General features: G+C 62.7%; 49 protein-coding genes and 1 pseudogene. 23 read left to right on the top strand and 27 right to left on the bottom strand.

What is annotated here, in order from left to right:
* Positions 1-79: 79 nt before the first annotated feature.
* The 3 genes from NG698_RS20025 to NG698_RS20015 are packed head-to-tail and all read right to left on the bottom strand — an operon-like array spanning position 80 to position 2172.
* Positions 80-340, bottom strand: a complete 261-nt coding sequence (locus tag NG698_RS20025) for a hypothetical protein (protein WP_252611947.1) — start codon at positions 338-340, stop codon at positions 80-82.
* A 51-nt stretch (positions 341-391) separates the two neighbouring features.
* Positions 392-1690 (bottom strand): Y-family DNA polymerase, encoded by a 1299-nt coding sequence (locus NG698_RS20020; RefSeq protein WP_252611945.1) that lies wholly within the window; start codon positions 1688-1690, stop codon positions 392-394.
* A 50-nt stretch (positions 1691-1740) separates the two neighbouring features.
* Entirely contained in the window at positions 1741-2172 is a 432-nt protein-coding gene (locus NG698_RS20015) for a LexA family protein (RefSeq protein ID WP_252611943.1), read from the bottom strand.
* 589 nt (positions 2173-2761) lie between these two features.
* Between NG698_RS20015 and NG698_RS20010 the strand changes: the two genes are divergently transcribed.
* The 14 genes from NG698_RS20010 (at position 2762) to NG698_RS19945 (ending at position 13117) form a co-directional block, all read left to right on the top strand.
* The gene (locus NG698_RS20010) at positions 2762-3190 is read left to right on the top strand and encodes a hypothetical protein (protein ID WP_252611941.1); all 429 of its coding nucleotides are present in this window, start codon (positions 2762-2764) and stop codon (positions 3188-3190) included.
* A 163-nt stretch (positions 3191-3353) separates the two neighbouring features.
* A complete protein-coding gene (locus tag NG698_RS20005) occupies positions 3354-3596 on the top strand; it encodes a DUF8317 domain-containing protein (protein WP_252611939.1) in 243 nt (80 codons plus the stop codon).
* Positions 3597-4168: 572 nt separating this feature from the next.
* Positions 4169-5146 (top strand): DUF4192 family protein, encoded by a 978-nt coding sequence (locus NG698_RS20000; RefSeq protein WP_252611937.1) that lies wholly within the window; start codon positions 4169-4171, stop codon positions 5144-5146.
* 198 nt (positions 5147-5344) lie between these two features.
* Positions 5345-5494: a hypothetical protein gene (locus NG698_RS19995; RefSeq protein ID WP_252611935.1), complete on the top strand. Its 150-nt coding sequence runs from the start codon at positions 5345-5347 to the stop codon at positions 5492-5494.
* Positions 5495-6051: 557 nt separating this feature from the next.
* The gene (gene dprA / locus NG698_RS19990) at positions 6052-6969 is read left to right on the top strand and encodes a DNA-processing protein DprA (RefSeq protein ID WP_252611933.1); all 918 of its coding nucleotides are present in this window, start codon (positions 6052-6054) and stop codon (positions 6967-6969) included.
* Between the two features lie 232 nt (positions 6970-7201).
* On the top strand, positions 7202-7519 hold the full coding sequence (locus NG698_RS19985; RefSeq protein ID WP_252611931.1) for a hypothetical protein: 318 nt from the start codon (positions 7202-7204) through the stop codon (positions 7517-7519).
* A gap of 496 nt (positions 7520-8015) precedes the next feature.
* A complete protein-coding gene (locus NG698_RS19980) occupies positions 8016-9344 on the top strand; it encodes a ParB/RepB/Spo0J family partition protein (protein ID WP_252611957.1) in 1329 nt (442 codons plus the stop codon).
* A 589-nt stretch (positions 9345-9933) separates the two neighbouring features.
* Complete coding sequence (locus NG698_RS19975; protein WP_252611929.1) at positions 9934-10197, top strand: glutaredoxin family protein; 264 nt, start codon at positions 9934-9936, stop codon at positions 10195-10197.
* Positions 10194-10925 (top strand): single-stranded DNA-binding protein, encoded by a 732-nt coding sequence (locus tag NG698_RS19970; RefSeq protein ID WP_252611926.1) that lies wholly within the window; start codon positions 10194-10196, stop codon positions 10923-10925. Before NG698_RS19975 ends, NG698_RS19970 begins: the two co-directional genes overlap by 4 nt.
* Before the next feature lie 120 nt (positions 10926-11045).
* Positions 11046-11474: a hypothetical protein gene (locus tag NG698_RS19965; RefSeq protein ID WP_252611924.1), complete on the top strand. Its 429-nt coding sequence runs from the start codon at positions 11046-11048 to the stop codon at positions 11472-11474.
* Between the two features lie 2 nt (positions 11475-11476).
* On the top strand, positions 11477-11737 hold the full coding sequence (locus tag NG698_RS19960; protein ID WP_252611916.1) for a ParB family protein: 261 nt from the start codon (positions 11477-11479) through the stop codon (positions 11735-11737).
* Positions 11734-12363, top strand: a complete 630-nt coding sequence (locus tag NG698_RS19955; RefSeq protein WP_252611913.1) for a thermonuclease family protein — start codon at positions 11734-11736, stop codon at positions 12361-12363. Before NG698_RS19960 ends, NG698_RS19955 begins: the two co-directional genes overlap by 4 nt.
* Positions 12364-12369: 6 nt before the next feature.
* A complete protein-coding gene (locus tag NG698_RS19950; RefSeq protein WP_252611911.1) occupies positions 12370-12627 on the top strand; it encodes a chemotaxis protein in 258 nt (85 codons plus the stop codon).
* Positions 12628-12634: 7 nt separating this feature from the next.
* Positions 12635-13117, top strand: a complete 483-nt coding sequence (locus NG698_RS19945) for a hypothetical protein (RefSeq protein ID WP_252611909.1) — start codon at positions 12635-12637, stop codon at positions 13115-13117.
* Between the two features lie 73 nt (positions 13118-13190).
* Here NG698_RS19945 and NG698_RS19940 read toward each other — a convergent pair whose 3' ends face one another.
* Complete coding sequence (locus tag NG698_RS19940; protein ID WP_252611907.1) at positions 13191-13601, bottom strand: hypothetical protein; 411 nt, start codon at positions 13599-13601, stop codon at positions 13191-13193.
* A 477-nt stretch (positions 13602-14078) separates the two neighbouring features.
* Here NG698_RS19940 and mobF point away from each other — a divergent pair, with 477 nt between their 5' ends.
* Positions 14079-18695: a MobF family relaxase gene (gene mobF, locus NG698_RS19935; RefSeq protein ID WP_252611905.1), complete on the top strand. Its 4617-nt coding sequence runs from the start codon at positions 14079-14081 to the stop codon at positions 18693-18695.
* Positions 18696-18765: 70 nt separating this feature from the next.
* Entirely contained in the window at positions 18766-18978 is a 213-nt protein-coding gene (locus tag NG698_RS19930; RefSeq protein ID WP_252611903.1) for a hypothetical protein, read from the top strand.
* A gap of 119 nt (positions 18979-19097) precedes the next feature.
* On the opposite strand, the gene NG698_RS19925 is transcribed toward NG698_RS19930, so the two are convergent.
* Positions 19098-19784, bottom strand: coding sequence for a hypothetical protein (locus NG698_RS19925; RefSeq protein ID WP_252611901.1), 687 nt, complete (start codon positions 19782-19784; stop codon positions 19098-19100).
* Between the two features lie 142 nt (positions 19785-19926).
* On the opposite strand from NG698_RS19925, the gene NG698_RS19920 reads away from it, so the two are divergent.
* Positions 19927-20229, top strand: a complete 303-nt coding sequence (locus NG698_RS19920; RefSeq protein WP_252611899.1) for a DUF4193 domain-containing protein — start codon at positions 19927-19929, stop codon at positions 20227-20229.
* Positions 20230-20420: 191 nt separating this feature from the next.
* Positions 20421-21518 carry an ATP-binding protein gene (locus NG698_RS19915; protein WP_252611897.1) on the top strand — a complete coding sequence of 366 codons (1098 nt, stop codon included), beginning with the start codon at positions 20421-20423 and terminating at the stop codon, positions 21516-21518.
* 758 nt (positions 21519-22276) lie between these two features.
* Here the strand turns inward: NG698_RS19915 and NG698_RS19910 are convergent.
* From NG698_RS19910 to NG698_RS19875, 8 genes are all read right to left on the bottom strand, one after another.
* Entirely contained in the window at positions 22277-23080 is an 804-nt protein-coding gene (locus NG698_RS19910; protein ID WP_252611895.1) for an alpha/beta fold hydrolase, read from the bottom strand.
* A gap of 594 nt (positions 23081-23674) precedes the next feature.
* On the bottom strand, positions 23675-24580 hold the full coding sequence (panB, locus tag NG698_RS19905) for a 3-methyl-2-oxobutanoate hydroxymethyltransferase (protein ID WP_252611893.1): 906 nt from the start codon (positions 24578-24580) through the stop codon (positions 23675-23677).
* Between the two features lie 8 nt (positions 24581-24588).
* Positions 24589-25011, bottom strand: a complete 423-nt coding sequence (gene panD / locus NG698_RS19900; protein WP_252611955.1) for an aspartate 1-decarboxylase — start codon at positions 25009-25011, stop codon at positions 24589-24591.
* A gap of 34 nt (positions 25012-25045) precedes the next feature.
* Positions 25046-25654, bottom strand: coding sequence for an adenylate kinase (locus tag NG698_RS19895; protein ID WP_252611953.1), 609 nt, complete (start codon positions 25652-25654; stop codon positions 25046-25048).
* Between the two features lie 259 nt (positions 25655-25913).
* Complete coding sequence (locus tag NG698_RS19890; RefSeq protein WP_252611891.1) at positions 25914-27056, bottom strand: bifunctional 2-methylcitrate synthase/citrate synthase; 1143 nt, start codon at positions 27054-27056, stop codon at positions 25914-25916.
* A 36-nt stretch (positions 27057-27092) separates the two neighbouring features.
* Complete coding sequence (prpB, locus tag NG698_RS19885; protein WP_252611889.1) at positions 27093-27998, bottom strand: methylisocitrate lyase; 906 nt, start codon at positions 27996-27998, stop codon at positions 27093-27095.
* Positions 27999-28000: 2 nt separating this feature from the next.
* Positions 28001-29521, bottom strand: coding sequence for an MmgE/PrpD family protein (locus NG698_RS19880; RefSeq protein WP_252611888.1), 1521 nt, complete (start codon positions 29519-29521; stop codon positions 28001-28003).
* Positions 29522-29604: 83 nt separating this feature from the next.
* The gene (locus tag NG698_RS19875; RefSeq protein WP_252611887.1) at positions 29605-30366 is read right to left on the bottom strand and encodes a 3-hydroxyacyl-CoA dehydrogenase; all 762 of its coding nucleotides are present in this window, start codon (positions 30364-30366) and stop codon (positions 29605-29607) included.
* A gap of 238 nt (positions 30367-30604) precedes the next feature.
* On the opposite strand from NG698_RS19875, the gene NG698_RS19870 reads away from it, so the two are divergent.
* Positions 30605-30754 (top strand): hypothetical protein, encoded by a 150-nt coding sequence (locus NG698_RS19870; RefSeq protein WP_252611885.1) that lies wholly within the window; start codon positions 30605-30607, stop codon positions 30752-30754.
* A gap of 113 nt (positions 30755-30867) precedes the next feature.
* Here NG698_RS19870 and NG698_RS19865 read toward each other — a convergent pair whose 3' ends face one another.
* From NG698_RS19865 to NG698_RS19850, 4 genes are read right to left on the bottom strand one after another with little or no spacing between them, the layout of a single operon-like run.
* Positions 30868-32016: an acyl-CoA dehydrogenase family protein gene (locus NG698_RS19865; RefSeq protein ID WP_252611883.1), complete on the bottom strand. Its 1149-nt coding sequence runs from the start codon at positions 32014-32016 to the stop codon at positions 30868-30870.
* 10 nt (positions 32017-32026) lie between these two features.
* A complete protein-coding gene (locus NG698_RS19860; protein ID WP_252611880.1) occupies positions 32027-32854 on the bottom strand; it encodes an SDR family NAD(P)-dependent oxidoreductase in 828 nt (275 codons plus the stop codon).
* Positions 32855-32870: 16 nt separating this feature from the next.
* Complete coding sequence (locus NG698_RS19855) at positions 32871-33284, bottom strand: MaoC/PaaZ C-terminal domain-containing protein (RefSeq protein WP_252611878.1); 414 nt, start codon at positions 33282-33284, stop codon at positions 32871-32873.
* The gene (locus tag NG698_RS19850) at positions 33281-33745 is read right to left on the bottom strand and encodes a MaoC family dehydratase N-terminal domain-containing protein (protein WP_256471287.1); all 465 of its coding nucleotides are present in this window, start codon (positions 33743-33745) and stop codon (positions 33281-33283) included. Before NG698_RS19850 ends, NG698_RS19855 begins: the two co-directional genes overlap by 4 nt.
* A gap of 153 nt (positions 33746-33898) precedes the next feature.
* Between NG698_RS19850 and NG698_RS19845 the strand changes: the two genes are divergently transcribed.
* Together NG698_RS19845 and NG698_RS19840 are read left to right on the top strand one after the other, a co-directional pair.
* Positions 33899-35107, top strand: coding sequence for a CaiB/BaiF CoA transferase family protein (locus NG698_RS19845; protein WP_305887094.1), 1209 nt, complete (start codon positions 33899-33901; stop codon positions 35105-35107).
* A gap of 614 nt (positions 35108-35721) precedes the next feature.
* Positions 35722-36963 carry a TetR/AcrR family transcriptional regulator gene (locus tag NG698_RS19840; RefSeq protein ID WP_308293057.1) on the top strand — a complete coding sequence of 414 codons (1242 nt, stop codon included), beginning with the start codon at positions 35722-35724 and terminating at the stop codon, positions 36961-36963.
* 777 nt (positions 36964-37740) lie between these two features.
* On the opposite strand, the gene istB is transcribed toward NG698_RS19840, so the two are convergent.
* The 10 genes from istB to NG698_RS19790 all read right to left on the bottom strand — a co-directional run bounded on the left by istB (position 37741) and on the right by NG698_RS19790 (position 47957).
* The gene (gene istB / locus NG698_RS19835; protein ID WP_252611872.1) at positions 37741-38499 is read right to left on the bottom strand and encodes an IS21-like element helper ATPase IstB; all 759 of its coding nucleotides are present in this window, start codon (positions 38497-38499) and stop codon (positions 37741-37743) included.
* Entirely contained in the window at positions 38496-39737 is a 1242-nt protein-coding gene (gene istA, locus NG698_RS19830; protein ID WP_252611870.1) for an IS21 family transposase, read from the bottom strand. Before istA ends, istB begins: the two co-directional genes overlap by 4 nt.
* A gap of 227 nt (positions 39738-39964) precedes the next feature.
* Positions 39965-41161: a lipid-transfer protein gene (locus tag NG698_RS19825; RefSeq protein ID WP_252611869.1), complete on the bottom strand. Its 1197-nt coding sequence runs from the start codon at positions 41159-41161 to the stop codon at positions 39965-39967.
* A gap of 380 nt (positions 41162-41541) precedes the next feature.
* Positions 41542-42366 carry a crotonase/enoyl-CoA hydratase family protein gene (locus NG698_RS19820; protein ID WP_252611867.1) on the bottom strand — a complete coding sequence of 275 codons (825 nt, stop codon included), beginning with the start codon at positions 42364-42366 and terminating at the stop codon, positions 41542-41544.
* Entirely contained in the window at positions 42363-43562 is a 1200-nt protein-coding gene (locus tag NG698_RS19815) for an acetyl-CoA C-acetyltransferase (protein ID WP_252611865.1), read from the bottom strand. The genes NG698_RS19820 and NG698_RS19815 overlap by 4 nt, the downstream gene beginning before the upstream one ends.
* Before the next feature lie 26 nt (positions 43563-43588).
* The gene (locus tag NG698_RS19810) at positions 43589-44347 is read right to left on the bottom strand and encodes an SDR family NAD(P)-dependent oxidoreductase (RefSeq protein WP_252611949.1); all 759 of its coding nucleotides are present in this window, start codon (positions 44345-44347) and stop codon (positions 43589-43591) included.
* Positions 44348-44449: 102 nt separating this feature from the next.
* Complete coding sequence (locus tag NG698_RS19805) at positions 44450-45376, bottom strand: cytochrome b/b6 domain-containing protein (protein ID WP_252611863.1); 927 nt, start codon at positions 45374-45376, stop codon at positions 44450-44452.
* Between the two features lie 10 nt (positions 45377-45386).
* A complete protein-coding gene (locus NG698_RS19800) occupies positions 45387-46355 on the bottom strand; it encodes an electron transfer flavoprotein subunit alpha/FixB family protein (protein ID WP_252611860.1) in 969 nt (322 codons plus the stop codon).
* Positions 46356-46371: 16 nt separating this feature from the next.
* Complete coding sequence (locus NG698_RS19795) at positions 46372-47145, bottom strand: electron transfer flavoprotein subunit beta/FixA family protein (RefSeq protein WP_252611859.1); 774 nt, start codon at positions 47143-47145, stop codon at positions 46372-46374.
* Positions 47146-47327: 182 nt separating this feature from the next.
* Positions 47328-47957, bottom strand: coding sequence for a TetR/AcrR family transcriptional regulator (locus NG698_RS19790; RefSeq protein ID WP_252611857.1), 630 nt, complete (start codon positions 47955-47957; stop codon positions 47328-47330).
* A gap of 87 nt (positions 47958-48044) precedes the next feature.
* Here NG698_RS19790 and NG698_RS19785 point away from each other — a divergent pair.
* Positions 48045-49185 (top strand): annotated as a pseudogene (locus NG698_RS19785) (acyl-CoA dehydrogenase family protein).
* A gap of 706 nt (positions 49186-49891) precedes the next feature.
* Complete coding sequence (locus tag NG698_RS19780; RefSeq protein ID WP_252611855.1) at positions 49892-50944, top strand: MBL fold metallo-hydrolase; 1053 nt, start codon at positions 49892-49894, stop codon at positions 50942-50944.
* Positions 50945-51267 lie beyond the last annotated feature (323 nt).

The following is a 51267-nucleotide window of genomic DNA, read 5'->3' as shown; positions in this document are numbered from 1 at the left end:
ATGCGTTGATGAAATGAGCAAACTGCTGAAATGGTCTAAGAACCTGCCGCGGTGGCCTGATTCTTAGCGCTGAAATGGCCTACTTTAACTTGACGAAACACAGGCCGGGGAGTTGGGCCTGGACGCGCCAGTATTCGACGCTGACGAGGTCGCCGCTGCCTTTGGCGGCGGTGCGGCGGGTGTCCCACCAGGAGTCCCGTCCGTACCAGTGCTGGGAATCCGTTTCGGGGTCGACGAGCCAGATCCGTCCGTCGTGTCGGATGGCCAGGGGGTTACCTGCCGGGTCGAGCCGGACCTGGACATGGTTGGTCTGTGTGGGGGTTTCGTGGGTGATGGTCATGAGTGCGTTCTTTCGTGGTGCTGACGTGCGAGTGCGGTCGTGCGGGTGGGGTTAGGCGGCTTTGACGAGTGGGAGTTCGTCCCAGTGGGTGGTGTAGCGGGGGGAGAGCATGTCCCGTTTCATGGTCCAGTCCGGCCCGCCGCGGATCCCGGCATGGCCGAGGCCGATGGAGCCCTGGCCGTAGCGGCGCGTGACGTCTTCGAGGAGTGTTCCGACGCGGCGTTCCTCGTGCGGGTTCTCGAACAGGGCCAGAGGTGCCTGGTTGCCGGTGGGCCGCAGGTCGGTGACCATGATCCCGGCTCTGGCGTATCTCACGCCCTCATTGATGAGCGGGAGGAGCGCGTGGGAGGCCTTGGTCAGGATCACCGGGTCCGCGGTGGGCATCGGCAGCGGGACACAGGCGGAGGGGTAGGACGTGTCGTTCGGGTTGAAGTGTGAGGTCCCGGCGAACGCGGTCAGGACCTTGGCCTGCAGCCCGTGTTTGGCCAACCGGGCCGAGGCTTGCTGCCCGTACACGCTCATGACCTGCCGGATCCCCGCGGCTGTGGTGATGGGGGTGGCGAAGGAACGGGAGAAGATCAGCTGGTCCCGGCCGATCCGTTCTTCCTCCATCGGGATGCAGGGTGTGCCCTGGAGTTCCAGGACGGTGCGCATCATGACCACGGAGAACCGGTCCCGGATCATCACCGGGTCGGCCCTGGACAGGTCGAGGATCGAAAAAATACCCATCACGTTGAGTCGCTTGGTCAGCCGGGTAGCGACGCCCCAGATTTCGATGACCGAGAGCCGGCTCATCAGGCTTTCCCGATTCGCGGCCGGGATGGAGTCCCAGTGGCAGACACCGGCGAACGCAGGGTTGTTCTTGGCCCATTTATTGGCCAGTTTCGCCAGGGTCTTGGTGGCGGCGATCCCGACGCAGACGGGCACGCCGACGTTCCGCCGGACGGCGTTTTTCATCGCTCGGCCGAGTGTCAGCAGTTCGGCGGGGGTGCCTTTGACGCCGAGGAAGGCCTCGTCGATGCTGTAGACCTCCAGCCAGGCCGAGTAGCGGCCCAGCAGTTCCATGACCCGGGCGCTGATGTCCCCGTACAACTCGTAGTTGCTGGACAGCGCCACGAGTCCCCATTCCTTGGCCCGGGGTGCGAGTTTGAACCATGGCTCGCCCATGGGGATGCCGAGGGCTTTGGCTTCGGGGGAGCGGGTGACGGCGCAGCCATCGTTATTCGATAAAACGACGACGGGCCGGCCTTCCAGGGACGGGTTGAAGGCCCGTTCCGCGGAGGCGTAGAAGCAGTTCACGTCCACGTGCGCGATCTGCGGAATGTGCCGCATCAGCGCCGGCTTAGACATCCTGCACCCCGGACAGGGTGCAAGGTTCCGGTTTAACGGAATAGCGGGCGTTAGACATGGTGGAGGCACCGGGTGGCGACACCCCAGATGACCAGGTCCGACAGGGCTGGTACCCGGATGTCCGGATAGGCCGGGTTTTCCGCCTGCAGTACCACCCCTGCGGGGGTGATCCGCAGCCGCTTGATCGTGAGCTCCCCGTCCAGGACGGCGATGACCACGCACCCGTCCTTGGGTTCCAGTGCCCGGTTGACGATCAGTTCATCGCCGTCGCTGATCCCGGCGCGTTCCATCGAGTCCCCGGAGACCCGCACCACGTAGGTGCTGGTGATGTCCTTGATGAGGTGCTCGTTCAGGTCGATCCGGCCATCAAAGTAGTCCTGTGCCGGCGACGGGTACCCGGCAGCTACCGGCACCGGAGAGATCAGTACCGATAACAAAGAGACTCCCGCGTCTATCACGCGGGGACCGACAATAACGCCCACAACACACCTTTATTCGAATATATGTTCGACTCTTTTTAGTGTACTCGCAGGCTCGGACATTCCTATTCGCGACCGCATTGCAGCCGACGCAGGGTAGGTCAGGCACTGTTGGGGCCGGGGCGGGTTGTACCCAATGGGGACAGCTTTGAGCTGTGCGGAGGGCTCCACCTGCCCGCCAGTGGGCACAACCCGCGAGGCCGGATTCCGCTGCGCTCCACCCGGTGTTCGGGCGTCCGCTGCCGCGGCCGGCTGCTGGGCGCTGCCGGTCCGTCGCAGGGCTCCTGCCCGTCATCACCTGTTTGTCTACGACGTCTTTTGGCTGCTGTCCTTCGGATTCTACGTGTCCGCTCCAGCCCGTCTAGCCCCTCCTTCGTCAGGGCCTGCGGTCCGGGAATTTCTCTCCGGCGCTCCTGCGTCGCTGATTTCCTCCAGGAATTTCCCAAACCTTGCCCTGCGGGTAGACAGGCCTCCGTCGGCCACAGCTCCGCAAGCTTCGCCAGCAGCCAAAAAACAACGGGGGGAACAGGGGAGCTGGCCGGTCACCTAGACCGCCCCACCCACCGACATCCTCTGCAAAGGACAAACAACCATGAGCGCAGTTTCAACACAGGCCGTCACCACCGCGGACACCGCCGAAACCATTCCCGCCGCCGTCGTACTGGGCGATTACCACGTCAATGACGGATGGGACTGGATGGACCTGATCGGTCAGCACGGCTGGGCACCGGTGAACGTCTGGGGGTGCGACGGCTGGGACGTGGGCCAATGGCCCTACGTCATCGTGGCCGTCACCCGCACCACGGACAACACCGGTGAATTGTTCGGAGTCGCCAGCTACTGCGAGGGCGACGTGAAAACCACCTACTACCGGACCCAGGCCCGGCAGTGGGACGCAATCACCGAACAGGCGTTCTTCCACTGGAGGAACGGACAGGCCGACGGTCCGGCAGACCTGCCGGACGCGGCGGCGGAACTGCCCAGCCGCTACCGCACCCCCTACGCCCCGGCTTTCGCCTAACAACCCCAACCAGTGGGCGGCCCCACGGGCCGCCCGCCGCCCATACTTCAAGGAGCCACATCATGAGCGAGACCAGCACTCCCAAAGGCATCACCGCCCACATCTTCCGAGACAGTCAGGGCATCGACTTTTCCCGGGCGGAATCTCCGCCCAGGTCACGGAAGTGACCGTCATCGGCCCCGGCCTTGACCCGGTATTCCCCGCACACGAGGACCGGCCCGCGGTCCAGCTGGTGGCACGTGAGGGACTGGACGGCGTCACCATCCACGCCGTGCCCGTGACTCCCGAGGGAGAACCGGCGCCATGGTTCATGTTCGGGGGCACGTTCATTTTCAGCAGTGACTCGCGGTTCCGCAGGGCCGCAGGCCACTATGGGGCCGTGCCGCTGCACGACCGGGTGGAATAGCCCGCTCCGGTGGCCGGGCCAGGTGGTCCGGTCACCGCTGGCGGTCCGCCGTCGTGGCCGGCCAGGGTGCCTGGTAACGGGCGGCGGACCGCCGTCAGCGCCACGGCCAGGAAAGTTGTTCAGTGCCGACGGCGGCCGACGGCGCCGGAATCCACGCGGTGCTTTCTGTGGTGAAGATTCAGGGACGGCTCGCCCGGGCTCACCATCAAGGGCGTCCGCTGGCGCGGCCGGCTGTTGGGCCTGGTCCCGGCGTCGCAGAGCTCCGCCGTGCCCATGCCTGTTGTGTCTACGACGTTTTTTGGCTGCTGTCCTTCGGATTGTACGTGTCCGCTCCAGCCCTTCTAGCCCCTCCTTCGTCGGGGCCTGCGGCCCGGGAATTCCCTCCGGCGCTCCTGCGTCGCTGATTTCCTTGAGGGAATTTCCCGGCCCTTGCCCTGCGGGTAGACAGGCCTCCGTCGGCCACAGCTCCGCAAGCTTCGCCAGCAGCCAAAAAACAACGGGGGGAAAGGGGAGCTGGCCGGTCACCTAGGCCGCCCCACCCACCGACATCCTCTGCAAAGGACAAACAAATCATGACTGAAAAGCTCAACCTCTCCGGTCCCGCTGACCTGCTGGCCACCATCGCCCACCTGCTGGGCCGGACTCCCACGGAGTCCTTCGTGATCCTCACCGCCCAGGGCGGCGCCCTCGGCGCGACCGTCCGCGTTGACGCCCCTGCCCACATCGAGCCGATGAACTACGCCCAAACGCTCACCAGCTACGCGACCAACGACGAGGAAGCCACCGCATCCTACGTCGTGGTCTACAGCGACGAGGACCTTGATAACTACGCCTACGCCGCCCACGTGGCCGCGCTGGTGAACGAGCTGGCCACGGCCCGGATGCCCGTGCGCAACGTCTGGCTGGTGACCTCCACCCACTGGGCTGACTTCGGGACCGACGATCACAACTCACTCGATGAGATCCGCGACAGCAACGCGAACGCCACGCTGGTTTACAACGGAAGCGCCCAGGACGTGGACGTTTACAACCCGGCACTGTTGGGAACGTGGGCGCTGAGCGTTCAGGCACCGGCAGGCAGCGAGGAAGACCGCGCCGCCGCCTGCACCGCATGGGCCGCAGCGCTGGACAGCACCGAAACCCCCGACACGCAAACCATGCGGGAGCTCGCGGGAGCGTTCCAGCACAAGATGATCCGCGACTATCTGTTCTGCGAAACCATCAACACCCAGAACGGCAACTTTGCGGACGTGATGCTGGGCAAGTTCAACGGCCGACCCGACTGGGAACGCGTGGACCGGGCCGAAGCCCTCGCGTTCGAGCTGATGAAAGCAGTACCCTCGGGACAGCGCGCACCCATGCTGACCCTGATGGGCTGGCTGGAATGGCTCAAAGGCCGAGGAACCCAAGCTGACCGGTACCTCAAGCTCGCCGCCTCCGACGTCGAAGACTTCCGGCTGGCCGTCCTGCTCCGCGAACTGATCGGCCGCGGATACATCGCAGACGTAGCCCGCGACTCCACAACGTCCTACCGCCGCCGAATCATCTAGGCCAGAGCAAGGGGGCCGGAACGGATCACCTGTCCGGTCCGGCCCCCTTTTGCCGGTGGCGGGGCGGCCTCCCCCGCTGGCGCTCCTCCGGCCGCCATGGCACGCTCGCGCGGGCGCAGCCAGTCGCCAGCGAACGTGCAGAAACCCTGACTACAGTGAAAGGTGGAACCACCGCCACGACCAGGGGAGCACGTAATCATGGCCACCGGATACATTCGGACCGAAGCCGACCAGCCGGCCCCGGACACCAGCCCCGCCGAAGAGGTAGCCGAGCTGCTGCTTCTCACAGCCGGAGAACCCACCGGCCCGGTCAACATCTCCTGGGAACAGGAACCCGGTAACATCTAAAACACTGCAGCGCTGGTGCTGCACCCCAAGATTTCCTTGCAGAGGAAAAACGAAAGAGGCCGGCGCCCCACCAGGTGCCGGCCTCTCCGCTCTTAAGAGGTCCCGGGATCCCGGCACGCCAGGGCCGGGCCGGCGCGGGTTCAGTGCAGGCTCGCAGGGCTCGCCCTGGTTTCCGCTGCGCTGCAACCAGAGAATGGCCGTCCGCTGCGCTCCCGCCTGTTGGGGTCCGGGCCCGGGCGTCGCAGAGCTCCGCCGGTCCTGGCCCTCTGTCACGTCTTCGACGTTTTTTGGTTGCTGTCCTCCGGATTCTAGGCGTCCGCTCCACCCCGTCTAGCCCCTCCTCCGTCGGGGCCAGCGGGCCGGTAATTTCCCCGACGCGCTCGTGCCTCGCTTATTCCGCCGAAGAATTTCCCGCCCCTTGCCCTGAGGGTAGACAGGGCTCCGTCGGCCACCGAGCAAGCGAGCTTGCCAGCAACCAAAAAACAACGGGGGAGAACGGCAGCAGCTGGCTTAGGTTCGCTGTCCTCTCATCCCATCCTCTGCAAAGGACCTGAACCATGAACATTACCGATGACCGTATGGCCCGCGCCGCTCTGACCCGCATCTTTGAACCCGGCGACCGGGTAGCTCTTGCCCTGGTGGGCAAGCATGGGGCTGTCTGGGCGCTGCGTATCGTGCTCGGTGCTCTGCCCGTCGTCCCTTTCTGGGACATCACCCATGACGAGCTGGAGGCAGCCGTGGCCCGTGGCGCGGGACGCCACACGGACCTTGACCCGCAGAAAGACCTCGACGAGATCGCGGCCCTTGGCGGCGGATTCCTCATCCCCGGGGGCGAGCACTGGCCCGCCGGGCTCGACGATCTGGAAGTTCCCCCGCTGGGACTTTGGTACAGGGGGAACCTCTCCGCAGGATTCCCCACCGCCGATAAATGCGCGGCACTGACCGGCTCCCGCGACTGCACCAGCTACGGCGCGGCCGTCACCGGGGACCTGGCCTACGGCCTCACCCAGCGCGGCATCACCGTCGTTTCAGGACTCGCCTACGGCATCGACGCCCACGCCCACCGCTCAGCACTGGCAGGCAGCACGGTCGAGGCCATGCCGACCATCGCCGTGATGTCCGGCGGCGTAGACCGGTTCTACCCGTCCGGGAACGCCGACCTTGGACGGTCCATCATCGCCAGTGGCCTGATGGTCTCGGAAATGCCCACCGGCACCGCCCCCACCCGGCACCGCTTTTTGCAGCGGAACCGCATCATCGCGGCGCTGTCCGGTGTGGTGTGTGTCGTGGAAGCCCGGTACCGCTCCGGCGCGCTGAACACCGCGCACCACGCCGAAACCATCGCCCGGCACGTGGCAGTGGTTCCCGGTTCCATCCACTCCGCGAACTCGGCAGGATGCCACCGCCTCGCCCGTGAAGGCAGCGCCACCCTGATCACCGAGGTCAACGAACTGATGGAGCTGCTGACCAGCTAAACCCGGTGGTGGCCAGGCCTTCGCGGTCGGGTCACCGCTGGCGGTCCGCCGCTCACCGGCACACCTTGGGAGGGTGGTCACCAGCGGCGGACCGCCATAACGCGCCCCAGCATGCCACCGGCCTACCGCCGGCGGCCCACCACGGAACGTCGGGGGCCACCACTACGTTGGAAAGCAGATCCCAGGCCGCCGGCCACCACCACCCTTTTGACCGTAGAAGAACGGGAACATCATGACGACGAACTTTTGGGATGCCGACGGTGACTTCGACTACGAAGCCCATTACGAGGCAGGCCAGCTCGAGAAAGCTGCCACCGCGGCACAGAGCCTTGGTGCACCGGATCTCACCAACGCCATCCACTACTTCGCACTGAAGGACTTGCCGCAATTAAGCTTCACGCCCGAGCTGCTTACGGCGCTAAAAACATGGCAGCGCCTAGTGAACGAGATCGAGAATGCCCCCGTCGTACAGGACGTCAAGGACCTCAGGCGACAGGCAGAAGACACAGGACGCGCCATCGAAAACCTGACCGAGGCCGCAACGGGCTAGCTCGCCGCGGCTGCCCGCCCAGGGCAACTGCGGTGCCGGCGCCGGTGGAGTGCAGGCTCGCAGGGCTCGCCCTGGTTTCCGCTGCGCTGCAACCAGAGAATGGCCGTCCGCTGCGCTCCCGCCTGTTGGGGTCCGGGCCCGGGCGTCGCAGAGCTCCGCCGGTCCCGGCCCTGTTCTCTACGTCTTCGACGTTTTTTGGTTGCTGTCCTTCGGATTCTAGGCGTCCGCTCCACCCCGTCTAGCCCCTCCTCCGTCGGGGCCAGCGGGCCGGTAATTTCCCCGACGCGCTCGTGCCTCGCTTATTCCGCCGAAGAATTTCCCGCCCCTTGCCCTGAGGGTAGACAGGGCTCCGTCGGCCACCGAGCAAGCGAGCTTGCCAGCAACCAAAAAACAACGGGGGAGAACGGCAGCAGCTGGCACAGTTCCACAGCCCCCTCACCCCGAGTCGATGAACAAGGAGCATCACCACATGACTGCAATCGCAGAAAACCCCACCATCACGGCCACGCCGACGCTGGAATGGCTGGACCCGGCCACCCTGACCGTGGACGTGAACGTTCGCAAGGACGCCGCCCTGACGCCTTCATTCGTGGCCAGCATCAAGGAACACGGCGTGCTTGAACCCGTGATCGCCCACCGCAAGGACGATGGGACAGTGCACGTGTTGATGGGACAGCGCCGCACCCGCGCCGCCGTCGAAGCCGCCCGGCCCCTGATCCCGGTCATGGTGATGGACAGCCCCGAGGAAGCCGAACGAATCGTGACGCAGGTCGTGGAGAACATCCAGCGCTCCGCGCTGACCGAAGCGGACGAGGCCGACGCGTACCACCAGTTGTCTCTGATCGGTGTCTCAGCGGCGCAGATCGCCAAGAAAACCGGGCGGACCAAGATCACCGTCGAGGACGCTCTGAAAGCCAAGTCCACGGACGCCGGGACCGCCGCCCTGGGCAAGGGATGCACCATCGAGGAAGCCCTGATTCTGGCCGAGTTCGAGAACGATACCGACGCGACCGAGGAACTGGAGTCGGTCATTGCCGATGAACCGGACATGCTCCACCACGTGGCTCAGCAGTTGCGGGACCGCCGCGACCGCGCCGAAGCTCTCGCCGCGCTGATCGCGGAATTGGAAGCGGCAGGAAAGACCATCGTCGAAGATGCCGGTCACTACCCGGACGAGGAAAACCTCTACGTTTCGGCCGCACGCCGGGCAGACGGGGAGGAAGCGACCGACGAGGACGCCAACGCCTTCGTGATCACCAGCGATTACCGGGGCGAGCACCACGCCAAGCCGGTCATCATCGGATGGCAGGAACTTGGCTTCACGGCCAAGCATGAACGCTACGACGGCGGCACCACGGCCCAGAAAGGGCCGATGACTGACGAACAGAAAGCCGAACGCAAAACTCTAATCGAGAACAACAAGGCCATGCTTTCAGCCACGACGGTACGCCGTGAATGGGTGGCGGCGCTGTTGGCCAGGAAGCAGGCCCCCAAGGGCTGGCAGTACTTCACCGTCCACGCCATCACCCACCACCCCGAAACCGCCAGCGGCTACGAGGGCGAGGTGGCAACGGACATGCTGGGCGTGAAAGTTGAGGAGTCCAACGCTTGGGCGTGGAACCCGCTGCGGGACCACGTGGCCAAAACCACCACCCGGCCCGAGGTTACCCTGATCGCCCTGATCTGTGCGGGGTACGAAAAGACCATTGCCAAGGATTCGTGGCGCTCACCGCACCAGAGCCACCGGGACTACCTGAACCAGTTGGTCCTCTGGGGATACACCGCATCCGAGGTTGAGCAGATCATCCTCGACAGCGGCAAGTAACCCCCACCGGGCATAGAAGAAGCCCGGACCCTAGATATCGCAAGTACCTAGGCTCCGGGCTTTCTTCTCCCCACATTCTACGGGGAAATCCCGGCAGTCCCCAAGGCGGCCGGGGCCGGGGCCACGAGGACCGGAACCCCAGGAATCGCGGGCGGTCCGCCGCAACGATGGCAGCATTTGCCCGTGGTCACCAGCGGCGGACCGCCGTTTCAACGCGACCACCGCCGGCCCTTGCCTGGTACAGCGCAGCAGTTCACCAGGCATCGTGCACCTCACCACCCGCCGGGTACTCACCCCCCAAAAGATGCCGTGGACGACACAGTGAAGGTTGGTGGCCACCAGGTGCCGGCTGCTGCGGTTCCGGTGCGTGGCCGGCTGGTAGGGCGGCTCTATTCCGAGGACCAGAAACGGGGCGGCTGCACGCCGGAAGCCGACGGACCCACCACCCCTAAAACTCACCCAAAATTGATCCAGAAACCTCTAGATTACGCGGCAAAACCCTATTTATTCAGTTGAATAATTGGTAGAATGGAGGTACCAAGTCAAGCAGTCGAATGCAACTAACACTCATACGAAACCAGGTACTGAAATGACTTCCACCACCGAATACACGGTCTACACCAAACCCGAATGCCCCAGCTGTGACAAGACGAAGGCTTACTTCGAGTCAAAGGGCATCACCTACACATCCGTGGATATCACCAAAGTCCCCGCAGCCCTGGAGTACATCACCGCCGAGCTCGGCTACTCCCAGGCGCCGGTAGTCGTGAACAACTCCGATGACCAGGACCACTGGTCAGGGCTACGACGGGACAAGCTCGTGCACGCCGGCATGAACCACCAAGCAGCATGAGTCCCACGTCCGGCACCGTGGAGGGGGAGCGGTTCCAGCTTAGCCCCCGGTACGAATTCGGAGATGACGAATGGTTCGGCCTTGACGCCAACCCTGAAGGCACCATCAACGTCCCCCTCGTGGACCACTATCTCCCGTACCCGGAATGGACGGAGTACGAGGACCACCACGACACCCGGAACACCTCTCGAAAGGCACCCGCCATCATGGCCGGAGAAACCACGATCACCGTCATCGGAAACCTCACCAACGACCCCGAACTCCGGTTCACGACATCCGGATCCGCGGTAGCCAACTTCACCATCGCCTCCACGCCCCGGACCTTCGACCGGGCCTCCAGCGAATGGAAGGACGGCGAAACACTCTTCCTCCGGGCGGCGGTGTGGCGCGAAGCCGCCGAGAACGTGGCCGAATCCCTGACCAAGGGCATGCGCGTCATCGTCTCCGGCCGGCTGAAGTCCCGCTCGTACGAAACGAAGGAAGGGGAGAAGCGCACCGTGATCGAACTCGAAGTGGACGACATCGGCCCGTCCCTCCGATATGCAAATGCGAAAATCAACCGCACTCAGCGCAGCACCCAGGGAGGACAGGCCAATGCCGGCTTTGCCGGCCAGGGGAACGGCAACACGGGCGGGCAGCCCGCCCCGCCGGATGACCCGTGGGCAACCCCGCAGCCAGCCAACACCGGCGGCTGGGGCAACGGACCCGACTCTGAGCCTCCGTTCTAGGTCGCACCGACTGCAGCCGGCAGTGAAGTGTTGACAGTTGACCAGGCACCCGCAGGCCGAACCCGTGTACCGCCGGCTCACCCGACGGGCACTAAATTCCCCTCCGAAGGAGATTCGACCATGACTGAATTCCACGATGAGCTGCGCGCCCGTGTGCACGGCAGCTACACCCTGGAAGCCGGAACGGAAATGCTCATCCGCGCCTTCGGCGGCCGGTTCGTTGAACCCGGCAACCCATGGATTGACGTGGACCCGATGAGCGGGAAAACGTGGATCGACTTCGGAGGGATCCCGTCCAATGTCGGTGTGCTCTCCGGCGGGGAACAACGGTTCCTCATGCTCGCAGCCTCGGTGGCGGCCGATGTGCCGGTGGGGGTGGGTGAAATTCTCGACGGCCTGGACCGTCTCCTGATGGAGATCGCCCTGGCAGCGTTCGCCCACGCCGCCGGCACCCACGCCGAGACCGGGCTCCGATTCAGCTACGACGGGTTTTCCTTGGACGGCGGAGGCACCCTGTACCCATGGCCGGAACAAAGGACTGAGGACTGACCATGGTCAAACCCACCTCACACATCACCCCGTACTTCACGCAAGACCAGGCCGACCAGGTACGCGCGGCGCTCCAGGCTGCCGGCTCTCTGGAGGGCTACGCGTCGCTGTCTGATTTGGTGGTGGCCGCGACGATGCGGGAGGTGAAGCGCCTGCAGCGCAAACACAACGGCGGCCGCCAGTGGGTCGGCGTGCCGGCCGGGACGGTGCGCCCGGGCCGACGCACCCGCGCCGAAACTGCCGCCAGCGAGGACAGAGCATGAGCCCCCATCGCGCACCCCGCCGGTACGTCGGGATGCTTGTGGCCGCAGCAGCGGCCGCCGCCTTGTTCCTGACCGGCTGCAATCCATACGACAACAAACCACTTACCGTGAAGGCCCAGAAAGTGCCCGAGGCGGTTCGATGCGAACCGACAGGGACAGCGCCCGGTCCTTCGGCCATTGGTTACGATGCCGGTGGTCCGTACCTGGTGGAGAGCGTGGTGGACGGGGACACCCTCCGGATCAGCTGCAACGGGACCTCCACCCGCGTTCGGCTGGTGGGCGTGAACACTCCCGAGACCGAGACCATGAAAGAGGATTCCCCGGTGGAGTGCGGCGGCCCCGAAGCGTCCGAATATCTGCACTCCCAGCTCGAGGGCAAAGACGTGTTTCTGTCCGTGGATCCCGCCCAGGGGGAGAGGGATAAGTACGACCGTCTGCTGGCCTACGTCTGGACCGCAGATGGTGCCCTGGTCAACGAGTCCATCGTGGAGCTCGGCCATGGGGAGGCCACCGGTTATGGCAAGGACTACGCCATGAGCCGCACCTTTGAAGCGGCCGCGGAAAAGGCCAAGGACAAAGCCCTGGGCTTGTGGGCCTGCCCGTTACCACCTGCGCACGACCGTTAGGAGCGGATGTTCATCTTTATCTTCCTCGCAGCTTTCGCGGCTGTGGCCCTGGTGGGCTGGATCATCTACGCGCTCACCCATCCGGTCCTGGCCGGGCAGGGCATCCTGATCTTTCTGTGCAAGGCGGCCGGCGTGGTCGCCCTGCTGTCAGCGCTGGGTTTCTGGATCGGCCAGGGCTTCGCCCAGGCCATCCCCGGATTCCTGTTCATGGCCGGCTTCTTCGTCGCGGCGAACAAACTCGAGCTGCGCTGGCGCAGCTGGTGACCACGCGATGAGTCGCACCCCGGCAGAACGGTTCTGGGCCAAGGTTTCTAAAGGCCCGCGCCCGGATGACTGCTGGCTGTTCACCGGGGCGGTCTCTGATGACGGGTACGGCCGGTTCACCCTGAACGCGGATGGACACACCCAGGCGATCCGCCCGCACCGCTTCGCGTTCCACCTGGCCCACGGCGTTCCCCTGGATTCTTTCGGGGATCTGATGCACCGCTGCGATGTGCCGATCTGCGTCCGGGCCACGACCGGAGCGGACACGCATCTGGATCCCGGAACGAACCGGGAGAACATGGCTGACCGTCTGGCCAAGGGCCGGGACTCCAACGGATCGATGTTCCGCTGGCGCGGACTCTCCCGCGCCCTTTTCGCTGACCGGTCCCGCCTGCTGCGCGATGAGGCCCGCGCCCACGGCTGGGACCGCGAGGACCGCATCCGCGCCCTGCTCACCGGGGCAGACCCCGACGCCCCCACACTCTTCTAGAACAGTGCACCCAAGACGCAGATGGTCCTCGGCATTACTGCCGGGGACCATCGTTGCGTGTGTTGGTTCGCGCTTAGGCCGCCTGCGCTGCTGCGGGCGCTTCCTCGTCCTGGGCATCGGCGGCAGCAACGGGCGTGGCCTCGCTGCGCTCGGCCGCGTCGAGGTCGAGCAGCTTCTTCAGTTCCGCGCCGGTCACACCCAGGCGGGAGGCAACCGCTGACTTCGGTTCGCCGGCAGCAACCATCGCGGCCACCGTGCCGGCGGCGTTCCGTGTTGCCGCTGCGGCGTCCTCTTCGGCCTTGGCCAGGATCGCGTCAGCTTTCGCCTGGGCATCGGCGCGTACCTGGTCGGCCTGTTCCTGCTGTTCGAAGAAATCGGCGGCGAGGTCGATGAGTTTTTCGTGGCGGGCGGTAAGCTCCTGGGCCTTCGCCCGTGCCTTCTCGCGGGCGGCCAACTGCTGCGCGGACTTCCGTGGTGCTGCCATGTTCGTGGGTCCCTCCCCTTGGGTTTTCCATGGGACAGACCTAACGGCTAGCGCCGTGACTGGCCCATGGCCGGCGTGGCCCCCGGATCGGTCCTCGCTCTCGCTCGGGCTGATACACAGCGGTTTGTCCACTCGTGAACAAACCTACAGGAACGGACCTCGCGATGCTCGGGCTGGTCGTGGATCGGTTCCCCACACCTGGACAGCTCCGAGAGAACCCAGGTCTCTCCGCTGCCCACCTGTGGACAACCCCGATCCGTGGCGGTTCAACACAATCGAACGCACCGTGGATAACGAAAAAACGTGTTACCCACCGCCCATTCTCATGTGCAGAACCGCATCAAAGACTTGATGGCCAAAGACAGGGCGCGATTGCCTTCTAGTTTTCTCCCCTGTCGAAAGGCAACCACACCCTGAATCTGTCACACCTCATGCATCATCGACGAGTGAGGTCCCCGGGCGGGGTAGGCTGAGGCGATGATGACCGTGCACAAGCTCAGTGCCGGCGACGGATACACGTACTACACCCGTGAAGTTGCCAGCGGTGACGAGCTGCGCACGAAGGACCGTGCACTAGGGGACTACTACACCGTGGACGGCAACCCGCCCGGCCAATGGGGCGGCGGCGGGGCAGCACTCCTGGGCGTCACCGGCGCGGTAACGGAGACGCAGATGGCGGCCCTTTTCGGTGAAGGGCTGCACCCTGACGCGGCCGCCAAGCTCGCAGCTGACCCGTCCGCCAGGGTCGCCCTGGGCCAGCGGTACCGCAAGCCCACGCAGAAGGACAACGAGCTCCAGGCACGGATCAACACCGCGACCGGTGACTTCCGGCGGATGAACCACCGGGAGCCGGACGCGGATAACCGGCGTCTGATCCGCACCAAGGAAGGCGCCCAATACTTCCGCGAGCTCAACGGCCGCAACCCTTCCGATAAGGAGGAGCTGGGCAGGTTCATCACCGCCCAGACCAAACCAGCGTCCCAGACCGTCGCAGGCTATGACCTGGTCTTCGCACCGGCCAAGTCCGTGTCCCTGCTGTGGGCCGTCGGCGGGCAGGACGCACGCGTCCAGATCGAAGCAGCGCACCACGAAGCCATCAACGAGACCATGGCCTTCCTCGAAAAGGAAGCCACGTTCACCCGCCGCGGCCGCAACGGCGTCCGCCAGGAAGACGTCGAAGGTGGACTCGTCTACACCACGTTCCGCCACTACGACTCCCGCAGCGGGGACCCGCAGCTGCACGATCACGTCGTGGTCTCGAACAAGGTCATGGGCGCTGACGGGAAGTGGTCCAGCCTCGACGGACGCCTCCTGTACCAGTTCAACGTCGCCGCGTCCGAGCACTACAACCGGACCGTCATGGAGAAGGTCTGCACCCGCCTGGGCCTCGGCGTGACGACACGCAAAGTCGCCGGGGACCGGCCCGTGATCGAGATCGCCGGGGTGAACCTCGCCGCCATCGAAGCCGGTTCCTCCCGCTCAGGGGACATCAAACCGGTCCTGGATCAGCTGGTGCAACAGTTCACCGAGGACCACGGCTACGCCCCTGGCACCAAGGCGATGATCGCCCTCGCGCAGCGGGCCACCCTCGACACCCGGCCCGAGAAGAAGGCCGCCCGGAAGCTCTCAGACCTGGTGACCGAGTGGACCGAAGAGTTCTCCCAGGTCCCCGGCATGGCCGTCGGTCCTGCCGCTGTGGCCAAGGCCCGGGCGCACCGGCACGACGCCCGCGACGCCGCCGAGCGCGAGGGCAAACCGCTCGTAACCCACGCTGACGAAGTGGACCCGGCCCTCGAAGCCGCCGGCGTCATCCGCACCCTGGAGCGCAGCCGCGGCGTCTGGGGAGAACACCACATCGACGCCGAAACCCGCCGCCGGCTCGGATCCAAGTTCGGTGAGCTGCCCATCCCCAAGAACCTCATTGAACAGGTCAAGGCCCGCGCCATCGACCAGTTCTCCCTCCGCATTACCGCCACCAACCCGGCCTCACAGATAGAGGCCCTGCGGCTGCGCAACGGTGCCAGCCGGTACGGCAAAGTCCACTCCACCCTCTACACCTCCTCCGGTGTCCTGCACAGTGAAGACCGATTGCTGACCGCCGCCCAGCGCACCGTCATCCCCGCCGCGACTCGGGACGCTTTTGAGCTTGCCCTGGCCACCCAGGACAGAGAATTCGATCCCGGGCAGCTGCGCATGGCCGGCGAGTTCGCATGCAGTGACAAGCTCCTGGTCGTCGGTGTCGGCCCCGCGGGTGCCGGTAAGACCACCGCCTTGAAGCTCGCTGCCGACACGGTGAGGGAGGCCGGCGGCAAGGTGATCGGCCTTGCCCCCACTGCCGCCGCAGCAGCAGTCATGGGCAAGGAACTGGGAGCCAATGCAACCACCATTGACTCCTTTGTTCTCGGCCATAAGACCCAGAACCCCAACAGAGTGGCCCTGGCACCGGGGGATGTGATCTTCCTGGACGAAGCCGGCATGGTCGGCACCGAGCTGTTCGCAGCCGTCGTCACCATCGCCGAACAGCACGGCGCTGTGGTCCGCGCCCTGGGGGATGACAATCAGCTCTCGGCCGTTGGTTCCGGCGGCGCACTGCGGTACCTGAAGAACACCGTCGGTGCCGTGCACCTGGAGGACCTGCACCGCTTCCGGAACGCCGACGGCACCCCCAACCACGCCGAAGCCGCAGCCACCCTCGCGCTGCGCGAACCCCCGGCCGTTGGTGAAGATGACCCGTGGGCCTTCTACCGCCAGAACCGCCGCGTCGTCGGCGGGGATACCGAAACGATGACCTCCCACGTCTACACCGCCTGGGAGAAAGACACCGCCGCCGGCAAGCACTCGGTGATGATGGCCTTCGACAACACCACCGTCACCGAACTCAACGCCCGCGCCCAGTCCTACCGGATCGGCACCGGCGCCCTGGCCGACGGCCCGACCGCAACCCTGCGTGACGGGCTCGCCGCCCGCGCCGGAGACGTCATCGTGACCCGGCAGAACAACCGCCGCCTGTCCCTGAACCGCGGCAAAGACTTCGTGAAAAACAACGACGTCTGGACCGTGACCGGGATCCACGCCGACGGGTCCCTGACCGCCAAACACCAGGGCCACGCCGGCACGATCACCCTCCCAAAGGAGTACGTGCGGGAGAACACGATGCTCGGCTACGCCGCCACCATCCACCGCACCCAGGGCCTGACCTGCGACACCACCCACGCCCTGATCGGCTCCGGCCTCTCCCGCTCCCTGGCCTACGTCGCCGCGTCCCGTGGACGGGAGTCCAACCACCTCTACGGCGTGGTCCAGGACGGCGAAACCCTGGCTGACGTGCTGCGGACCGTGGCGGGGAACCACGACGGGAACCTCACCGCACACGAACAGATCGACGCCGCCCGCGCAGCCGCCCGGGCACTGCCGGACATGGTCAGCATCTACAAAGACTTTGACGACCAGGCCAACGAACTGCGGATGGCCAACACCGCCCGCAACACCTTGGGCGAAGGCGCTGCGGAGCCGTTCATCGCCTCCGACGCGTGGGGAGCAATCGCCACCCACCTCCGCAAAGCCGAGAACGAGGGCTTCAACATCGCCAACCTCCTCACCGACGCCGCCCGGGATCCGTTCGAGGAATCCCAGGACCCAGGGGCCGTCCTGGCCTGGCGCGTGGAGGACAAACTGGACTACTGGCGCACCCGCGCCGAAACCCCCGTCCGCCGGCCACTGGAAGCCATCAGCGACGAAGCACTCGAACGCCTCCACCGCCGCGCAGCCGGTGAGCTGATCCGCGCCCAGGCCAACACAGCCCAGAACCCCGCCACCCCGGCACCGGACAGGCGGGACCTGGCCCGGAACTGGCTGGCCGAGACCAAGGAAACCCCGTGGCAGTCCCGGCTCCACGGCCACATCAGCGACAATGACCTGGATTCACGGATCACCCGGGCCAACGAACAGCTCCGCACCGACGCCACGATCAACGATCCCGCCAAGGCGGCGAAAGCCCGCTGGCTCACCGGATCCCTGCAAAAGGAGAAAGCGTTGCGGGAGCTGATGCCTGAGCCCGTCCGCGCGGATGAAGCCTACGAACGCGGCGCGGTCACCAACTACACCCGCGACAAGAACGCACCCCGGGTCCGTGCCGCCGAGCAGATCCTCCGCCGGATCGAGGCCGAGCAGTCGCTCCGCCGCCGCCTCCCCGAACCCGTGCCCACCGCCCCCGCCCAGGACGGGCTGCCGGCATGGATGGCCCCGGCCGACGTCATCACCCACCAGGACACCCCGGCCCTGTGGCGCAAAGAACTCGCAGAACGCCGCGAGGTCATGGCCCTAGAGGTCAACCGCCTCGGATCCCAGCTGGCCGCCGAACCCCCGGCCTGGGCACAAGCCCTCGGACCGGTCCCCTCCGACACCGCCAGGCAGCAGCAATGGCGGGACCTGGCCGTGGAGGTCAAAACCTTCCGCGACACCTACCGGATCCCCGACACGGACACGACAGTCCTACCCGCCGAATACACCGACAAGGGGACCGGTGCCGAGCTGGCCACCCGCGTGACAGCCATGCACAAATACTCCGCCCAGACCAAGAAGGAACCACTATCGGCCGAGGACGCCAAACTCATGGCCGAAGCCGCCGAAGTCCAGGCAACGGTGGCCGTCGAACCGACGCCCGCAGAACGCGTCGTCGACGTCCTGCGGGAGGAACGCTCCCAGGACGTCGCCCTGACCCCCGAGCAGGAACGCGCCGAACACGTCGCCGGTACCGCGCGGAAGGTCCGCGAGAACCTGGACGGCCGCCCGGGTGCACCGGCGCCGGAACAGACCCCGGAAGCCGTCACCGAAGCACTGAAAGACATTGCCGCACGCCGGGCAGAGGAGCGCTCCACCGGCGAGACTGCCGGCGCGGACGCCAGGACGTCATGGCAAGAGAGGCTGGCCGCCGCTCAACACAATCAGCCCGCCGCCGGCAGCGGTTTCGCCGAGAAGCTGGCCAACATCCGCAAGGCCCAGGAAGACCAGGCCGCGGAAGAAGCCAAACGTAAGGCAGCCCGCCGCGGACCCGCCGCCGGCCCGGACCAGAGCCGCCGCGGCCCCACCCTGTAGGGCGCCGACCCGTTCGCCGGCACCGGCCCGCGGTCGGCCCGGAATAACACTGACCCCGAGGGAGGATGACATGCCGCGAGGGCACGAAGAGGCAGATCGTCAGCAGGATGCAGACCGGGGGAGCGATCAGGACGTCATCGCGGAGGCCCTGCGGCTGCTGGCCGAACTGGACAACACGCCCCTGACCCACATGACCCCATTGTTCTACCAACACGGATTCGAAGAGTTACGGATGATCACGGGCGACCTGCTGCGGGTCCTTGGACACGACCCGGGCGAGTAGCCAGCCCTGGCGTGTGGAGCCCACGCTGCAATAGTCCAAAGTACTTTGGACTATTGCAGCGCTGACGGGTCAGCACGTACGTTGCGACGAAGTGGCGTAGTAAATTTCCCCGAGTCTCTCTACCTTCCGATGAGGGCGCTGTCGGCCGGCGGGCGGACGGCCTGCGGGTCTGCATCGATGCTGTAGATCGTCTCGAAGCGGTCGGTCAGCATGGAAATGTCTTCAAGGGTGATGTTAATGAACGCTGACCGTTTCTTCAGGTGCAGGACGAGTTCAGTCTGCGGCCACAGCAACTGGTCAACGTACGTGTTAAACGACCGGCCGCTGGCTCTGGTGTAGTCCGCCAGCGCCTTCTGGCCGGTGATCCGCCGACCGTAGGTGAGCTCGATGTCGACGTCCCCCAGGGGGTTAATCTCCGGGCTGAGATAGCTCCCGAAGACCCTGAGCGTATTGATAAACACTGGATTTCCCGGGTCCGCGTTGTAGTCCCGCGCACGTTCCAGTAACCCGGTAACGAGCCGGTCTGCGGTCTTTCTGCTGATCGGCTTTCCGAAACTTGCCATCACCAATGCATTGCCCTGGATGGTCGTGTCCCACCACACGTCCCCGTCGTTGTCGACCCGGACCTTCTCCAGATACCCGGCAGCTTCCAAGCCCGCAACGACTGCCTCAAGTTCAAATTCCGTGCCGTCGAGCAGGTCGGCGGCAACATCAGCGACCCCTTCCCTGCCCCGGAACTTGCGGGCAATGGCCCGGGCCAACTCGGCCGGCAGCCCAGCGATGGAATCCGTTTTTGAAACCCTCATGACCAAAGTTTAGGCATTCCCTGGCCACCTGGTCCCGAGGTTCTCCAGTCCCATTGACGTGGGAACAACGGTGCATTGGTGTACGTTGCAGTCTCGTCAGAAAGAACTGCGCAGAAAACGTCAGAAATGAGAATCACCCAAAGTGGCAACTGATTACGACGAAGTCCGTTCCGATGTCAAGGAATCCCAAGACCGCTCACTGGAGGCCCTTCACTCAGCGAATGCCCCCGATGCCCGCAGCGTCGTCACCGAACTCGACGAAGCGGATGCCCTCGATGAGGGCCTGACTCCTGGGGGAGAGATCGTCGCCGAGGAGCTGATCGTTCAGGTCATTCCTCAGGCCGCGGACGAGTTCACCTGCTACTCCTGTTTCCTCGTCCGGCACCGGTCTCAACTCGCACGGGAAGCCAACGACCACTCATACTGCATCGAGTGCGAAGGCTAACTGCTCTATTGAGCCCTGCATTGTCCAGACAGTGTCTGGACAATTGAGTACGTCGGCGTCGGTGCCCCCACGCAGGTGCAGCGGGGGTCGGCGCCGGGCGGACCGGACGAACGGCCTCGGGCGCAGTAACCAACCTGATACGGTGAGATTCACAAGGTTCACAGGATTCATCGATATTCACAGGAGCGCTCATGGAAAACCCGTTTCGCCCGACAGCAGGGGCGACTCCGCCCGATCTGGTCGGGCGCGGGGGAGTGCTGGACGAGTTCGCATACGGCCTACGTCTCGGTTCGGGCGCCCCAGGTCTCTTGACCATCTTCACGGGAGCCCGGGGTATCGGCAAGACCGTCATGCTGGGCGCCGCCGAAGATCTCGCCATAGCAAGTGGCTGGGCGGTAGTTTCCGAGACAGCTACCGGAGGATTCCTGAGCCGCATTGGTGAAGCAATGCGACGGCTGACCAATGAACTGGGCGACGGGCCCACAGGCCGGCGGGTTACGGCGTTGTCAGTTGCCGGCTTCGCTGTCACGACCCAACTCGCTCCTGAGGAACAGGTTGACTGGCGTGTCCGTGGTGCAGAGCTTCTCCGTCTGCTGGCACAGCGCGGCACCGGCCTTGTTATCACCGTTGACGAGATCCATGCCGCTGATCGCACGGAATTGTCCCAACTCGCGGCCGACGTGCAGCACTTCATTCGCGAGGGACTGCCCATCGGACTCATCTTTGCCGGATTGCCTGCCGCAGTCTCCGACCTGCTCAATGAAGGAGTCGCCACGTTCTTGCGCAGAGCCGACCGCATTGACCTCCACGCAGCTTCCATCGCTGAAGTCGAACGCTCCTTTGCCGAAACATTTGAAGGAGCAGGGAAGACTCTCGGCCCCGAACTGGCCCGGAACGCGGCAGAAGGCACAGGCGGCTACCCTTTCCTGATCCAACTGGTCGGCTACTACCTCTGGCAGGAAGCGGAAAGTGCTCTTGGAGGCCTGGATAGCGCAGCTGTAAACAGAGCAGTCGCCGCAGCCCGCCGCCGAAACGAACGCGTGGTCATCGAAGCTGCACTGTCTACAACATCTGGGAGGGATCGCGATTTCCTTCAGGCCATGGCGGAGGATCCCGGGTCTTCCTCCACCACAGACATCGGCAAACGAACCGGCATGCGGCCCAACGCCGTGGGAAACTACCGAACCCGGCTGCTTGACGCCGGGCTCATAGAACCTGCAGGACACGGGCTTGTGGACTTCGCAATCCCCGGACTACGCGAATATCTGACATCGCGCCCTGCACAGTAGAAGAAGCCCGTTTGCCCGGCTTTCAGTGGCCTGAGTGCTTGTGACAACTGGTTCCAAGAGGCCGCCGGTGTGATCGAAATGAGTCACGCACCCACCTTTTACAGGGAACTCCAAGGTTCAGGTACGCATAATGTACCGAAGCTCCGGTCAACCGCTATTTGACTGGAGCTTCGCCAATGTGAGAGTTTCCCGGTCGCGTCCGGCTTCATCGATGGCCGGCCGCATAGGCAGGCACCCAAAGCTTAGGGATACGGTCCTCGTTGCCGGCGGCCCAAGTCTTCTGTCAGATCTGAGTCTGAGACTGTCTACTCAGGGGGATGCAGGAACCGTCGTAGGACCCTATTCTGACGGTGTTTTACCCGGCTGCCTGACGTCCGGTTGGGGTGTGCCCCAACTGGACGAACACGGCCCGTGGGCCAGGTCGTCCCGGCTACACAAGAGGCCGCGTTTGACCTCGTCTAACTTCAAGCAGGCCTGGTCCTACAGCATGGTTCGGAGGGCACGAATAGTTCGAAGTCGAGTATGGAGGCGTACCAGTATCGGGCGTTGCGGAGGATCCCGTTTTCATGCTTTGGCCCACTTGCGTAAGTAAGTTGAACACATCCGTCATGATTGGCATGGCGAAAGCAGCGAAGGCGGGGCCGTTTGCAAGTGCTGCGTGCGGTGCGGCAAGGACGACGATAGGGCGGCAGTGCGACCGGGACTCCAACTGGCTTGGGTGGTCCAATGGTTTGGGTTCAGAACGGCCGCACAAATCACTAGACCACCGATGCACGATCCGTCTCGGCGAGGAAGTCTAGGACTGTGTGCGCACCGGCCTCTAGTTGGTCGGTGAACAGTTGATGTCCGCACTCGGGAAGCACAGTGAGGCGCGCGCCGCTAATGGCCTGCGCCAATTGGCGAGCGTTCTCCACTGAAACGAGTCGGTCTTGTTCGCCATGCAGCAAGAGCGTGGGGCAGGCAATTTCGGACAGTTCATCCAGCCGTTCCCATTCCCCGGCAGCCGCCAACTGGCCGCGATAGCCCTCCTCCGACGTGGGGCGCTGAGCGCGGACGGCTAAGTCTTCGTTGATCTTGTCGACGCCTGTGTGCTTCGCGTAGGCCAAGCTAGCGAGGTAACTCGTCCTTTCGTCTGGGCTTAGCTCTGCAGCTCGGGCTACTGCATCGAGGCTGGCCCTGTCACTCACCATGTGGGGTGCCCCGGCATGAGTGGACACCAGGACAAGGCTGGACACGAGGTCCGGGTGCGCCAACGCGAGTTCCTGCGCGATCAAGCCGCCCATCGAAATTGCTACGACGCGGACCTGCGAGGCGCCGGAGGCCTGAACGACTCCCACCGCGGCATCGGCGAGCATCGACATGGTGAACGGCCCAGGCGGGGTCTGCGTGCGGCCGGTGCCAAGGTTGTCGAAAGTGATCACGCGATGGTGCGGCGCCAGAAGGGGAACCAGGCGGAACCACGAATCTGAGGGGGAGCTCAGACCGCTGATGAGCAGGACGGGCGTCCCGTCACCTACTGTGTCCCACCAGACCTCTGACTCTCCCATCCGAACAAACGGCATGCTGGTTCCTCTCTTCAGCCAGTGCGCCGGTCTTGCCTCGGTCGGACCGAAGCAAGACTAGTCACGCAGTGGTGTGTGAATGAGCGCTGTGCTCACAACCTTACAGTCATTCACTTAGAGAGTCCATCTCTTAATCACGTGGGCGTAGTGCAGTTCCTGAGTGGTGGCTCCACTCGCCGACTGGACTGTTTTCGGCGGAGGCCCGGATGGCGCCCACCTCCGGTCCTGAGGGGCTGCGCCCGGGAGGTCTCCACTTAGCTCGTTCCAGGGGATCTGCAGCGTGCGTGACGTCCAACGGCCGGGTATGCTGGTGACCCATCAGGCTAGAGGCACACGCGTCTGAGATTCCTGAGCCAGGCTAAGGCGCTGGTCGGCATCCATCGCCCCTCACGCGGGGGAAGGAACTTGCGGCGGCACCCCTGATCATTCGCAAAGCCCGAGGCCGATCTGTTGGTCCCAGCTGCCGATCACTTCGGGGAGCAGGTCAAAGTGAAAACGCATATAGCCCGACAAAAGACTTTGGTTCTTCTCTGAATCGGTCATTTTGTACATGGATCCTTCTGTTTGAGCCGGAGCCAGGATGGCGCGAGGCCTTTAGAAGGTGTGCTCAGTGCTGGGGAACTGCCCCGAGCGGACCTCCTCGCCGTATGTCCTGGCTGCCTCGCTGAGTATGGTCCGGATGTCCGCATACTGCTTGACGAATTTAGCCATCTTTCCACGGCGCAGGCCGGCCATGTCAGACCATACAAGGACCTGTCCCGTCGTCGCATTCCCGGCGCCGATGCCGATTGTCGGAACGGATATTGCGGCATCAACGGCCTCTGCAGTTTTAGCCGGCACCATTTCCATGAGCACGCAAAAGGCACCGGCGTCGGCCAGGGCCTCCGCGTCGTGGATCAGCCGCTGGGCGTCCTCCCCACGGCCCTGCACTCGGTAGCCACCAAGGGCATGTTCGCTTTGCGGAGTGAAGCCGATGTGAGCCATCACTGGGATGCCGGCTTGGACCATCGCCCTTACAGTCTCTGCGTAAAAGCTACTCACCTCGATTTTCACCGCGTGGGCGAGGCCCTCCTTCAGGAACCTGACACCTGTGGCCACTGCTTGTTCTGCGGACACCTCATAACTGCCAAACGGTAGGTCGGCGACCACGAGGGCACGCTTCGCCGAACGAGCGACTGCCCGGCACAACGGCAGCAGTTCATCCACCGTGACTGGCAGGCTGGTTTCATTTCCAAACACGTTGTTGGAAGCCGAATCGCCCACGAGGAGGACTTCAATTCCCGCCTCGTCGAAAATCTCGGCGGTGTACTGTTCGTAAGCCGTGAGCATGGCGAAATGCTCGCCGTTCGACTTCGCCTGCTGCAGATGATGGATCCGGGTCCTACCTCCGGGCCTTCTTGCCGTATCGGAAGCCGTAACGCCGGTCCCGGAAGGACCGTTTCCGTAGGGTGCCGGAACTTCCGGGGAAGCCCTTTCTTCAGAGCTGTTTCTGATGGCCATGCTTTAGCTCACCGAACAGTCTTCAACGCGAAGGGCGGGCGCCCTAACCCATCGGTGATTCCTTCGGCGGGGTCGTTTCCTATCTGCAGGATCCTGTTGTTCGGGTCCACGTGGACGATCTTGGGGTCGTAGGTCCTTGCTTCTTCTGTTGTCATGTCCGCGTAGGTGATGAGAATGACTGTGTCGTTTTCCTTGACCAGATGTGCAGCAGGGCCATTGATGCCTATCACGCCCGAGCCACGTTCGCCAGCAATGGTGTAGGTCTCCAGGCGTGCACCGTTGGTGACGTCGACGATTGCGACGAGCTCGCCCGGCAGGATGTCGGCCGCCTCCAAAAGGTCCAGATCTACGGTGACGGAGCCGACGTAGTGCAGGTCCGCGTGTGTGACGGTGGCGCGGTGGATCTTGGACTTGAACATTTTGCGAGTTATAGGATGCATGGCAATTACATCTCCCTGAAAGGTTCTAGACGCAGGCCGCGTCGTGGGTGGGTGAGTGGCGGTGGGAGAGCCCGTGACGGGTCGGAATGGCCTGGAAGAGACGATCTGTGACTGTGCCGATTGCCCCGATGCCCTCAACCTGGGTGAGGATGCCGCGCTCGGCGTACTTTGCCGCCACGGCTTCGGTCTGCTCGTGGTAAAGATCCAGGCGGTGGCGGATGACGGCTTCGTTGTCGTCGCTCCGGCCAGTTTCCTTGGCCCGTCCGAGGAGGCGGTGTACCAGTTCCTCGTCGTCAGCAGTCAGCTGCAGGACGACGTCGAGCTTCGCTTCGCCCTTGGCGAGGATCTCGTCAAGGTAGTCGACCTGAGAGGCGGTCCGGGGGTACCCGTCCAGGAGGAAGCCGTTGTCGACGTCGGACTCGCTGAGCCGGTCGCGCACCATCTTGTTGGTCACGCTGTCCGGAACGAAGTCGCCGGCGTCCATGTACTTCTTGGCTTCGATGCCAAGCGGCGTCTCGCCCTTTACGTTGGCGCGGAAGATGTCGCCGGTGGAGATCGCCACAACGCCGAGGCGCTCTGAAATCCGCTCCGCCTGCGTTCCTTTTCCGGAACCGGGAGGTCCAATAATCAGCATTCTCGTCATTTGCAGGTCCCTTGCTGTAGGTGTTTCATACGATTCAATCCGAAAGGGAGATCGTTTGGATGTGATGCCGGCCGTGCGCCCCGCCCCAAAGGCAGGCATCGCTTGCTCTTGAAGTCAGCGAGTTCAATTGGCGAAGCACCGGTTGCTCGGCGATCCGGCGGTGAGGTGCCGCAAACGTTGCGAATATTTGATGATCCGGGTGATCATCCGACACCTCACCGCTGGAATTGGGGGCAGCAAGGGCTGCCAGCTAAACGGAACGCTGCTCGTGCCCGTTGTATTCGCTCAGTGGGCGAATGAGGGAGTTGGATGACAGTTGTTCCATGATGTGTGCGGTCCAGCCGGTGATGCGGCTGGCTACGAAGATGGGTGTGAAGGTGGGGGTGTCGAAGCCCATGAGGTGGTAGGCGGGGCCTGTGGGGTAGTCGAGGTTGGGCTGTATGGCCTTGGCCTCGTCCATGGCCTGCTCCAGCCCGTTGTAGAGCCCTAAGAGCTCGGGCCGGCCGTAGTGGGCGATCATTTTGTCCAAGGCGGCCTTCATGGTGGGCACGCGGGAGTCGCCGTGCTTGTAGACGCGGTGACCGAACCCCATGACCTTTTTCTTCTGCGCCAGGGCGTCCTTCATCCAAGCCTTGGAGCGAGCGGCTGCCTCCTCCAGGGACTCCTCGGGTCGGATGCCGATTTCATCGAAGGTGTGCATAACGGCCTCGTTAGCGCCGCCGTGAAGCGGACCCTTGAGGGCGCCGATGGCGGCGGTGACGGCCGAGTGCAGGTCCGAGAGAGTGGACGTGACAACCCTGGCGGTGAACGTGGACGCGTTGAAGGAGTGCTCCGCGTAAAGGATCATCGAGACGTCGAAGGCTTCCACTACTTCATCCGCTGGCTCTTCGCCGAACGTCATCCAGAGGAAGTTGGCCGAGTAGCTCAGGTCATCGCGGGGCTCCACGATGTTTTGGCCGCGTCGGCGGCGCTGGTCGTAGGCCACCACAGCGGGCATGGCAGCAAATAGGTCTTTCGCTTTTGTTAGGTTTGCCTCGGGAGAGGCATCTTCTGCCAGCGGATGCCGGGCTCCGATCACCGAAGTTGCGGTCCGGCAAACGTCCATTGGGTGTGCGGACGTGGGGAGGGCATCCAGCACGTCTTTCACGCTGGCGTCCAAGGCACGCCCGGCGCGCTCAGCAACACGGAATTTCTCCAATTCCTCTGCGGTGGGAAGTGCGCCGTGCCAGAGCAGGTAGGCGACCTCTTCGAAACTGCATTTGGCGGCCAGTTCCTGGACCGGGTAGCCACGATACAAGAGTGAATTGGTTTCGGGGTTGACCTTAGAGATAGCGGTGTAGTCCACTACTACACCGGCAAGGCCCTTGCGGATTTCGATGGTTTCCGAGTTCATAAGACTTCCTTGTCTGAGCGTGATGGGGCGCAACGGCTAGCGGGTTCCAGGTACCTGGAAGTTAAAAACGCCGGTATCGAATTGGTTGTATGCCTCGTAGTCCACGAGGTCATAGAGACGCGCACGGGTGAGCATGTTTTCCACCTGCGCCTCTTGGGTGCCCGCAACCTTAAGCGTGTCCAGTGTGCGTTCGACTGCTCCCATGGCAATGCGTAGGAGAGTGACTGGGTAGATGACCATGTTGACGCCCACGGACTGCAGCTGGTCAACGGTGAACAGGTCGCTCTTTCCGAATTCGGTCATGTTGGCCAGGACCGGCACGTCCACGGCGTCGCAGATGGCCTGGAACTCGGACAGGTCCTTCATGGCCTCCGGGAAAATGGCGTCGGCACCGGCGTCCACCAGGGCACGTGCCCGCTCCTGGGCGGCCTCGATCCCCTCCACGGCCCGGATGTCGGTGCGGGCCATGATGAGGAAGTTCGGGTCCCGGCGCGCGTCCGCTGCAGCACGGATGCGTTTGGTGGCCGTGACCAGGTCCACCACGTTCTTGCCGTCCAGATGGCCGCAGCGCTTCGGGTTGAACTGATCCTCGATGTGGCAGCCGGCCAGTCCGGCGTTTTCGAGTTCCTGGATGCTGCGGGCGACGTTCATGGGCTCGCCGAAGCCGGTGTCCGCGTCCACCAGTGACGGCAGGTCGGTCATGCGTGCGATCTGCCCTGCGCGGGTGGCCACCTCAGTTAACGTGGTCAGGCCGATATCCGGCAGGCCAAGGTCGTTGGCCAACACGGCACCGGAGATGTACACACCGGCGAAGCCCTTTTCCTCGATCAGCCGCGCGGAGAGTGGGCTGAATGCGCCCGGGAACTGCTGGATGGTCCCCGAAGCAAGCACTTGTCGCAGCTTGAGGCGTTTCTGTTCGGGCGTGGTCTTGGAGTACAGCATTGTTAGAACAGCCCCTTGGGTGCGGCGGCGAAGTCGATGACGCCCGGTGCCGCGGTGATGTTCAGCTGGTCCAGCTCGCCGGCGGCCAGCTGGGGAAGCCGGGCTGCGGTGTCGAGGAAGCGCTCGATTTCGTCCTCCTCGACCAGGCCGCCGGCGAGGGTGCGGAACTTGTTGATGTATTGCTCGCGGGTGAAGGGCCGGGCGCCGAGCGGGTGGGCGTCGGCGACGGCGATCTCGTCCGTGACGACATTTCCGTCGGTCAGGGTGATTTCCACCGAACCGCCGAAAGCCTTCTCATCGATATCCGGGGAGTGGTAGCGGCGCGTCCATTCCGGGTCCTCCACCGTGGACACCTTCTCCCACAGCTCCACGGTGTCCGGCCGACCAGCGCGTTCCGGAGCATAGGAGTCCACGTGGTGCCATGATCCGTCCTGCAATGCGACAGTGAAGATGTACGGGATGGAGTGGTCCAGCGTCTCCCGCGAGGCGGTCGGGTCGTACTTCTGTGGATCGTTCGCACCCGAGCCGATGACCACATGCGTGTGGTGGCTGGTCCTGATCACCACAGACTCCACGTTGGCGGGGTCTTTAAGTTCCGGGTACTTGCCGTGCAGCTTGCGTGCGAGGTCAATCCAAGCCTGTGCCTGGTACTCGGCGGAGTGTTCCTTGGTGTAGGTGTCCAGGATGGCGCGCTTGGCTTCGCCGGGGGTCGGCAGCGGAACCGTGTACGAGGCGTCAGGGCCGTCGAGCAGCCAGGCGATGAAACCGTCTTCGCCTTCATAGATAGGGACGGGGGAGGTCTGGCCGCGCATGGAACGGTCTGCGGCTTCCACGGCCATCTTGCCGGCGAACGCGGGAGCGTGCGCCTTCCAGGTGGAGATTTCGCCCTTGCGGGATTGCCGCGTTGCCGTGGTGGTGTGCAGGGCCTGACCGACGGACTGGAAAATCGTTTCGACGTCGAGCCCCAGCAGGGTGCCGATGCCGGCGGCGGCGGACGGGCCGAGGTGGGCCACGTGGTCGATCTTGTGCTTGTGCAGGCAGATCGCCTTCACGAGGTTCACCTGGATCTCGTAGCCGGTGGCGATGCCGCGGATCAGGTCTTTGCCGCTGGCGCCCACATGCTGTGCGACGGCCAGGATAGGCGGGATGTTGTCTCCGGGGTGGGAGTACTCGGCGGCCAGGAAGGTGTCGTGGTAGTCGAGTTCCCGGACGGCCACGCCGTTGGCCCACGCGGCCCACTCGGGTGAAACGCGCTCACCGATACCGAAGACCTTGGCACCCTTGCCCCCGGTCGAAGGGCCGTGGGTGAGGGCCTGGGCCCTGGCGGCGACGATCGGGGCGCGGTTCAACGACGCGATGGCAACGGAGGCATTGTCAATGATGCGGTTGATCACCATTTCGGTGACGTCGTCGGTGACGGCTACTGGGTCTGCTGCCACCAGAGCGATCTTGTGGGCCAGCTGGTCCTCACGCGGCAAGTTTTCCTCGCTTTTGTACACACGGACGTGGTGTTCCTTAACCATTGGAGCTCCTTGCTAATGAGGTGTATGGGTGGCTTTGACGTGGGAAAGACTGCGGCGCAGGTACACGGTGGTGCCAGCAGCCGTCAGCGCGGCGCCATTCGGATAGCGCCGTCCAGGCGGATGGTTTCCCCGTTGAGCATCGGGTTTTCCACGATGTGCACCACCAGCGAGGCATATTCCTCGGGCCGGCCCAGCCGTGAGGGGTGCGGCACTTGGGCACCAAGGGAGCTGATGGATTCCGCGGGCAGGGATTCGAAGAGGGGGGTCAGGAACAGCCCCGGGGCGATCGTGTTGACGCGCACCTTGTGTTCGGCGAGGTCGCGGGCAATGGGCAGGGTCATCCCTGCGATCCCCGCCTTGGATGCCGAGTAGGCGGCCTGCCCGATCTGGCCATCGAAGGCCGCGACGGACGCGGTATTGATGATGACACCGCGCTCTTCACCGTCGGCGGGCTGCTCGAGCATGCGTGCGGCGGCGAGGCGGATGACGTTGAAGGTACCGATGAGATTGATCTGAATGACACGCTCAAACTCATTCAGCGGGAACGGGCCGGACTTGCCGACCACGCGCCTGCCGCTGCCGATGCCGGCGCAGTTGACGACGATATCGAGCCCGCCGAGTTCCGTGCAGGCGTCCACGGCTGCCTGCACCTCCTCTTCACGGGTGACGTCCGTGGGCGCAAACCGTACCCGGCCGTTCAGTTCCTTTGCCACGACCTCGCCGTTGGAGCCCGGAAGGTCGACTATGACCACGCCCGCGCCCTTGTCGACGAGCTGACGCACTGTTGCCAACCCCAGGCCTGAGGCGCCTCCGGTCACCAAAGCAACTTTGTCTGCTATCTGCATGGGGATTCCTTTCCTTGTGTGTGCCTATTGTGGTGCGCTGGATGCTTGATGATCCTGGCGTTAGCTAGCCAGCTCACCGCCCTGGCACATGGTCTGCAGTCCGTGCCGGCCGCCGCCGGCTTCCAAGCGGTTCAAGATGGTCATCAGGATCATGTCCCCGATGCGAAACAAATACCCTAGGGCCGCGTGCGTCAGTTTGGTCGGATCGACGGCGAACGCGGCCCCAGGCCATGTACCGATGCAAAGCGACGATGTCGGCGATAGAGAGACCACCGCACTTCAGGGCTGTTCCGTTGTGGACATCACCTCGGTCAGCATCAGCAATGGGTCGCTGCCGCTGACCGAGAAGAACTTGAGCACGGCCAAGGGCCGGACTCCGGCCGGATAGCGTCCGGGACGGCGATCTGGACAGCGGTTGACCTTGTTATACCCAAGTTCCAGGGTGCCCAGCCTTCGGACTTGCGACCTCAGTCTGTGGCCAGTGAAACGTCTGGCAGGTGCTCACCCAAGTTGCATAGAGCGCCCAATGAGATCCTTCATGATCTCGGTGGTACCTCCGTAAATGCGCGTAGCCCGGCCGTCGGCCCAGGCACGCGCCACCGGATACTCGTGCATGTACCCATAGCCGCCGTGGAGCTGAACGCAGCGATCAAGAACTCGGCCCTGCATCTCCGTGGACCACCACTTCGCCTTTGCAGCATCCACCGGGGTAAGTGCACCCTTGTTCAGCTCCGTAATACAGCGATCGACGAAAGCCTGTGCAACGTCGACTTCCGTGGCCATTTCCGCCAATTGAAACCGGCTGTTTTGTTGAGATCCGATGGTCTTTCCAAAGGCGCGACGCTCGCGCACGTAGCTAATCGTCCAGTCCAACGCCGCTGCTGCAGAGGCAACGGCACCTGCAGCCAGTGAGAGTCGCTCTTGGGCTAGATTCTTTGTTAGGGAGGCGAATCCTGTGCCCTCATCACCAAGGAGATTCGATGTGGGCACCCGAACAGCGGAGAACGATAATTCGGCTGTGTCCTGGGCATGAATTCCCATCTTGTCGAGCTTGCGGCCACGTTCGAAGCCCGGCATACCGCGTTCCATCAACACGAGACTAAGTCCGTCACGGCGTCCCTCACCGGTCCGGACGGCGGTGATGACGACATCCGCGTTGATTCCGTTTGTGATGAATGTTTTTGACCCATCGACGACGTAGTGATCGCCGTCTCGGACCGCCTTTGTCTTGATACCAGACAGGTCCGATCCAGTTCCTGGCTCAGTCATCGCAATTGCTGCTATGGCTTCGCCGCTGACCAGTTGGGGGAGCCAAGTATGTTTTTGCTCCTCCGAACCCATTCCTACAATGTAGGGAACACAAATGTCCGTGACGAGTATGGGACCCAGTAGAGCTGGCGAAACGCCGGCCCGAGCTGCTTCCTCATTCAGAATTACGTTGTACCGAAAGTCATCGACCCCGGATCCGCCGTACTCCTCGGGCACCCCAAAGGAAAGTGCACCCATCTCGCCCAACTTGACAAATAAATCACGGGGGACGATGCCGTCAAGGTCCCAAGCGGAGGAGTTCGGCGTTACCTCCTTAGCAATAAAGGAACGAATTGAGTCACGATACTGCTCGTGATCGCTGTCAAAGATGTCGCGTTTCACGTCATGTCCTTTATATGAAGAATCCGCCACCGCAGACCAGGGTCTGCGCGCTGACATAGTCGGACTCTGGCAGGCACAGTAAGTACACTGCCCCTGCGGCGTCCTGCGGTGTGCCCGCCCTCCCAAGGGGGATCATCTGCTCGGTCATGGCTGTTAGGCTCGCGCTCATACCCACCTTGATCGATTTGCCTGCTACATCGATGCGACCGTCACCGTCTGCGCTGACCTCAGTGAGACGAGTTGTGATGAAGCCGAACGCGACGGCGTTGACTGTCACGTTGTACCGTCCCCACTCCTTGGCAAGCGTTTTTGTTAGCCCGACTATTCCGGCCTTGGCAGTAGAGTAATTAGACTGGCCAGCGTTGCCGCCAAGCCCTGCTATGGAAGAGATATTCACGATTTTACGGGCAACCGCACCTCCTACGGCGGACTCCTTTTTCGACAGTGCGGAAATCACCGGTTGAGCAGCTCTAAGAATGCGGAAGGGTGCTTTGAGGTGCACGTCCATAATCGCGTCCCATTGCTCATCTGTCATTTTTTGAATGACGCTATCCCAGGTGTAGCCCGCGTTGTTGATGATGATGTCGAGGCCGCCAAACGAGTCTACGGCGGTCTTCACGAAGCGCTCCCCGAAGTCGGCGTCGGTAACGCTTCCAATGCAGGCCACTGCTTCACCGCCCGCGGCGAGAATGCTCGCGACAGTCTCGCTGGCCGGCTCCTGATCAAGGTCGTTTACAACGATTCTTGCGCCTTCGCTTGCAAGCTTGATTGCAATTTCGCGTCCTATACCGCGACCCGATCCGGATACGAGTGCTACTTTTCCACTGAGGGTTCCCATGTTTTGTCCTTAAGCTTTAGTCGAGCGCGACGATTGCGCGACCGACAAGTGTAGAAGTTCCATCGGCGAGGGTGACTGCCAGATCAATAGTTGCTGTGCGTTCCCCACCGGTGGGTTCGATCGCCGTAACGCGCCCGGAGCACGTGGGAATGGCATAAACGGGCGTGATCGCGTTAAACCGCGCCTCGAAGGAACGTATCCGTTCCTGCGGCACCCAGTTCGTGAGGAACCGCCCGAGGTAGGCCATTGAAAGCATGCCTTGGGCGAAAACGTCCTCGAGGCCAGCAGACTTCGCAACATCGATGTCTATGTGGATTGGGTTGTGGTCGCCCGATGCTCCGGCAAACAATGCGAGCGTAGTTCGGGTGATTTCGGAAATTACCAACGGTGGCAACTCGGTGCCGACCTTGACGGAGTCGAGCGTGATCATGGTTTGATCTCCAATCCAGGGTGGCGGACGACCAGAGTCTCTTCAAGCGTAGCGACGGCTACTCCGTCCGCCCTGGTCACCTCTGTCGCGCAGACGATGAACTCAAGGGACCCGCCCTTCTTCTCGTAAACATCAATAATCGTCGGCGTCAGTGTCACGGTGTCCCCTGCGTAAAGCATGGACCGATAGGTGAACGCTTGCTTGCCGTGCAGGAGGAAGTGCATATCCACTCCGAGCTCCTCAATCCAGCCAAAGGGATCGGGAACATCCAGCTTCAAGCCGAAGAGGAAAGTCGGCGGTACGGGAAGATCCGGGTGCCCGTCTGCTTGAGCGGCTTCAATGTCGCTGTAGATGGGATCGCTTTCGCCTATGGCCTTAGCAAAGTAGGCAAGTCTGCCCCGTTCGATAACTGCTGTCACGGAAGCCAGAGGTTTGCCGATCGAAGTTCGTGGAATTGCCAACTTTATTCCGTTCCTGTTGGTTGCATGACTAACGGGTGTTAACTTAGACTAGAACTGGGGGTTCACCCTGTCAACACCCAAGAATTCAACGCCGGCATCACAGAGGCCTCGGCGCCGCATGAGTGATGCAGACCACGCAAGGAGTCAACTGATTTGTCCCAGAACAAGCTCGGGGAATTAGGAACGGACAGAGACCTCTGTCGCGATTCCGTTCCTCCTCAGAAGTCCCAGGGCCCGCTTTCCGGCTTGCGCATCGTTGAAATCGCAAGTCTGGCTCCTGCTCCATTTGGCTGCATGCTCCTCGCTGACCTCGGTGCGGATGTACTGCGGGTGGATCGGCTGAATTCGCGCCCCACATTCAGCGGTCCCGCCGGGCCGCTTGATAGGGGTCGCCGCAGTGTGGCACTGGATTTGAAATCACCTCAGGGTGTCGCGGCTGTAGGCCGCCTGATCCGTGACGCTGACGTACTTATCGAAGGGTTTAGGCCTGGCGTCGCCGAAAGGTTGGGAATTGGCCCTGACGCGATGCTTGAAATAAATCCCCGACTCATTTACGGGAGGATGACCGGTTGGGGACAGGAGGGGCCACTTGCGGCTCGAGCAGGTCACGACATCAACTACGTCTCCATTTCCGGTGCTCTGGAACCAATAGGCACCGCGGGGGAAAAGCCACACCCAGCTTTGAATCTTCTTGGTGATTTCGCTGGTGGTGGCTCGTTCCTTGCGTTGGGGATACTTTCGGCGCTCTATGAACGGGAGCGGTCTGGCAAAGGCCAGGTCATCGATGCGGCAATGGTGGATGGTTCATCGGTTCTGATGTCCTTCATCCATGGGATGCGTACAGCTGGTTTATGGGAGGGCGAACGTGGCACGAATCTTCTGGATGGAGGCGCCTCCTTTTACGGTACTTATGAGACGTCGGACGGCAAGTACATGGCCGTGGGCTGTATCGAGCCGCAGTTCTACTCGCAGTTACTTGAAAAAATGGGCATCACAGCTGGCGTTGCGGGTGAGCAGATGGACCCGAGCAGATGGCCCGAGACCAAAGACCTGTTCTCTCGAATATTCAAGGAAAAGACCCGTTCCGAGTGGACGGAAATCTTTTTCAACTCAGATGCCTGTGTGACTCCGGTGCTCTCACCCTGGGAAGCACACCTCCACCCCCACAACCAGATTCGGTCCGCATTCGTTGATGTCGGGGGCGTCATGCAGCCTGCTCCAGCACCAAGGTTCAGCCGTAGTTCGCCTGCCAGCCCTGTGCCTATGGACGCTGGGGGCCGCAATCCTTCAGAGACGCTTGCCCATTGGGGACTGAATCCCGCTGAAATTCAGGATCTAGTTTCTCGTGGCGCAGTTGGTTAGACACGAGAAAGTCACCTCGCCTCCGTTGAGACAACGTAATCGCACCACAGCCCACTAACAGCATCCGATATTGAACGGGAAAGGAGGCGTCTCGTAGGCTACCCCCCGGCCGCACGAAAGCCGGTTGAATGCCCGGGCGGGGTCCCAGCCGGGAAGAAGACCGGGGACCCGGTCGGGAAGCTCCCACGGGCGGGTCCAAGTGCACATGCTGCGGACCTGTCACCGCAGCCCCCGCCAACCAACGAGCAGGAAAAGAAGGCCATGAGATCAGTGGAAGCCGGCGACCCGGGCCTTTCACCCAAGCCCCAAAATTCGGTCCAGCCCGCGTCCATCAAGGCCCTAATAGCCGTTCAAGTCCCGTGACGGGGATTGTGGAGTGAAGAATTTGAGTACATCGATACACGGCGAAGCAGGATCTGTCCGCATCAATTCTTAGCCCCCTGCCTCCTGAATCACGCCAAGTTTCGCCGGCTTTCAGCCCTGGGAGCCGTGTTAGCAGGACCTTCACGGGTGCGCTTCTGGATGTAACGCAGCTTGCCGCGATGGCTTCGTAAACGGCGACCGAAGCCATAGGATCTAAAGCACAGTCGAGACTAGGAAAGATAGGGGGACTCATGTATTCAGAGCAGATGAGAAGCGCCCCTCCGCCCCGTACTCGTCCCAGGAACCGTCGCGAACTAACTCTTGAGGCAGCCACCGTACTCTTCTACCAGCGAGGATACGCCGATGTCTCAATGAGTGACATCGCACGTGCAGTGAATGTCAGCGCGCCCGCCATCTATCGGCACTTCCAAAGTAAGTCCGAATTGCTAGTCGACGCAATCAGCTCCGGGCTTACCCCGTACACCGAAATACTGGAAGCCAGGAGCGATGAACCTTCAGGAAGACGTGGCCTGGACTTTGTACTCCGACAGCTAGCCGAATGCGCTCTCGATCATCGTCAGCTCGGGGTGCTTTGGCAGCGCGAAGCGCGAAACCTGGGCGAGCAAGACCAGAAAATCCTGCGGGAAAGACTTCGTGCTACCACAAGGTTGTTGGCTGGTTTTCTCACTGTTGAACGACCCGAGCTGGAGGAGTCTCCAGCCGATCTTCTCGCGTGGTGCGCAATGGGAGCACTGGTGAGTGTCGGATTCCACTCATTATCCCTTCCGCGAGAAGAGTATATTCAGCTGCTTGTCGACATTACGCAGACTTTAGTCAGCCTTCCAACTCCAGATACAGGGAGCCTGTCGTCTGACATTGCGGAGATCACTGAGTCATCTCCTTCTCGGCGGGAGGACCTCATATCAGAAGCGACTGAGCTATTCGCCGAGCGGGGCTTCGGTGCGGTCGGTGTCGACGACATCGGCAGCGCTGCCGGGATCGCCGGGCCTAGCATCTATAGCCATTTCGCTAGCAAGCAAACGATTCTCGCTGCGGCCATCCAGCGAGGCAATGATCTGCTGACAAAAGAGGCGGCCCCTGTCCTGAAAAGCGGGGAGCCCCCTCATGTAAAGCTTGGCCGTCTCGTGGAGTCGTATGTTCGTTTGGCGCTCAATGATCGGTTCCTTATCCGCATCTTGCTCTCGGAGATGAACCAACTAGCGGAGAGGGATCGGGACAGCGCGAGACGTCAGCAACGACAATACATCGACATCTGGACCGACCTTTTCCGAGAATACGTGAAAGTCGATCCTGTCGCCGCGCGCATTCGCGTCCAGGCGGTCCTTCTCGTTGTCAATGATGCGGTCCAAACTCCTCATCTGAGATCCCAGCCAGGCTTCGAGCAAACCCTTCGCCATCTTGCTGGTGCGCTGCTGCATATTCCCCAGGCCCAATACATGGAATCCACCGCAGTGCTGCGTGCCTCTTTGTAGGCGTAAATTGGAAGAGCTTCGGTTGGGATCCCTGGAGGTGGTCCTCGTGCCGGAGGTCTTGCTCGAGTGTCCGGGCCGAGGAGCCAGTCTAGGCTTGCCGTCGGCGTCGGCGTCGGCAACGGCGGCATGCGGCGAATTGCCGAGGCCGGGCTCCCGCGGCATCGCAGTGGTCAAACAGCCCGCTGGGACGGCCCGGTCCTAATCGCCAACGGGGAACTGGCGGCGGCTGAGAGGCCGGGCCTCCCGGATGGACTTTGAATGCCGACCTTGTCGGCCCGCGGACATCGACGTGCAGCCCAGCCACGTTCGCCGTATGGTGCTGCGAGAAGGGACGCGCTGACGTCGGACCCGTTCCTAAACTGGCAGCAAATACCGGACTTCGCCCCACAGAACACCGATCGTTGGACTGCACACGGATCCGCCCGAGGGCTCGGCCGGCCGGTGCGCACCTTTGTCCCCACCCACGGCTGGTCCGTGGACGTCCCCGATAAAGGCCTTCATCCGGCCGGCGTCTGCTGACCGAACCTGCAGGAAGGCTAGAGACGTCTGTGGCGCACGGCAGCGCGGCCAGAACCGCCCTCACACGCCAGGCGATAGGCCTGGGGACAGTCCGCACCGGCGCCCGCACCCCGAGCCACCGCCTTATAACCTCTTTTGAGGAACGCAACTCGTAGAACCTGTTTTAATACGAGTGGACTGATTCGGCCAAGCCTGTTAACGCCAACCGAAAATAGGGCCATTAGTGCCAATTGAAAACGGGGCCACGGGGTTGTGGTTCTATTGTGCCGTACTGGCGGCGGGCTGGTGTTTCTTGAGCCGGTAGCTGTTGCCTTTGAGGCTGATGACCTCGGCGTGGTGGACGATCCGGTCGATCATGGCTGAGGCGATGGTCAGGTCTCCAAAGACGTCCCCCCAGCGGGCGAACGGGAGGTTCGACGTCAGGATCATGGACGCGTGTTCGTAGCGGCTGGAGACGAGCTGGAAGAACAGGTTCGCGGCGTCCTGATCGAACGGGATATAGCCTACTTCGTCGACCACCAGGAGGCTGTAGCGGCGGAGCTTGACCAGTTCCTGGGCGAGTTTCCCGCGTGAGTGGGCTTCCTGGAGCCGGGCGACCCAACCGGTCGCTGAGTCGAAGAGGACCCGGTGCCCGGCCTTGGCTGCTTTGATGCCGATGCCGACCGCGAGATGGGTTTTGCCGGTGCCGGGTGGCCCGAGGAGGACCACGTTTTTGGCTTCGAAGAGGAACACCCCGGTGCCCAGGTGCGCGACGAGGTTCCGGTCCGCGGAGGGCTGGTGGTCGAAGTTGAACTCTTCCAGGTCCTTGTGGGCCGGGAACCGTGCGGCCTTGATCCGTGTCGCAGCTCCCGAGGCTTCGCGTTCGGAGACTTCACGGGAGAGGACAGCGGCCAGGTACTCCTCATGGGACCAGCCGGCATCCCGGGCCTGGTCCCCGAGCCGGCGGAACCCATCGCTTATCCGCGGTGCTCGCAGGGCCCGGGCGTAGTACTCGATCTGCGACGGTGTCCCGCTCATGAGGCCACCTCCAGAAGCGCAGGCCGCTGGCCGAGGTCGATGCCGAAGATCTCGTCGTAGGCGGCCAGATCCCGCACCTCCACGGACTCCACTGGTTCAGGGCGGTGCACCCTTTGGGTCCGGAAGTCCCGGCGCATCACCGCCGCCCGGGCCACATGGGCCGGATCAGTCACCACGAGATGCCGGGCCCACGCCCGGACATGGGTGGCGATGATGACACCGTCATGGGTGACCCAGACGGTGTCCAGATCAGCGACGACATCCACGATCCGCCCGATGAACGACGGGTCCACGGAATAGTCGTTGGAGAACACCCGCACGTAGTAATCCCGCGGGAGCCGCACCGCGTTGCGGAACACCGCCTCCGGGCTCACCGGCGGCAGCTCCCGCATCCTCTCCCGGTCCAGGACGATCAGCTCGTCCGGGCGGCCGTGGCGGGACCTCGAATACCGGTGGTTGGCCTTCGGCAGCCAGTCCTCCAGCTGGCCGTTGAAGTCCGCTGGTGAGCGGAAGTCCCGGCCCGGCATGAAGCGTTGGCGGAAGAACCTGTTCATCCGTTCGACCATGCCCTTGGACTCCGGATCCCGCGGCGGAAGCAGCTTGATTTCCAGTCCCAGGGAGCCGGCGAACGCGGCCACCGGCTCGGTGGGCCGGCGCCGGCCGATGCCGGACTCGTTATCCCACAACAGCCTGGATGGAACCGCCTGCGCATCCTGCAGCAGCGTCCACATTCCGCCCAGAAGGTCCGGCGTCGTCCGCGACGGCAGCATCCGTGCCTGGATGAAACCCGAGAACGCCGAGGTCATCACCAGCACCGGCGGCGTATCGGACTGGCCCTCGCCCACGGGCAGCGGCGCGTGCGGGAACCAGAGATCGCACTGGACCTGGAACCCCGGCTCATGAACCAAACGGTCAGCCGGGTCAGGCGGCGCGTATTCAGGCCGGATCACGGCGACCTTCGCCCGGAACAACGACGCGGAACCGGACCAGCCCACCCGCTCCGCGAGCGTCGCGGCCGGCATCGTCGGCGTCTTCACCAACAGCTCCCGCACCCTGGGAGCAAACGCATCAAAACTCGACCCTCCGGCCGCCCGCTGATACTTCGGCGCCCGGTCCGACTCCAGCGCCCGGTCCACCGTTCCGCGGGAAACCCCCACGATCCTGCCGATCTCACGCTTCGAGTGCTTGCCCGTCGAAAACAGGTGGCGTATCTCCGCCCAATCATCCAAATTGATCACCTTCCATAATGGTCGGTGGCCCTATTTTCAGTTGGCGTTCCTGGCCCTATTTTCGGCTGGCGTTAACACAAGCCAGTGTGAGCGGCCGCTCCCACCTGGTCGCAGCACTCCCGAAGCTTCTCGAGCACGGCCGGAAGAAGGCGCCGCTTGTCACTTTGGGAATTGCAGGCTTCCACGGCCGCTGTTCAACCCGAGCGACGAGTTCCGACAAAACCACTAGGCCACCTCTACCTTTCGGCAGGCCTATAGGCAGCAACTACCGCAGCGCCGCCCAAGCCGATGTTGTGCTGGAGTGCAACCTTTGCGCCTTCAACCTGTCGCTTATCCGCAGTCCCGCGTAGCTGCCACGTGAGCTCAGCGCACTGCGCGAGTCCTGTCGCGCCGAGCGGATGCCCCTTTGAGATGAGGCCGCCAGATGGGTTCACCACCCATTTCCCCCCGTAGGTTGTATCTCCTCTATCAATCAAGTGATGCCCCTCGCCCACATTTGCCAGGCCCAATGCCTCGTATGTTAGGAGTTCGTTCGCCGAGAAGCAGTCGTGGAGCTCAATGACATCAACATCATCCGCCCCCAGCTGGGCCTGTTCGTACACAGCCTCCGCCGCCTTTCGGCTCATGTCCGCTCCGACTAAATCTCTTGCTGAGCCACTATTGAAGGTGGAGCCCATGTCAGTAACCATTGCCTGGCCGACGATTTCAACGGCTTGACCGGCGAGGCTGTGCTTCTCCACAAAGTCTTCACTGACAACGATCGCAGCCGCCGATCCATCAGATGTTGGGGAACACTGCAAGCGCGTCAGCTGCATGGGTTCGTAGATCATCTTTGCCTCTTGAATTTGGGCAAGGGTGTATGAATCCTGAAATTGCGCGTACGGGTTGTTCGTCGAATGCCGGTGGTTCTTCTCAGCGATTTTCGCGAAGTGTTCGGGAGTGGAACCAAAGCTTTTCATGTGTTCGGCCCCAGCTGCGCCGAACATCCACGCGGCGAAGGGGTCGGTACGTTCTGATAGCCTCGCTAGCGCTTCGGTGTGCCGGTCCAAAGGCCCTTCCCGATCATCAAACATCATGGTCAGGGATCCGGGCTTCATTTTCTCAAACCCGATTGCCAAAACACAGTCCGCGAGTCCCCCCCTCACCGCTCGCGCCGCAAGGTAAAGGGCCGTGGACCCTGTTGAGCAGTTGTTATTCACATTGGTGATGGGCATGCCCGTCATTCCCAGTTCATAGATTGCCCGCTGCCCCGACGACGAATCGCCATAGACATAGCCTGCGTAGGCCTCTTCAACCTGGTGCAGCTCGATCCCCGCGTCCATCAACGCCTTTGTCCCGGATTCCTTCGCCATCAGCGGATAATCCCAGTTTTCACGGCGCCCTGGCTTTTCGAACTTCGTCATCCCGACGCCAACGACGAATACCCGGCTCATTTTTCTGGTCAACTTTTTCTCAGCTTTCGAAAAGGGGAAAAAAACTAACGGTAATTCACTTAGCGTAGCAGCCTTGGAGTTGCCAGTCCATGGTGCTGGGAAGCCAATGGCTAACCAAGTTCTTGGCGTCGGCGACGGATCAGCGCCGGTCCGGCGCGCCGCTCCGGAGCCAGCCGGTAGGGTACCGCGACGAGCCGACGGGGATTTCGACCGTTCGCGCGGACGCTACGGGAAAGCGGACGCCCGCTGCTCGCTCAATCTGTTCGGCTGCTTCGAAGATGGGTCCAGATAGCTTGCTCTTTGGGGCTTGCGGACTCGGCAAACAATCTGATGTTGGAACCAGCACTGCCGCAGTCTTTAGACCGCTTTGAGTTCGGCGCTCACTTGCTGGTCCAGACCGGATCGCGTTTGTCCACGAAGGCGCGGCTGCCTTCCGCTGCGTCATCCGAACCAAAGACCGCTTCCAGTTCACTGCCGATCACTGTCCATGCCGAGGGCTTCCACGTTGACTGGAATCCGGCCGCCGCGATGATGCGCTTGCTCGCCTGCACCGCTAACGGCGCATTGGCCGAGATGGCCCGGGCCAGGGCCAGGGCCGCCGTTTCGAGCTCCGCTGCCTCGACCACCTGGTTCACCAGGCCCCAGCGTGCGGCCGTCTCCGCGGTAATAGGTTCCCCCGTCAGCACCATCTGCCTGGCGACGTTCATTGGCATCTGCTGCGTCAGGCGCGGCACCCCGCCGCCAGCCGCGAAGAGCCCCCGTTTAACTTCGGGAAGGGCGAACAGCGCGCTATCGCTCGCGACGATGATGTCGCACGCCAGGGCAAGCTCCAGCCCGCCGCCGAAAGCAAACCCGTTTACGGCCGCGATAAGCGGTTTGTCGGTGAAGTGACTAACAAATCCCGCGAATCCCCACTCCGGATGTTCCAGAGGAATCACGGGCTCACCGGCTGCAAACGCCTTAAGGTCCTGGCCCGCGCAGAACGCGGCACCCGTCCCCGTAAGGATTCCCACCCGAAGTTCGTCATCGCTGTTGAGCAGTTCAAGCGCGGCACCGAGCGCTGCCGCCACTTCGCCGTTGATGGCGTTTCTCGCCTCGGGCCTATTTAGCGTAATAATCAGGATGTGTCCGGCCTGTTCCAGACGGACCACACCAGCCTTAAGCAGCCGGCAGTCCTGGGACAGGGTTTTTGCCTGTTCACTCATGACTTATCCGCTTCTTTCGGTACCCGCACAATCAATGCATCGCCCTGCCCGCCGCCGCCACACAGTGCCGCGGCTCCGACTCCTCCGCCGCGCCGAGCCAGTTCGATCGCCAGATGCAGCACAATTCGCGCACCGGACATTCCGATTGGGTGCCCGAGCGCTATCGCTCCCCCATTTACGTTTACCCGCTCCGGATCGATGCCGAGCTTGGCGATGGAGGCGAGCCCGACGGCGGCGAACGCCTCATTGATTTCCACCAGATCGAGATCAGTGGGCAGGATGCCTTCACGCTCGCACGCCTCGCGGATGGCATTGGCCGGCTGTAACTGGAGCGTGGAATCTGGCCCTGCCGCCATACCGACCGAACCGATTTCTGCCAGCCACGGGATCCCTTGCGCTTCTGCCCGGCTCTTACTCATCAGCACTAACGCACAGGCACCATCGGAGATCGGTGAAGAATTGCCGGCGGTTACTGTTCCGTCTTCGCGGAAAGCCGGACGCAACCGGCCGAGCACTTCCGCTGTCGTTTCAGGGCGCACACCTTCGTCTTTGTCAATCATGACGGGTGCGCCCCTGCGCTGAGGTACTTCGACTGGCACGATTTCGTCATCAAACAGTCCGGTGTCCTGCGCCCTGGCGGCCAGCCGGTGGGACTTAGCAGCGAATTCGTCCTGCACCGGGCGGGGGAGGGGTTGTGAGTCGTTGTACTGCTCGGTGAGCAGCCCCATCGATTGGTCCGTGGTTGCGTCATGCAGCCCGTCGAGTTCCATGTGGTCTGCCATTGTGACAGTCCCATATTTGTGGCCGGTCCTGGAAGCCATCTGCAGGTGGGGTGCCTGACTCATTGACTCCTGGCCGCCGGCGACGACAGTATGCAGAGTCCCGGAACGAATGAACTGGTCGCCGAGCATTATCGACTGTATGCCGGAGAGACAGACCTTGTTCACCGTCAGGCACGGCGTAGCGGCGCTGACGCCAGCCTTGATGGCGGCTTGCCTCGCGGGCATTTGGCCGGCGCCTGCGGTGAGCACCTGTCCCATGATCACGTAATCAACCGCCTGTGGCGATACGCCCGAGCGTTCAAGTGCGCCCCTGATGGCGATGGCCCCTAAATCGGCGCCGGAAAGACCGGAGAGCGAGCCGAGCAGACGGCCCACAGGTGTGCGTGCCCCGGCAATGATGACAGTTTTTTCCATGCTGATGTCCCGATCTTCTTCTGATATCACTGAGGCGCCATGCGCAGGGCGCCGTCCATGCGGATTGTCTCTGCGTTGAGGTAGTCGTGTTCGGCGATCATGACGACGAGCTGTGCGTACTCAGCAGGCTGGGCCAGACGCTTAGGAAAGGGAATGTCCCTTGCCAGCCCCTCGCGGACCTCGGAGCCCATAGCAGCCAGCATGGGAGTATCCACGATCCCGGGGGCAATAGTGTTGACACGGATACCTGACCGGGCCAGGTCCCGTGCCGCAGGCAGGGTCATGGCAACGACACCCCCCTTGGAGGCTGCGTACGCGATTTGGCCGATCTGGCCCTCGTAGGCCGCCACCGACGCTGTATTGATGATGACGCCCCGCTGGCCATTTTCATGAGCCGTCTGCCGGGCAATGACAGCCGAGGACAGCCGCAGGACGTTGAACGTTCCGAGCAGGTTCACTTCCAGCGTCCGGCGGAAAAGTCCCAGCTCATGAGTGCCCTGCCGCGACAGTATGCGTGCTGCGGGGGCGATGCCCGCGCAGTTTACGACGAGCCGCAAAGGCGCCTGGTCTGAGTCAATGGTATTCAGCGCAGCGCTGACATCGTCTTCGTCGGTTACGTCCGTGGCCACGTACCGGATGTTCTCGGTCCGCTCACACTTAGCAATGGCCGCCTGCAGATCCAGTCCGACGACGGATGCCCCCTTGGCGGCCAGGAGGCTGGCAGTCGCGGCACCGAGCCCTGAGGCTGCCCCGGTGACGAGGGCCGTGATCCTATTGATGTCCATCATGCTCCTTTGCATAGGTTTACCGTGGGCGCTCGAGTCCCGGCAAGTAAGTTGCGGTGAAATATCCGGCGGTCATGCACGTCGGACGGGAATGATCCTCAGTTAGCGGCTGAGTTTTCCGGTGAGTGCTGCGATTGGCCGGAGAATTATTGGCCGGGCTGCGACCCAGGCGACGATCATCACGACCAGAGAGACGGCGAAGAACCAGAATCCGGTCCAGGAACCGTCGTCCCGCGACGCATACATGTGATTGAGGTTGCGCAGTGCGCCGGTGGTCAACACGAGGGTGACGTGAACAATGATGAACAGCACGAAGTAGAGCATGACCGGAAAGTGGATGGCGCGGGCCAGCTCCACCGGATAAGCCTTATTCAATTTCACGGCGTTCTTCGGCCAGGCGCCGGACATCCGGATCCCGCTAATCACCGCCAGCGGCGCTGCGATGAACACCGTCCCGAAGTAGGCGATGACCTGGAGACTGTTGTAGTTGACCCACCCGTTCTCAGTCGGCCACTGCAGCGACGCGTATTGGATCAAGGTGGAGGCCGCGTTGGGAAAAATTTCCCAACTGGTCGGGACAATTCGCATCCACTGCCCGGTCATAAAGATCAGGACGAAGAACACGATGCCGTTCAGCACCCAGAGTGCGTCCAAGGATAGATGAAGCCACAGGTCCAGGCTGATCTTCTGGGGCGGATTCTTGGTCCGGAGAAGACCGGTGTTATTTCTCGTCCAGTGCGCCGCCGGACGCTGGTTGGTGCGCACGAGCCATCCGGAGCGGATGATCAGCAGAATGAAGAATGCATTCAGGAAGTGCTGCCAGCCCAGCCACGCCGGAAACCCGACCGGTGCGCCTGCGGGCAGATGGGTCTCGCCCGGGTGGGTGGTAATAAAGTCCTGTACGGCAGGCAGTTCCCGCATCCCCTTGGCCGCCAGAACAACAAGGAACAGGATTGCCAGTCCGCCGGGGACGGCCCACACGAGCTTGGACCATCGGCTCTTGACGGCCTTCGTCTTTGTCGATGACATTATTCACCCACTACTTGGAGGCGTTGAGTGCGTCGACAAGCTGCGGGACGATTTTGAACACATCGCCAACGATTCCGAAGTCGGCGATGTCGAAGATGGGTGCGTCCTCATCCTTGTTAATCGCGACGATCGTTTTAGCTGTCTGCATTCCAGCAAGGTGCTGGATCGCGCCGGAGATCCCCAGAGCCACATACAATTGCGGGGCAACGGTGGTGCCGGTTTGGCCCACCTGGTACATCTGCGAAACATACCCCGCGTCCACTGCGGCGCGGGACGCACCCACCGCCGCACCCAGCGCATCTGCGAGCTGTTCAACGATCACGAAGTTCTCCTTGGAACCCAACCCGCGTCCGCCCGAGACAACCGTCGCCGCGCCACGCAAATCCGGTCGGCCAGAGGACACCACGACGTCTTCGACCGAGTCGATGACCCCGGCCGAGGATATGTCGACCGTCAGCGGGACCGATGTCACCACCGGCTGTGCCGCGGCAGCGCGCTCTTCGATGGCTCCTTGCCTGACTGTCACGACCGCCAGGCCACCGTCGATCGTGGATTCGGTGCTGAATCCCCCGCCGAACACCGAATGCGTTCCGACTATTCTGCCGGCGTCTTCGCGCACATCGACCGCGTCCATAATTAGTCCCGCACCTGTGCAGACTGCGATTCGGCCCGCAACTTCGCGCCCCTCGACAGAATTCGACACTAGGACGGCGATGGGCTGGGTGGCTGCGACAGCAGCTGTGACCGCCTGGACCTCGGCGGCGCCGAGTATCTTCCCCACCAGGTCGGACTCACCCACGAAGACCTCTGCCGCTCCCAGCGAACCTAACTGCTCCACCAGGCTCGCACCGGAACCCGGTGCCACCGCGACAACCGCCACCGGTTCACCCAGTTTCGAGGCGGCACCCAGCAGCGCGGCAGCAGTGCTCCTGATCTCGCCAGCGGGGGAGACCTCAATCAAAACCAATACCTTGGACATGTCGTATTACTCCTTCTCAGATCAGGTGCCGTGCGGCCAGGAACTCAGCTAGCTCAAGGCCGGCGTTACCCTCGTCCACAATCTTTTTGCCGGCGGTGCGCGCCGGACGCTCCACGGTGGAGAGGACCACTGAACGCCCGCCCACAGTCGTGGGCTCCATTCCCAGTTCGGCAAGTGAGAGGACTGTCAACGACTTCCGCTTTGCGGTCATAATGCCCTTGAAGTTTGGGAACCTGGCCTCTGGGGTCCTCTCCGTCACACTCACCACGGCCGGCAAAGAGGCGTGAACACGGGCCGTGCCGTTCTCCGTGCCGCGCTCACCCCGGACGGAATTTTGCTCAATCTCAACGATGTTCAGGGAACCCAAGCACGGAAGTCCTAGCCGCTGGGCAACCATGGCCGGAATGACTCCGCCGCGGCCGTCAGTGGACTCATTTCCTGCGAGCACCAAATCGAACCCGGTCTGCTTTAAGGCAGCAGCCAGTACGGCTGAGGTCCATCCTGCATCGGCGCCTACCAGAGCATCGTCGAGAACATGCACCGCCTCATTCGCGCCCATCGACAATCCCTTGCGCAACCCATCCGTCGCGCTGGAAGGACCCATTGACATGACGACTACTTCAGTGCCCTTATTTTTGTCCTTTAAACTCAAAGCGACTTCAAGAGCACGCTCACTGATTTCGTCGATGACCCGGTCGACAGACTCACGGTCCACACGTCCGGTGAAGGGATCCAAGCGGCGTTCCCCCCAGGTGTCAGGCACCTGCTTCACGAGTACCACGATCTTCATTGATTCACTCCTTTGTGGTTTTCACGCTATTGATTTCATAAAGCTCATGGGCAACGGGAAGGGTTCACGCCCCTCCCGAAAACAGCTGACGGTTGGCCACCGCATTGGCCAGGGGCCGGTAATCGATGCTTCGGCCTCGCAATGATCAAATCGACCACGTTCCGGACGGAACCCGGTCCGGATCATGCTGGTTCTCTTCCTGTCGACACCTCGGTAGATGCACTGACTCCTGCCACAATGAGGTTCGCCAGTGCACGGTAAGCGGCAGAATCATCAAGCCGGGTTGCCGACTTGATTTCCCCACGGTGGATGGCCTCCATGATCTGGCCGGCGACGGTGCCCACAAAGACGGCATCAATCCGGGACGTCTCCGGCAACGCCTCAATAGCCAGTTCCTGGACACGCTCGGTGGCAATGCGGGTGTTGTTGCGGTAAATCTCACGCGTCGGCGGGTATTCGTCTATGTCAGTGAAAAACGCCTGGGAGGCCGGTGCAAGCTCTTCGGAGATGGCCACGAGGTAGGAACCGATGCGCCGGGCAGGCAATTCGTCTGTACGCGCCCGGGCTTCGACCCGCTCCGTGCCCCGGCGGAAGAATGCGCGCACTACCGTAACGATGATCTCGTGCTTAGTGCCTTCAACGCTGTAAAGCGTTGATTTCGAACACTGCAAGGCTCGGGCCATTTCTTCAATACTCAAAGTCGCAAAGCCGTGTTCGAGAAACAGCTCCATGAGCCCTGCAATGAGTTCTTCGCGGCGTGAGGGAGGCATTTTTGATCGTCCAGTGATCCGGGGGGCAACAATCTGTGGCATACTCTTTACAGTACCACAAAGCGTCCCGCAGTACCGGATGCAGTACTAAGAATAGTACCGAAGACCTCTTCGCTGAAAGGAACGCAAATGCCCGCTTGCCGTCTGATGCACTCTGAGGAGGCACAGGATCTCATTGATCTCGCCCGCCACATCGCCGCGAAGGAACTGATTCCGCGGGCAGCCGCAGCCGAACGAGATGAGACTTTTCCCCGGGATGTCTTCCGGACTCTGGGGCGCGCGGGGTTGCTCGGGTTGCCCTACCCAGAGCAGTACGGGGGTGGCGAACAATCCGCAGAACTGTACCTCCAAGTGTTCGAAGAACTCGGCAGCGTTTGGGCCAGCGTGGGGGTAGGTGTCAGCGTTCACGCGCTCTCATGCTTTCCGCTCGCGTATTTCGGCACAGATGAACAGCGGGAAAAGTGGCTGCCAGAGATGCTCTCGGGCGAATCGTTGGGCGCATACTGCCTTTCCGAAACCCACGCTGGATCGGACCCGGCTGCGATGCGGGCTAAAGCTGTCCGTGTTGACGGTGGCTACGTCATCACAGGTGCAAAGGCGTGGACTACCCACGGTGGCCAAGCCGACTTCTATACCGTGATGGCACGGACCTCTGACGACGGCGGTCGAGGCATTTCCTGCTTCCTCGTACCGGGAGATGCCCAGGGGCTCAGCGCGGCTGTCCCCGAGCAGAAGATGGGCCTGACCGGATCGACGACAGCCACCATGAACTTTGACGGTGTTTGTCCCGGAAGACCGGCTCATCGGAGAGGAAGGGCAGGGGCTGAAGATCGCGCTGGCCGGACTCGACGCTGGACGCCTAGGCATCGCAGCCGTCGCTACTGGCCTGGCTCAGGGAGCCCTTGATCTTGCCGTCGTGTACGCCAAGGAACGGAAAGCTTTTGGCAAAGCAATCATCAACCACGAGGGATTGGGCTTCGTCCTTGCTGACATGGCAGCGGGGGTGGAATCTGCCCGTGCGACATATTTGGCTGCCGCTCGAGTCCGGGATGCCGGGCGGCCCTACGGACGTGAAGCCTCCATCGCGAAGCTGGTCGCCACAGACAACGCCATGAGCGTGGCCACCAACACCGTGCAGGTGCTCGGCGGAGCTGGCTACACCCGCGATTTTCCAGCAGAACGCTACATGCGCGAAGCCAAGGTCATGCAGATCTTTGAGGGCACTAACCAGATCCAGCGCTTAGTCATCTCCCGACATCTAGCACGATGAGCAGGCGCAGGGTCGTCGACATCAACGGCGCGGCCTCACCTGCGGTCCAGTAGAACGACACCCGTCCTCATCATCGATTCCTAAATGACCACCGAAGAACCCAGGCCAACATCCCCAGCGTGGTCCACGTGGACCGGGAGCCTGAGGATCATGCGGCGGGAAATGACCCGGCCGAAGCCATCACTACCGGGCTGATGCGCCCGCCCTTCGCGTTGCACCAACCAAGGAGAGCCCACCATGGCCATCACCAAGAGTCTTGGCCAGGCCTCCGCCGACTTCTCTGCCCGTTACAGAAACGGCCCTCCGGGGCCAGCCTTCCGTTCTCGGACACGGACGAGAAGGCGCCACGGGCAGTCCCGGCCCAGAGCAGTCCTTCTGACCGGTTTGCCGCCGGGCTGCACCCACCTGGACAGAAAAGACCTACCTGCAAAGTTCCGATATTCAGAAGAGGAAGACGGTGAAGAATGGAGTCCCAGAGTCTCAGCCGTGCCAGCTTGCACTGCACGGATCAATGGCAGTCCCTCGTTGGCGAGATCGTCGAGGTCCGGCTAGATGGAGGGTTGTACCGCAGGGGGTTAGTCGATGCCGCAATGCCCGACGCCTCCGGCTTATGGATTGCTCTAGAGGGCATAAATAAGCGGGAATATATCGACGCAGCCTCCGGGTATGAGGTTTGGACCAGCCTCTATCCGCGATCGATAAACGAATGAGTCTGCCATCGATCACCGTCACCGGGCACGCCCAAAAAGAAGCGTGGCAGGACAAGGTGCTGCCGCCCGTGGAGCATCTCGGCGCAGATGTGTGGTCCATCCCCGTTCCGTTCCCCGACAACCCCATGCGCTATACCCTGAGCTACCTGCTCCTGGGCGACATCGACGCGATTTTAATCGATCCCGGCTGGGACAGTGACGTCGGCATGGACCATTTAGCCGCCGGTCTGCGGCAGGTCGACCTTGGGCCCTCTGACCTGACGGGCATTGTTGCCACCCATCACCACTCGGACCACCTGGGGATGGCGGCCCGCCTGCGCAAGGCATCTGGTGCGTGGGTGGCCTTGGGCGAAAACGAAGTGCGCCGGCTCAGCGCCTCCGGGGACCCTGACCTCTTCCTGCGCAGCGACCGCAAGGAGCTGACGCTGTGGGGCGTCCCGGCGGACCGGCTGGCCGAAGTAGCCATGGACAAGCCCGCCCTCACCCATCTGCAGAACCTCGCATATCCGGACCTGCGACTCAGCGACGGCAGCCTGGTGCCAGCCCAAGGGCTCAACCTACGGGTCGTCGCGACGCCCGGGCATTCGCCGGGCCACATATGCCTAGTCGATGAACCCCACAGCCTGATCTTCAGCGGGGACCACGTCCTGCCGCGCATCTCTCCGCACATATCTCTGGAGCTGCCCGGACCCGTCAATCCGTTGGCGGACTACTACGAGTCCCTGAAGGTGATCGGGTTTGAAGACGCGATGGAGGTCTGCCCGGCGCACGAGTACCGATTCATCGGCATGCAGCGCCGCGTCGCACAGCTGATCGAGCACAACCGCGAACGCTCCGCTGAGGTCCTGCGAGTGCTGGAGAATCACCAGCCCGGCACCGTCTGGGACACTGCCCGGCACCTGACGTGGTCCCGCGGCTGGAAATCGCTCCAGGCCTTCTCGCTGCGCCTCGCTGTGTCCGAAACAGCCAGCCACGTCGTGTACCTGCGCTCTCAAGGCCATGTAATCGATGTGCCCGTGAGCGAACCATACCCGACTACCCTTCGTTGACCTCAACCTTCCGGGCCAGTTCCAGCTTCAAAACAAGGGTGCGCGGCTCGGGCCCTAGCTTCCATATCGTGCCGGCACACCTAAGCCTTGATCCACCGATCCGCCTGGGCGGATGAGCTGAATTCGGTTTCGGCTCGTTGTGCGGGCGAAGGGCGTGCTGGGGTGCCGGGCCTCGCTGCCCCTTGAGTGTTCCACTGGTTGTTCTGGTCGCGCCGTGCGGCTGGGTTGACGGGGGTCAGGCAGGTCGCGGCGGCGGGTAGAGGTGGTCGGACAAGGCCTGCCATGGTGTTTTCCAGGGCCAGGCTTCGGGCAGGTGAAGACGG

This window comes from Pseudarthrobacter raffinosi (assembly GCF_023913735.1).
GTDB classification, from domain to species: Bacteria; Actinomycetota; Actinomycetes; order Actinomycetales; family Micrococcaceae; genus Arthrobacter; species Arthrobacter raffinosi.
The sequence above is the reverse complement of the archived record's forward strand: the minus strand, read 5'-3'. Positions and strand labels throughout refer to the sequence as shown.

Coding starts and splice junctions, on each gene's coding strand:
- NG698_RS20010 (WP_252611941.1), top strand. CDS start 2,762: ATGAGCGCAGTTTCAACACAGGCCGTCACCACCGCGGACACCGCCGAA.
- NG698_RS19880 (WP_252611888.1), bottom strand. CDS start 29,521: ATGGTTAAGGAACACCACGTCCGTGTGTACAAAAGCGAGGAAAACTTG.
- NG698_RS20020 (WP_252611945.1), bottom strand. CDS start 1,690: ATGTCTAAGCCGGCGCTGATGCGGCACATTCCGCAGATCGCGCACGTG.
- NG698_RS19955 (WP_252611913.1), top strand. CDS start 11,734: ATGAGCCCCCATCGCGCACCCCGCCGGTACGTCGGGATGCTTGTGGCC.
- prpB (WP_252611889.1), bottom strand. CDS start 27,998: ATGCTGTACTCCAAGACCACGCCCGAACAGAAACGCCTCAAGCTGCGA.
- NG698_RS19930 (WP_252611903.1), top strand. CDS start 18,766: ATGCCGCGAGGGCACGAAGAGGCAGATCGTCAGCAGGATGCAGACCGG.
- NG698_RS19890 (WP_252611891.1), bottom strand. CDS start 27,056: ATGAACTCGGAAACCATCGAAATCCGCAAGGGCCTTGCCGGTGTAGTA.
- mobF (WP_252611905.1), top strand. CDS start 14,079: ATGATGACCGTGCACAAGCTCAGTGCCGGCGACGGATACACGTACTAC.
- NG698_RS19965 (WP_252611924.1), top strand. CDS start 11,046: ATGACTGAATTCCACGATGAGCTGCGCGCCCGTGTGCACGGCAGCTAC.
- panB (WP_252611893.1), bottom strand. CDS start 24,580: ATGGCCATCAGAAACAGCTCTGAAGAAAGGGCTTCCCCGGAAGTTCCG.
- NG698_RS19970 (WP_252611926.1), top strand. CDS start 10,194: ATGAGTCCCACGTCCGGCACCGTGGAGGGGGAGCGGTTCCAGCTTAGC.
- NG698_RS19960 (WP_252611916.1), top strand. CDS start 11,477: ATGGTCAAACCCACCTCACACATCACCCCGTACTTCACGCAAGACCAG.
- NG698_RS19945 (WP_252611909.1), top strand. CDS start 12,635: ATGAGTCGCACCCCGGCAGAACGGTTCTGGGCCAAGGTTTCTAAAGGC.
- NG698_RS19825 (WP_252611869.1), bottom strand. CDS start 41,161: ATGAGCCGGGTATTCGTCGTTGGCGTCGGGATGACGAAGTTCGAAAAG.
- istB (WP_252611872.1), bottom strand. CDS start 38,499: ATGAGCGGGACACCGTCGCAGATCGAGTACTACGCCCGGGCCCTGCGA.
- NG698_RS20025 (WP_252611947.1), bottom strand. CDS start 340: ATGACCATCACCCACGAAACCCCCACACAGACCAACCATGTCCAGGTC.
- NG698_RS19810 (WP_252611949.1), bottom strand. CDS start 44,347: ATGGACATCAATAGGATCACGGCCCTCGTCACCGGGGCAGCCTCAGGG.
- NG698_RS19950 (WP_252611911.1), top strand. CDS start 12,370: ATGTTCATCTTTATCTTCCTCGCAGCTTTCGCGGCTGTGGCCCTGGTG.
- NG698_RS19875 (WP_252611887.1), bottom strand. CDS start 30,366: ATGCAGATAGCAGACAAAGTTGCTTTGGTGACCGGAGGCGCCTCAGGC.
- NG698_RS19940 (WP_252611907.1), bottom strand. CDS start 13,601: ATGGCAGCACCACGGAAGTCCGCGCAGCAGTTGGCCGCCCGCGAGAAG.
- NG698_RS19855 (WP_252611878.1), bottom strand. CDS start 33,284: ATGATCACGCTCGACTCCGTCAAGGTCGGCACCGAGTTGCCACCGTTG.
- NG698_RS19815 (WP_252611865.1), bottom strand. CDS start 43,562: ATGGAAAAAACTGTCATCATTGCCGGGGCACGCACACCTGTGGGCCGT.
- NG698_RS19985 (WP_252611931.1), top strand. CDS start 7,202: ATGACGACGAACTTTTGGGATGCCGACGGTGACTTCGACTACGAAGCC.
- NG698_RS19805 (WP_252611863.1), bottom strand. CDS start 45,376: ATGTCATCGACAAAGACGAAGGCCGTCAAGAGCCGATGGTCCAAGCTC.
- NG698_RS19795 (WP_252611859.1), bottom strand. CDS start 47,145: ATGAAGATCGTGGTACTCGTGAAGCAGGTGCCTGACACCTGGGGGGAA.
- NG698_RS19780 (WP_252611855.1), top strand. CDS start 49,892: ATGAGTCTGCCATCGATCACCGTCACCGGGCACGCCCAAAAAGAAGCG.
- NG698_RS19895 (WP_252611953.1), bottom strand. CDS start 25,654: ATGCTGATTATTGGACCTCCCGGTTCCGGAAAAGGAACGCAGGCGGAG.
- NG698_RS19915 (WP_252611897.1), top strand. CDS start 20,421: ATGGAAAACCCGTTTCGCCCGACAGCAGGGGCGACTCCGCCCGATCTG.
- NG698_RS19910 (WP_252611895.1), bottom strand. CDS start 23,080: ATGCCGTTTGTTCGGATGGGAGAGTCAGAGGTCTGGTGGGACACAGTA.
- NG698_RS19800 (WP_252611860.1), bottom strand. CDS start 46,355: ATGTCCAAGGTATTGGTTTTGATTGAGGTCTCCCCCGCTGGCGAGATC.
- NG698_RS19790 (WP_252611857.1), bottom strand. CDS start 47,957: ATGCCACAGATTGTTGCCCCCCGGATCACTGGACGATCAAAAATGCCT.
- dprA (WP_252611933.1), top strand. CDS start 6,052: ATGAACATTACCGATGACCGTATGGCCCGCGCCGCTCTGACCCGCATC.
- NG698_RS19860 (WP_252611880.1), bottom strand. CDS start 32,854: ATGGGAACCCTCAGTGGAAAAGTAGCACTCGTATCCGGATCGGGTCGC.
- NG698_RS19975 (WP_252611929.1), top strand. CDS start 9,934: ATGACTTCCACCACCGAATACACGGTCTACACCAAACCCGAATGCCCC.
- NG698_RS19925 (WP_252611901.1), bottom strand. CDS start 19,784: ATGAGGGTTTCAAAAACGGATTCCATCGCTGGGCTGCCGGCCGAGTTG.
- NG698_RS19870 (WP_252611885.1), top strand. CDS start 30,605: ATGCAAAGCGACGATGTCGGCGATAGAGAGACCACCGCACTTCAGGGC.
- NG698_RS19995 (WP_252611935.1), top strand. CDS start 5,345: ATGGCCACCGGATACATTCGGACCGAAGCCGACCAGCCGGCCCCGGAC.
- NG698_RS19820 (WP_252611867.1), bottom strand. CDS start 42,366: ATGAGTGAACAGGCAAAAACCCTGTCCCAGGACTGCCGGCTGCTTAAG.
- NG698_RS20000 (WP_252611937.1), top strand. CDS start 4,169: ATGACTGAAAAGCTCAACCTCTCCGGTCCCGCTGACCTGCTGGCCACC.
- NG698_RS19840 (WP_308293057.1), top strand. CDS start 35,722: ATGTATTCAGAGCAGATGAGAAGCGCCCCTCCGCCCCGTACTCGTCCC.